The organism is Streptomyces roseirectus (genome assembly GCF_014489635.1).
Lineage (GTDB): Bacteria > Actinomycetota > Actinomycetes > Streptomycetales > Streptomycetaceae > Streptomyces > Streptomyces roseirectus.
The window spans coordinates 5,202,501-5,258,636 of record NZ_CP060828.1; the positions used below are offsets into that span (position 1 = coordinate 5,202,501).

The window sequence follows — 56,136 nt, forward strand, 5'->3', positions numbered from 1 at the left end:
CGGTGCTGGAACGTTAAGGGGACCGGTTAGTCAAGATTCGTCTTGGCGAAGCTGAGAACTTAAGCGCCAGTAAACGGCGGTGGTAACTATAACCATCCTAAGGTAGCGAAATTCCTTGTCGGGTAAGTTCCGACCTGCACGAATGGCGTAACGACTTCTCGACTGTCTCAACCATAGGCCCGGTGAAATTGCACTACGAGTAAAGATGCTCGTTTCGCGCAGCAGGACGGAAAGACCCCGGGACCTTTACTACAGTTTGATATTGGTGTTCGGTTCGGCTTGTGTAGGATAGCTGGGAGACTGTGAAGCAGGTACGCCAGTACTTGTGGAGTCGTCGTTGAAATACCAGTCTGGTCGTGCTGGATGTCTAACCTGGGTCCGTGATCCGGATCAGGGACAGTGTCTGATGGGTAGTTTAACTGGGGCGGTTGCCTCCTAAAGGGTAACGGAGGCGCCCAAAGGTTCCCTCAGCCTGGTTGGTAATCAGGTGTTGAGTGTAAGTGCACAAGGGAGCTTGACTGTGAGACCGACGGGTCGAGCAGGGACGAAAGTCGGGACTAGTGATCCGGCGGTGGCTTGTGGAAGCGCCGTCGCTCAACGGATAAAAGGTACCCCGGGGATAACAGGCTGATCTTCCCCAAGAGTCCATATCGACGGGATGGTTTGGCACCTCGATGTCGGCTCGTCGCATCCTGGGGCTGGAGTCGGTCCCAAGGGTTGGGCTGTTCGCCCATTAAAGCGGTACGCGAGCTGGGTTTAGAACGTCGTGAGACAGTTCGGTCCCTATCCGCTGTGCGCGTAGGAATATTGAGAAGGGCTGTCCCTAGTACGAGAGGACCGGGACGGACGAACCTCTGGTGTGCCAGTTGTTCTGCCAAGGGCATGGCTGGTTGGCTACGTTCGGGAGGGATAACCGCTGAAAGCATCTAAGCGGGAAGCCTGCTTCGAGATGAGTGTTCCCACCTCCTTGAGAGGGTAAGGCTCCCAGTAGACGACTGGGTTGATAGGCCAGATCTGGAAGCCCTGTAAGGGGTGGAGGTGACTGGTACTAATAGGCCGAGGGCTTGTCCTCAGTTGCTCGCGTCCACTGTGTTGGTTCTGAAACCACGAACAACCCCGCGTTCCCACAGAGCGTGGTGCGGTTGATTGTTTCATAGTGTTTCGGTGGTTATAGCGTGAGGGAAACGCCCGGTTACATTCCGAACCCGGAAGCTAAGCCTCACAGCGCCGATGGTACTGCAGGGGGGACCCTGTGGGAGAGTAGGACGCCGCCGAACAATCTTTGTGGGAAACCCCCGCACCTTATGGTGCGGGGGTTTTCTGCGTTTGAGCGCGTTTAATACAGTGGCCTCTATGGACGACATAGAGGTACGGGCTGTACGGCCTGATGAGTGGCGGGCCGTGCGGGAATTGCGGCTGGCCGCGTTGCAGGACGACGCCGCGCCGCTCGCTTTCTTCGACACGTACGAGAGCGCGGTGAAGCAGCCGGACTCGTTCTGGCAGGAGCGGGCCGCCGGAGCGCGGCAGTTCGTGGCCGTGGGGGCCGGCGGGGAGTGGGTCGGCGGGTTGGCCGTGCTGGTGGAGGAGGCCGGGTCTCTCGACTGGGCCGGGTTGCCGGTGGAGCGGCGGCAGGGGCAGGTCGTGGGGGTTTATGTGCGGCCGGCCGCGCGTGGGGGCGGGGTCGTCGTCGGGGGCTTGTTCCGGGCCGCGCTGGAGTACGCGTGGGAGATCGGGCTCGACCGGGTGCGGTTGCTGGTGCACGAGGAGAATCGGCGGGCCGTCACCGCGTACGAGCGGATCGGGTTCGTGGCCAGCGGGGTCGTCGTGCCGATCGAGGGGGCCGACGGGAACGAGCTGGAGTACGTGTACGCGCGCGCCCCTAAAGGGACGCGGTCCTCAGAACGGTAGGGCGCTGTCCGGCCAGCGGGACTTCGCCTGCTCCTCCGAGCGGACCAGAGCCAGCGTCGGCAGGCCCTCCGCAGTGCCGGTGGCGAGGAGGTCCGGGAGCGTGGGGAACGGGGCGACCGCGGCCACGTCGTCCAGGATCAGCGTCAGTGGTGGGTCGAGGCGACCGGAGGATGACCGTTCGGCCATGCGCCGGCCGCGCTCGACCACGCTTGCGACGAGAGCCGTGAGCAGCGGCATCGCGCCGGGGTTCGTTCGGGGGTCCTCGATCGAGTCGCCCACTACATAGAGCGTGCCCCCCTCGGCGATGAAGGAATCCAACGCGAGGGCGTCTGTTCGGTTGGGGGTGCAGGCTTCTCGGATGTTGACGGTGGAGAGGGCGGCCAGGGTGCGGGTCGTCAGCTCCTGGGCGATGTCCCTGCGGTCCGGGTGGGCCGTCAGGGCGGCTTCCAGTTCGCCTGCGGAGCCCGGGGCGGCCTTCGGGTGGGTGCGGAGGGTTTTCACGGCCTCCTGGACGTTCGTGCCCTGGCTCCAGCGGTGGACGTGTCTGATCGTCCGGCCGTCCAGGGCCGCCGCGTGGAGGTAGCTGCGCAGGAGGGTGTGGGCCGTGTCCGCGACGGCCTGGTCGATTCTGGCCGTGGGGCGGGTGGGGGCGAGGAGGGCTGTCGCCCTCGCGATCGCCGTGTCCTTGGTCTCGCAGCCCGTCATGGGGGGCCAGTGGAGGCGGGACGGGGTGTCGCAGAGGTGGGTGGGGTCGTACAGCAGCGTCGGGCCCAGCTTTGCCCTCGCGTCCTTGGTGGTGTGCCAGAGGGCGGGGTTCGAGGTGAGGACCACGGCGGGGCCGGGGGCGTCCTGGAGGGCCTGGGCGGCGAGGTGGAGACGGGAGTCGCGGGGTGCGGCTCGGAGGGTGGGTACGGGGGTGGTGAGTGGCTGGGGTACGGGGGTTGGTGCGGGTTCGGTGGGGGCTGGGGTGGGGGCACTGCTGCCCGCAGCTGCGGCAGGGGGAAGGTGCGGGTCGTCGGGCGTTGCGGCGTACGGCTCAGACGCGCCCTTCTCCTCCCGTTCCCTCCCCCGCGCCGCCTCCCTCTCCCCCCGTTTCCTGGCCCTGACCACCCTCCACCGAGCCCAAGTCCCCAGGCCGAAGAATGTCAGCGTCAGCAGGATCATCAGCTGGCCGATGAAGAGGCCCCAGAAGAGGCCGTAGCCGGAGAGGGCGGCCGGTGGGGTGTCGGGCCAGGCGCCGGGGAGGTCGTCGGGGTGGGAGATGAGGTGGCGTAGGGCCAGGGGGGTGCGCATGAAGGAGAGGTCCGAGGGCCAGGAGCCGTGCGCGAACAGGCCGGAGAGGCCCGTCGCCGTCCAGGTCAGGACCGTCACCATCAGGAGCAGCGCGAGTATTCCGAGGAGCAGGCCGTCGGGGATGCCTCCTTGCTGGCGGGGTCGCTCGCGGGGGTCCGGCATGGTCACGCCACCGTGGATTCCGTGCCGTCGAGGTCGGCCATGTGCTGTTCCATGAACGCCGCCGCCCGTTGCTCGGCCTCCAGCTCGGCGGCGCGCAACGCGTCGTCCGCGGCGTCGGAGGAGGACTCCGTCATCGCGCGGTCGGTGAAGACGAGGGGACGTTCGGTCTCGGTGACCAGGTGTTTGACGACCTGGACGTTGCCGTTGACGTCCCACACGGCGATGCCCGGCGTGAGGGTGGGGATGATCTCCACCGCCCAGCGCGGCAGCCCCAACACCCGCCCCGTGGCCCGTGCTTCGTCCGCCTTCTGGGCGTAGATCGTCCGGGTGGACGCCATCTTGAGGATCGCCGCCGCCTCCTTGGCCGCCGCCCCGTCGACGACGTCGGAGAGGTGGTGGACGACCGCGACGAACGACAGGCCCAGTCGGCGTCCGAACTTCAGCAGGCGCTGGAAGAGCTGGGCGACGAAGGGGCTGTTGATGATGTGCCACGCCTCTTCGACGAGGAAGATGCGCTTCTTGCGGTCGGGGCGGATCCAGGTGTGCTCCAGCCAGACGCCGACGATCGCCATGAGGATCGGCATCGCGATGGAGTTGCGGTCGATGTGGGAGAGGTCGAAGACGATGAGGGGCGCGTCGAGGTCGATGCCGACGGTCGTGGGGCCGTCGAACATGCCGCGCAGGTCGCCGTCGACCAGCCGGTCGAGGACGAGCGCGACGTCGAGTCCCCAGGCGCGTACGTCGTCTATGGCGACGTTCATCGCCTCGGCCGACTCCGGTTCGGGGTGGCGGAGTTGTTCGACGATGTCGGACAGCACCGGCTGGCGTTCCACGATCGTCTCGTTGACGTAGGCGTGGGCGACCTTGAGGGCGAAGCCGGAGCGTTCGTCGAGGCCGTGGCCCATGGCGACCTCGATGATCGTGCGCAGCAGGGCGAGCTGGCCGGTCGTCGTGATCGCGGGGTCGAGGGGGTTGAGGCGGATGCCGTCGTCGAGGGCGGCCATCGCGTCGAGGCGGATGGGGGTTATCCCCAGCTCGCGGGCGATGAGGTTCCACTCGCCGGCGCCGTCCTCGCCCTGGGCGTCGAGGACGACGACCTGGCGGTCCTTGAAGCGCAACTGGCGCAGGACGTAGGTCTTTTCGAGGGCCGACTTGCCGTTGCCGGATTCGCCGAGGACGAGCCAGTGGGGGGCCGGGAGCTGCTGGCCGTAGAGCTGGAAGGGGTCGTAGATGTAGCCCTTGCCGGAGTACACCTCGCGGCCGATGATCACGCCGGAGTCGCCCAGGCCCGGTGCGGCGGTGGGGAGGTAGACCGCCTGGGCCTGGCCGGTGGAGGTGCGGACCGGGAGGCGGGTCGTCTCGACCTTGCCGAAGAGGAAGGCGGTGAAGGCGTCGGTGAGGAGGGAGAGCGGATCCCGCATCTGGGCCTACCTCCGGATGCCGGTGGCGAAGGGGAGTGTGTTGACGAACGCTCGGTGGTGCTCGCGGTCGCACCACTCCAGCTTCAGGTACGACTTGCCGGCCGACGCCCTTATCGTCCGCTTGTCGCGGTTGAGGGCTTCGGGGGAGCGGGAGGAGACGGTGATGTAGCCGACGAGGTTGACGCCGGCCGCGCCGCTCGCGAGGTCTTCGCCGCGCTGGTCGAGGCGGGAGTTCGCGGCGACGTCGCGGGGGTCGAGCGTGCGGTTCATCTTGGCCTGGCGGGAGGCTTCGGCCTCGTCGTTGGTCTTCTCCGTCAGCATGCGTTCGATGGCGACCTCGGTGGGTTCGAGGTCCATCGTGACGGCGACCGTGCGGATGACGTCCGGGGTGTGGACGAGGAGCGGGGCGAGGAAGTTGACGCCGACCGGGGTCATCGGCCACTCCTTGATCCACGCCGTGGAGTGGCACCAGGGGGCGCGGGTCGAGGACTCGCGGGTCTTGGCCTGGAGGAACGTCGGTTCCATGGCGTCGAGTTCGGCCGGCCAGGCGTTGCGCTTGGTCATCGCCTGGATGTGGTCGATGGGGTGGTCGGGGTCGTACATGGAGTGGATCAGCGACGACAGGCGGCCCTGGCCGAGCGGCTGGCGGACGCGGATGTCGGCCTCCTGGAGGCGCGAGCAGATGTCGGTCAGCTCACGGGCCATGACGACGGAGAGTCCGGCGTCCCGGTCGATCTTGCGGCCGGACTGGGGGCGGGCGGCGCGGGCCATCGCGTGGGCCTCGGCGGCGAGTTCGCGGCTGTAGTGCATGCAGGCGACGAGGTAGGCGCGGTGCTGCTCGCTGCTCGTGGAGACCATCGACTGGAGCTGGTCGTAGGAGGACTGGAGCCAGGGGAGCGCCTTGTCGTCGCCGCGCTGGGCGACGTCCTTGGCGTGCGCGTCGGGGTCGGCGGGGAGGGTGCGGGCGAGCATCTGGATGCGGGTGACGAAGCCGTCGCCGTTGGCCACGTGCTTGAGCAGGGTGCCGAAACGGTCCACCAGGGCTTCCTGGTCCTCGCTGTCGCGCAGGCCGACGCCCGGGCCCTCGATCTCGATGGCCGCCGTCACCGTGCGCCGGTCGGCGTGCAGGAGGACGGCGAGCTCGTCGGGGCCGAAGGGGGCCGAGAGCCAGGTGATGCGGCCGATGCCGGGGGGCGGGCCGATCTCGACCTCGCGGCCGTCGAGGCGGGTGCCGGCCTCCATGGCGGAGCTGCGGTAGGCGGTGCCCTGGCGCAGGCTGCGCTTGTAACTGCGGTTGATCTCGAACCACTTGTAGAACGTGCGGTGCTTGTACGGCACGTAGACGGCCATCAGCGCGATCAGCGGGAAGCCGGTCAGCAGCACGATCCGCAGGGCGAGCACGGGGACGAGCAGACCGCACATCATGCCGAGGAACGCGCCCACGATGATGAGGGCGATCTCTCCGGTCTCGCGGTTCTTGCCGACGATCGCGTTCGGCCGGGCGCGGCCGATCAGATACGTGCGGCGGGGCGAGACCGCGTGCGACAGGTGGGACTCGGTCGTCAACGCCCTTCACCTCCCGTGCGGTTGTTGCTGGCGTGCGGGGTGTTCATGGGGCTGCCCGTGCGGGGGGCGGGCGCGGCGGAGGGGACAGTTCCGCCGCCGTTCGAGGGGCGCGAGCCGTGTGCGGCGATGCCGCCGGAGCCGGGGTTCGCGGGGCGCGGGGTGCTGCTGTTCGTCGAACCGCCGCCGCCTCCGCCGCCGTCGTTGGCCCGGCTGCTGTGCGTCTTGATGCCCTGGGCGACGAGCGTCGCGGGCGAGGAGATGACGGCCGCGGCCTTGCTCTCCGCGCCCTGCATGATGCGGTTGTTGCGGGAGGCGGCGATCTCGTCGCCGAAGCCGGGGACGAAGCGGTAGATCATCGCGCTGGCGAAGATGGCCAGCAGGATGATCGCGAGCCCGGAGACGACGGCGGAGAACGCGTCCGGGCCGTCGTTGCCGGAGAGCGCCCCGGCGAGGCCGAGCACGATCACGATCACCGGTTTCACCATGATCACGGCGATCATGATCCCGGCCCAGCGGCGGACGTGCCCCCACAGGTTCTTGTCGACGAGCCCGGCGTACACGACCGTGCCGAGCAGCGCGCCGACGTACAGCAGGGCCGTGCGGATGACGAGTTCGAGCCAGAGGATGCCGGCGGCGAGCACCGACACCAGGGACACCACGATCAGCATGATCGGGCCGCCGCCGATGTTCTCGCCCTTCGCGAGCGCGGCGGAGAACGTCCCGAAGAACGTGTCGGTCTGGTCGCCGGTCGCCTTCGCGAGGACGTCCGTGATGCCGTCGGTCGCGGAGACGACGGTGTAGAGGATCAGCGGGGTGAACGCGGACGCGAGCACCGTCAGCCACAGGAAGCCGACGGCCTCCGAGATCGCGGTGCCGAGGGGGACGCCCCGCACCGCCCGCTTCGCGACGGCCAGCAGCCACAGCACGAGCGTCAGCACGGTCGAGGCCGCGAACACCACCGCGTACTGCTGGAGGAACTTCTCGTTCGTGAAGTCGACGTTCGCCGTCTCCTTCACGGCCTCGCTCAGCTTGTCCACGGTCCAGGAGGCGGCGTCCGCACAGCCCTTGGCGAGGGAGGAGAGGGGGTCGAGGGTCTCGGAGACGCCGGGGTTGGTGGAGCTGCGCCCGCTGGTGCCGCGTTCGCAGTACTCCTTGGCGTCGCCGACGATCAGCCGGCACTCGTCGCTGGAGGGCGACGGCGACGGGGACACCGCCCCGCCCGCACCGCCCGAAGGGCTGGGGCTCGGGTCGGGGGTGGGCGCGGCGAAGGCTCTCGCGGACAGCAGGACGACGGCGGTCTGTACGGCAGTGAAGGCCCCGGCAAGCCGGAGCGCACGCTTACCGGGCATACGTGAACCCTCCGTACTCCTCGATGGCCTTGCTGATCTCGTCGGAGCTGGCGGCCTGGTTGTCGCCGGGGACGGGAGCGGGGCCGGATGTGCGGTTCTGGGTGGTGATCTTCCAGTCGTCGTCCGTCCACTGGAGGTCGAAGGTCCAGGTGCTCCACGACGAACTCACCGGGTCCGTCGAGGTGGTGCCGGACATGCCGATGAGGCCCATGGACCAGACGGCGACCTTGGCGGTGGTGTCGGTGTAGCTCTGGACGGTCGTCCCGATGGGGACGGTGCGGGAGACGAACGTGCTGCCCTGGGGCGCGTTCCCGTTCGCGTCGAGGCCGGCCTTCGCGAGGAAGTCGGCGGAGTAGGCCCGGTCCAGCTCCGGCATGAGCCGGGCGGCCTCGCTCCGGGTGTAGACGGTCCGGACGACGGTGTCGCGGCCGTCCTTCTGGAACATCGCCGTCGAGCCCAGTGCGACCGCGTAGTTCGCCGCCGCCGATTGAACGCCCTGTCTGTCGTGTGCGTATCCCGTGGGGATGGACCCCGTCTTCCCCTCGACCGGCTTCGTTCCGGTCGCCGCCGTCGACTCGGCCTGCGGCTTCGTGCCGGAGGCGCCGTTCGAGGACGCGGCGGCGCCGGAGCCGTCGCCGCTGCCCCGGTTCGCGAAGGCGATCGCGGCGATCAGGACGACGACCACGGCGACGACGGTGACGAGGCTGCGGGAGGAGGAGCGGGCGGGCCGGCGTGTGGTGTCCGTTTCGGGGAGCCGGGTGCGGGTACCCGGGTAGCCACCGGCGGATGTGTCGTGGCCGGGCTCGTCGACGGGACTCATACGGTGTGCGCCCCTTCTGCGTCGTATGCGGTGGACGCGTCGTGGGAAGACGCGTTCCGGTACGACGGTAGCCGTGCTGGTTCCCGCGCGGGCGCGGTGTGGTGACTCGACATCAGGGAGACGCAACCTCAGGGGAGACGAGGGCTAGACGGCCATGCCGTACACGATGGTGAACAGCGTGCCGAGAGAGCCGATGATGAAGACTCCGGTGAGGCCCGCGATGATGAGGCCCTTGCCCTGTTCCGCGCTGAAGGTGTCCCGCAGGGCGGTCGCGCCGATACGTTGCTTCGCGGCGCCCCAGACGGCGATACCGAGGCAGATCAGGATCGCGAAGGCCATCACGACCTGGATCATCGTCTTGGCCTCGGTGCCCAGAGTGCCGAAGGGGCCCCAGTCAGGAGCGATCCCGCCGATGATGGTGTTGATGTCTCCCTTGTCGGCCGCGAAGAGCATGTAAGTCACCGCCCCTGGTGGGTAGTTCCGTTCGTGGCCCGCTGCCGTGCGCAGGGGTCGGGCCCCATTGTCACCGACAATGCCGCTGACGTATGTCGACTTGGCGGCATTGCCGGGTGGGATTCGTATGAATGGTTCGTATCGTCACTCTGTGTATCACGGCAGGTCACGCCGGGCAATGAGGTGCGCGCTGAACCTGTGGGTGTGGTTCTACGGAACCTGTCGGCGCCTCTGTCGTTGAGACACTTTCCCGATGCTCTCACGGTCGTAACACGAACGGGCCGCGGCGTGGTCGCCGCGGCCCGCTCCGATGTTGACGCCGGGTCAGCCGGTGAAGGCGCCCAGCCCCTGCGGGGTGCCCCAGCCGGTCGGGCCGTCGTAGCCGGACGTCGCCGTGCACAGGTAGCTCGCGGCGGCGGAGCAGGAGCCGTTCGAGCCGCTGGTGACGTCGTTCAGCGCGGAGGTGCCGGCCGCGTTGTAGACGTAGGACGCCGGGTAGTCACCGCTGCCCGGGGTACCGGCCAGCGCGTAGACGCCCGCGATGATCGGGGCGGCGGCGCTGGTGCCGCCGAAGGTGTACCAGCCGGCCGTCACGCCGTAGGAGTCGTACACCGCGACGCCGGTCGCGGGGTCGGCGACGGCGGCGGTGTCGGCGATCGTCCGCTTCGCGCAGCCCGTGTCGGTCTGCCAGGACGGCTTCGCGTCGTAGGCGGAGCAGCCGGAGCCGGTGCCGTCGGTGGCCGAGGTGCCCCACACGGACTCGGTCCAGCCGCGGCTGTTGGACGCGGCCTTGAGCGCGGTGCCGCCGACGGACGTCACGTACTTCGACGCGGCCGGGTACTCGGCGCCGTAGCCGCTGTCGCCGGCGGAGACGGTGATGGCGACGCCGGGGTGGTTGTAGTACGCGGAGTCGTAGGAGGCGTCGCTGGACGACTCGCCGCCGCCGTAGCTGTTGGAGACGAACTTGGCGCCCAGCTTGACGGCCTCGTTCACGGCGGTGCCGAGGTTGCTCATGGTGGGGGAACTCGCCTCGACGAGGAGGATGTTGGCGTTCGGGGCGATCGCCGAGACCATGTCGAGGTCCAGCGAGGTCTCCTGGGCCCAGCCGCTGTCGGCGGCCGGCAGGGAGGTCGTCGAGCCGGTCTGGGAGACCTTCTTGAAGCAGCCGTTGCTCGTCGTGCAGGCGCTCAGGCCGTAGTTCGCGCGGTACTTGGCGAGGTCGGCCTCCGCGTTGGGGTCGTCGTAGGCGTCGACGATCGCGATCGTCTCGCCGGAGCCGTTGTTCGCGGCGGCGTCGGTGAGGCCGTAGGCGTCCTGGAGGTCGCTCGGGCCGAAGCCGGTGGGGCTCGCGCCGGCGGCGTGCGGGGTGAGCGTCGCGCCCTGGTGGCTCTTGGCGGCTCTCAGCTTCGAGAACGCGGTGACGCCGCCCGTCACCCGGAAGGAGTTGCAGGTCAGGTCGCCCGCGTGCTTCGGGGTCGAGCAGGGGGTGGCCGTCCAGGTGACGGGGGTGTTCGCGGTCGCCGCGTCGGCGTGGGCCGCCGTGCCGAGGCCGGCGACGAGGAGGGCGGCGGCGCCGAGGGCCGCGCCGCCCGCGCGGCGCCAGTTGCCGGTCGTCGCGGGGGAGTTGGTGGTCGTACGCAAGGTACTGCCTCCTGGGAGTGGGGTGTTCAGGGGCGGTGGGGGTGTGGGCGGCGGCCCGGCGACGACTGTGGCTTGTCGGGTACGCGACAAACAAGGCGGGTGGTGGAATCCTGACTTCCGCATTGCCCGGCGGGGTGCGGGATTGCCCGGTCATGGCCTCGGAATGGCCCCGCGATGGCGGGGACTTGACCCCGGAAACGTGCGCGTTACGACAGGGGCAAGGGGAGTTGACGCGCGGGAGGCGTGCTCGCTACCTCGGGCTGAGGCCCGTCAGCAGCAGGTGGATGTGGGTGTCCAGGCGGGCCAGGACCTCTTCGGCCGGGTAGGCGCCGGTGGCGACGAGGGCGGCCAGGCCGTGCAGGGCGGTCGCGGTGAGAAGCATGACGCTGTCGAGGTCGGCGTCGATGAGGGTGCCCTCGGACTTGGCGTCGGCGATGAGCCGGAGGAAGACGGCCAGGGAGCGCTCGACCTCGGTGGCGAACTGGGCCGAGGCGGCGGGGTCGTGCTTGCGGGAGTACATGAGCTCAAGCAGCTCGGGGTGGGTGATGGCGAAGGTGAGGTAGGCGCGGGCCAGGGCCGTCAGGCGGGGTTCGAGGGGGAGCGTCGGGTCGTCCGCCGCCTCCATCACCTCGTTCAGGCGGGCGTAGCCGTTCAGGGCGAGGGCGTCCAGGAGGGCCTGCTTGTCCTTGAAGTGGCGGCCGGGGGCCGCGTGGCTGACGCCGGCCGTGCGGGCCAGTTCGCGCAGCGAGAGGGCGGCGGCGCCCTTCTCGCGGAGGGTGCGTTCCGCGCCGGCGAGGAGTGTCGAGCGGAGGTCTCCGTGGTGGTAGGGGCGCGGCGTGGACATGGCCGTCATCGTAGCGCGGAAGCCGTCGCATGTTGTCGTTGCCATCATTGTTGTCGGCGTCTACATTGGGGGCATGAGTGAGACTCGGAACCAGGGCAAGTGGAATGTGGACCGGCTGCCGGAGCTGACCGGCCGCACGGTCGTCGTCACCGGCGCCAACAGCGGGATCGGCCTCACGGCCGCGCGGGCGCTCGCGGGGGCCGGGGCGCACGTCGTGTTCGCCGTGCGGGACATCGAGCGGGGGCGGGCCGCCGCCGCTCAGGTCAACGGGAGCGTCGAGGTGCGCCGGCTCGACCTCGCCGACCTCGCGTCCGTACGGGAGTTCGCCGCCGGCTGGGAGGGGCGTCCGCTGCACGTCCTCATCAACAACGCGGGGATCATGATGGTGCCCGAGGGGCGCACCAAGGACGGGTTCGAGACGCAGTTCGGGACGAACCACCTCGGCCACTTCGCGCTGACGAACCTGCTGCTGCCCTACGTCGAGGACCGCGTCGTCACCCTCTCCTCCGGCGCGCACCGGGCCGGCCGGATCAACTTCGACGACATCCACCTCACCTCCGGCTACACCCCCGTCCGCGCCTACGCGCAGTCCAAGCTCGCGAACCTCCTCTTCACCCTGGAACTCCAGCGCCGCCTGACGGAGTCGGGCTCCCCCGTCCGCGCCCTCGCCGCGCACCCCGGCTGGTCCGCCACCAACCTCCAGAGCCACCACGGCAGCGCCCTCGCACGCGGCTTCATGGCCATCGGCAACCGCCTCCTCGCCCAGTCCGACCGCGCCGGCGCCCTCCCCACCCTCTACGCCGCGACCCAGGACCTCCCCGGCGCGAGCTACGTCGGTCCCGACGGGCTCGGCGAGCTGCGCGGAGCCCCGACCCTGGTCGGCCGCACCGGCGCGGCGAGCGACACCGCCACGGCCCGGCGTCTGTGGACCCTCTCCGAGGAACTGACGGGGGTGGGGTTCCCGGCGACGGCCGTCACTCCGGGCCGCTGAGCCCGCACGCGGGCAGCCGCGTCACGCGGACCTCGGGAGCGGCATCCCGCAGCGGGACGTCATAGCGGGAACACGCCGGGCCGGGTGTGTGGCCGACGGTGACGGTGACACCGTCGGCGCCACGGACGGCCGTCCAGGGCGCCGACGCCGCCTCCGAGATCTCGGCGTCGGTGAGGACGCCGTCCCCTGCCGCCGCCTCCAGGCGGTACGCGACGAGGTTCGCCTGCTTCGCGAGCAGTTCCCCGGGAGGAGTGGCCGGGCGGTCGTGGAAGCCGGTCACCGCGCAGGAGACCAGCAGGCTCGCGGCGACCCAGAGCAGGCCGGCCGTCGTCACGAGGAGGAACAGGCAGCCGAGCGCGGTGGGGCCGGTACGGGTGCCGTTTTCCAGGGGCATACGGTCAGGGTATTGATGCTTTTCTCACCTTGATGGTTCACAGTGGCCCCGATGAACGGGACCCGCCCCCAGGGCGCTCGAAGCTTCGCGTTGCTCGGTGCGACGGTGTTGATGGCGGGGAGTTGTGTGCTGGCGTCGGCGGCGGAGGCGGATGACGGGGGCGGGCCGTTGGGGGTGACGGTGGTGGCTTCGGGGGTGGCGGCCGCGGGGCGGGTGGGGGTGTTGGTCGATGCGGATGAGGTGGGGAAGCCGGCGGGGGAGCATTTCTGTACGGCGTCGGTGGTGCGGAGCGAGGGGCGGGATCTGATCCTCACCGCGGCGCACTGTCTGGGGGGTGTCGACGGGTCGGGGGTGGTGTTCGTGCCGGGGTACCGGGACGGGAAGGCGCCCTACGGGGTGTGGAAGGTGAAGCGGAGTTTCCTGCCGGGTGGGTGGGCCCAGGAGCAGAGCGAGGACAGTGACATCGCGTTCGCGGCGCTCGCGCCCAATGCCGCCGGGGAGGAGATCGAGGACGTCGTCGGGGCGAACGTGTTCGCTCCCGGGACGACGACCGGCGCCTCACCCGTGACCGTCACCGGGTACCCGGACACCTCGGAGCAGGCGATCACGTGCACCAACCGGCCGTCCGTGCACAGCCGGACGCAGCAGCGGATCGAGTGCCCGAGGTTCAGCGCGGGGACCAGCGGGAGCCCGTGGGTGAACGGGCACCACGAGGTCGTCGGCGTGCTCGGGGGGCACGAGCAGGGCGGGGACACGGACGACGTGTCGTACAGCGTCGTGCTGGGTACGGAGGCCGCCGAGTTGTACCGGAAGGCCGGTGGGTGAGGGGTGCGCGGCGTACGATCTTCTGTCGTATCGCGTGTCCTGAACGCTGGATAGAGAAGGTCGTGTCCCCCACCACACCTCGTACGAACACCGCATCTCGCACCACTTCACCTCGTACGTCCACCCCTTGTGCGAACGCCCCCACCCCCCTTCCCCGCCGCGTCCCCGGACGTTCCTGGAGCCGGCCCGACGCCGAGCGGCGCGCCTCCGTCCCGGACGTCCGGTGCCGGAGCTGTGGCGCCCTCCATGAAGCCGACGAGCCCTGCGGGGCGGCGGATCGGGTGGGGGATCGGGCGGGGGATTAGAACGCCCTCGCGATGGACAGTGTCCGACCAGGGCGGAACTACCCGTACGTGGCGGGGTGCGGCCGTAGACTGACGCGCGGTGACTCCTGGGCGACGAGGGGCGGTTGACGGTGCGTAAGGCGTGGATCTGGGCGACCGCGGTCGCCGGGGCCGGGCTCGCGTTCGTCATGGTGCTCGTCGTCGGCGTGTACCTGGTCGCCGGGAACATGGCCAACGGGGTCGGCGGAGGGACCAAGGCGCTCGCCAAGGGCTCCGTCCCCGCCGCGTACGCCACGCTGGTGCAGAAGTGGGGGAACATGTGTTCCGCCATCAATCCGGCCCTGCTCGCCGCGCAGCTCTACCAGGAGAGCGGATTCAACCCCCGGGCCCAGAGCGCCGCCGCCGCGCAGGGAATAGCGCAATTCATTCCGGGCACCTGGGCGACGCACGGGGTCGACGGGAACGGGGACGGCCGACGGGACGTCTGGGATCCCGCCGACGCCATTCCGTCCGCCGCCGCATATGACTGCGAACTCGCCAAATACGTCAAGGACGTTCCGGGCGATCCCACGCACAACATGCTCGCCGCCTACAACGCGGGCGCGTATGCGGTCATCAAATACGGGGGTGTTCCTCCGTACAAAGAGACCCAGAATTACGTCCGGATCATCACCAGCCTGGAAAAGAGCTTCGCCGCGCCGGTCGGGCGGGTTTCGCCGTCCGAGCAGGCCGCGGGGGCGATCTACTACGCGCAGAAGAAACTCGGCACGCCGTATCTCTGGGGCGGCGACGGGACCGCGGCCGACGGCGGGCGGTTCGACTGCTCGGGGCTGACGAAGGCGGCGTACGAAAGCGTCGGGATCGAGCTGCCGCGTGTCGCGAACGACCAGTACAACGCGGGTCCGCACCCCTCGCGGGACGAACTCCTCCCCGGTGACCTGGTGTTCTTCTCCGACGACCTCACCAACTCGCGGGCCATCCGGCACGTCGGGATCTACGTCGGCGGCGGGTACATGATCGACGCGCCGCGCACCGGCGCGGTCATCCGGTTCGACCCCATCGACACCCCCGACTACTTCGGGGCGACCCGGGTCACGGAGGATGGCGCGAAAGCGCTGCCCACGAATGTCTGAAAACGGTTGAGGGCCCCTTAAACCAACCCTGGGCTCGGTCGGGGCATCTCCCTTCGATAACGTCTCAGTGATCATTCAGTGGAGACAGGAACGCGACAAGCGGGGCCGTGCGTTCCTGTTGAGACAACCACGACGAAGGGGCCGCAGCACCATGGCTGGACTCGCCGATTCCGGATCCAACCCCGATGTCGACCTGCTCTACGACATCAATGGCCTCGCCAAGGACGCGCCGCACTGGCTCGACCGGATCGTCGGGTTCGTCGGCGAATACGGGCTCCTGTTCGCGATGATCGGGCTCATCGTGTGGTGCTGGCTGGGCGTGCGGCGGCGGGCCGCTTCCGCCGAGGAGGCGGCGTCCTCGGTCGCCGCGCTCGTCTGGGCGCCGCTCGCGGCCGGTGTCGCCGTCCTCGTCAACGTCCCCATTCGCGGGTTCGTCGAACGGCCCCGGCCGTTCAATGACCACCAGGGGCTGGAAGTGCTGGTCTCCGGGAAGACGGACTACTCGTTCGTCAGCGACCACGCGACGATCACCATGGCGATGGGGGTCGCGCTGTTCGTCGCGAACCGGCGGTTCGGGGTGTGGGGGCTGGTGCTGGGGGTGCTGGAAGGGTTCTGCCGGGTCTACATGGGGGTGCACTACCCGACGGACGTCATCGGCGGGTTCGCGCTCGGCACGGCCGTCGCGCTGCTGCTGTCGCCGCTCGCCTCCGCGCTGCTGACGCCGGTGCTGAAGGCGATCGAGCGGTCGCCCCGGGTGGGGTGGCTGGTGCGGAGCCGGGCGGCGCGGGTGGCGTTCGTACCGGGGGCGCGGACGGAGGTCGGGGAGCGGGATCTGGCCGCGTAGGAAGTCGACGGGAGAGAAGACGGCACGCGTTTCGCGTGCCGTCTTTTTTACGGGCCTCAGATCCCCTGCGGGTACGTGAAGAACCTCGTCGGGTCGTACTTCTGCTTCACCTTCGCCAGCCTCGGGGCCGCGTCGCCGTAGTACGCCGTGCGCCAGTTCGTGAGGGTGGGGTCCGTGTAGTTCTGGTAGGCCGCGCCGGACGCGTACGGGCGCATCGCCTTGTGGGCGGTGTTCAGCCAGGACTGGGCCGTCGTCCCCGGCGTGCCGGACTTCCACGAGGCGATGTACTGGGCGAGGAAGCGGGAGCGGCGGTGGACGAAGGCCGTCGCCGTCGGGGAGACGCGGTTGACGGCGCCGCCCAGCGCCGTGAGGGCGACGCTGCCGGCGCCGCCCTGGACCGCGCGCATCTGCTTGAGGAGCGTCTGGATCCCGGCCTCGGAGAGGGACTTGTCGAAGAAGTCGGAGCGGGCCGTGTACGTCTCGCGGCTCAGCTTGCCGCCCGGCGTGCGGTTCGGGGTCGTGCCGGGGAGGTGACAGCTCACGGGCTCGCTGTACGAGGAGCAGCCCGCGTACACCTCCATCGCCTCGGCGTACGAGCGCCGCCGCAGCGAGACCGACCTCGGCTGGCCGGCCTTCGCCACGAGACGGTCCACCGCGTTCTGGAGCTCGCCGTACGTGCCCAGCGAGAACGCGGCCATGGAGATCGTCGGGGTGCCGCCGGAGGAGTTGGAGAAGCTGAGCGCCGACCAGATCTCGTCCGGCTGGGACGGCCCCCACGCCTGCCAGGCCCGCAGCACCGCCGCAGCCTTCGCCCACGGCCAGGTGACGTACCCGGAGACGGCCTGCGGCGCCGGGTGCGTCCTGAACTGCAGCTCCGTGACGACGCCGAAGTTGCCGTTGCCCGCGCCGCGCAGCGCCCAGAACAGGTCCGGGTTCTGCTTGGCGTTGGCGACGAGCTGCCTGCCGTCCGCCGTCACGATCGTCGCCTGCGTGAGGCTGTCGCAGGTCAGGCCGTACGCGCGCGACACCACGCCGTGGCCGCCGCCGAGGACGAGGCCGGAGACGCCGACGGAGGGGCAGGAACCGGCGGGGACCGTGACGCCCTTCGCGGTGAGCGCGCGGTAGACGTCGATCAGCTTCGCGCCGGCGCCGACGACGGCCGTGCCGCCGCCGACCCTGACGCCCTTCAGCTTGGAGACGTCGACGATCAGCCGGCCGTCGCCCGAGGACCAACCCGCGTACGAGTGGCCGCCGTTGCGGATCGCGACCTTCAGTTTCTGGGCGCGGGCGAAGGCGAGGGTCGTGCGGATGTCCTCGGTGTGGGCGACGTAGGCGACGGCCGTGGGCTTCAGGTTGTCGAAGCGGGTGTTGTAGAGCTGGCGGGCGGTCGCCCACTCGGCCTCGCCGGGGCGGATCAGGGGGCCGTCGAGGTCGGCGGCGAGGGCCTTCCAGTCGGTGGCGGCGAGGGCGGTGGTGGCGAAGCGGCCGGAGGTGGCGGGGGTGGGGGAGGCGGTCGTGGATGTGCAGCCGGTGGTGGCCGCCGCGGCGGTGAGTGCGGCCGCGCCGCCGATGAACATGCGCCGTTCCATGGTCGTTCGCCCTCCGTCGCGGCTTTGCGCCGTCTCCTGCGTTTGTCGAACGAGACGGGTTCCCGGGGAGGAGGGTTCCCATGGGTTTCTGTCGGCCGTCCGTGGGTGTCTCTGTCAGCCGTTCGCGTGGGACTCCGCGTCCGTGCGGGCGAGGCTTCTCGCTCTGCGGGCCGGGCCGCGCCAGCCGCAGGTGCAGCGGGCGAAGCAGAAACGGCCCTGTTCGACGGTGGTGGCGAGGTGGTCGCCGTCGGTCTCGCCAGTGGGGGTGGGGGCGCCGTCCGGATGCGTCACGTACTCCACGGTACCCAGCGCCGGTAAGGGGATTCTCAGGGGTGTGTCAGGGGTGTGCGGGCGTGACGGTGGTACTTGCCGGTCGTTGAACCCGGGGGACAAGCCCGCGATCTGGGGGTCGGCAGGATGCAGTACAAACGGGGCGGTGCGGTGGCCGTCGCGGGGCTGGTGGCCGGGGTGGTGGCCGGGGCCACGGGGTGTGTCGGAAGCGGAGCCGTGGCGGACGACTCGCCGGGCCAGGATCCGGTGGGCACCCTGCACCGGGCCGCGGACACGCTGCTCGCGGCGGGGAGTTCACGGGCGCAGACGTCCATGGAGATGGCCACGGGCGGGACCCGGGTGACGATCCGGGGGGAGGGCGTGTACGACTACCGGCGGCAGCTCGGGCAGCTTCGGGTCGTGCTGCCGCAGGACCCGTCCGGGGTCAGCGAGCACCGTCCGATCACCGAACTCCTCGCGCCCGGCGCACTGTTCATGAAGAACCGGGGAGCCGGGGTGCCTGCGGACAAATGGGTCCGGGTGGACACGGCGACCCTCTCCGACGGGAACCTCGTCACCGGCGGCGCCACCGATCCGTTCGCGGCCGCCGAGCTGCTGCGGGGGGTGCGGACGGCGACCTACGTCGGGGAGAGCGAGGTCGCCGGGGTCGGGGTGCGGCACTATCGCGGGACCGTCGATCTCGCGCTCGCCGCGCGCGGGGCCACCGCCGGGAACCGGGCCTCGCTCGCCGCCGCGGCGGAGGGCTTCGCCACCGCCGAGGTGCCGTTCGACGTCTACCTCGACGAACAGGGGCGCATCCGCAAGGTGCGGCACCGGTTCAGCTTCGTCAACAGCGGGCGGCGGGGGGTGGTGGCCGTCGCGTCCACCGTCCTCCTCTACGACTTCGGGACACCGGCCGTGGTGACGCTGCCGGAGTCCCGGGACATCTACGCGGGGCGGATCGCGGAGTAGGGGGTGGAGGCGAGGTTCTGCCCCACCGGATCGACCCGCGCCTGTTACACCACCGCGCGCCCACCGCCCCCTTCGCTCCCTACGTTGCTCCCGGCACCAAGCCCCCCCCACACCGAGGAGCACCGATGCACCCCACCCCCGTGGAGACCCCCCGCACTCCCCGCACCATATGGCGACACGACCGCCGCTACCTGGCCCTCTTCCTCCTGCTGGCCACCCTGTTCACGGGCGCGCTCCAGGCCACCCCCGCGCTACAGCCGACGGCGAGCGCCGCGGTCTCCGGGAACATCAACGGGACGACGAACCCGCCGAACGGCCTCGGCTTCGTCAACGCGATCAACTACTGGAGCGGACGGGGCTGGCCGAACCTGGCAGCCAACCGCACGGACGACCGCATCCTGTGCAACCTCCAGCCCGCACGCGGCGGCTGCGTCAACACCCGCCAGTTCATCGACGGCGGCGGCCGGTACGCCGACCGCGACGGCCAGCTGCGCCGCTACCTGCTCGGCGGCGGCTCCGGCGCCCCCGTCTGCGCCGCCCACGGCTCGACGCCCTGCACCGGCGGCCCGAACGTGGGCACGTGGATCGGCTTCTTCCACGAGTACGACGTCGAGTGGCGCGACACCCGCCGGGGCGACCGCGGCCGCCTGCGCATCGTCCGCGTCCACGGCGGCCCGAACGACGGCGACACGTTCGTGACGACGGACCACTACAGCAACTTCACGTACGTCGGCCCGCGCTTCTGAGCACGACGGACGCCCGGACCAGACCCCCATGCTGGTCCGGGCGTACCCCTCAGAGAAACGCCAGTTTCACGATCCCGAATACGGCGGCGGCGACCAGCGCAGCCGCGGGCATCGTGATGAACCACCCGAGAATGATGTTCTTGGCGACCCCCCACCGCACCGCGTTGATCCGCTTGGTGGCCCCCACACCCATGATCGCGGAGGTGATGACATGGGTCGTGGAAATGGGCGCCTTGAAAAGAAAAGCGGTGGTGAACATGATCGACGCGCCCGTGGTCTCCGCCGCGAACCCCTGCGGCGGATCCAGCTCGATGATCTTCCGCCCGAGCGTCCGCATGATCCGCCACCCGCCCGCGTACGTCCCGAGCGACAGCATGACGGCGCAGAGGATCTTCACCCAGACGGGGATCGGGTCCCCGTAGTCCTCGACGTCGGCGATGACGAGCGCCATGACGACGATCCCCATCGTCTTCTGCGCGTCCTGGAGCCCGTGCCCGAGCGCCATGCCCGCGGCCGACACCGTCTGCGCGATCCGGAACCCCCGCTTGGCCTTGTGCGGATTGGCCCGCCGGAAGATCCACATGATCGCGGTCATCACGAGATACCCGATGACGAGCCCGACGACCGGCGAGACGAACATCGGAATGACGATCTTCTCCAGAACCCCGTGCCAGTAGACGGTGGTCCCCCCGGCGAGCGCGGCCCCGACCATTCCCCCGAACAACGCGTGCGAGGAAGAGGACGGCAGCCCGAAATACCAGGTGACGAGATTCCAGGTGATGGCGCCGACGAGAGCGGCGAAGAGAATCCCCATTCCCTTCGAACCCTCGGGCGTCTGAATGAGCCCTTCGCTGACGGTCTTGGCGACACCGGAACCGAGAAAGGCCCCGGCGAGATTCATCACGGCGGCCATCGCGAGCGCGGCCCGCGGGGTGAGCGCCCGGGTGGACACCGACGTAGCGATCGCGTTGGCGGAGTCGTGGAAGCCGTTGGTGTACGTGAAGAAGAGCGCGACCAGGACGGTCACGACCAGAGCGAACGTGTCCACGACGGCTCAGGACTCCTTGACGGCGATGGTCTCCACCGTGTTCGCCACATGCTCGAACGCGTCGGCGGCCTCTTCGAGGACGTCGACGATCTGCTTCAGCTTCAGCACCTCGATGGCGTCGTACTTCCCGTTGAACAGGTGCGCCAGCAGCTTGCGGTGGATCTGGTCGGCCTGGTTCTCCAGGCGGTTGACCTCGATCCAGTACTCGGTGAGGTTCTCCATCGTCCGCAGGTTCGGCATCGCCTCGGCGGTCAGCTCCGCCGCCCGCGCCAGCACCTCGATCTGCTGCTCGACGCCCTTGGGCAGTTCCTCGACGTTGTAGAGGACGACGAGGTCGACGGCCTCCTCCATGAAGTCCATGATGTCGTCGAGGGAGGACGCGAGGGAGTAGATGTCCTCGCGGTCGAACGGCGTGATGAACGAGGAGTTCAGCTGGTGGAAGATCGCGTGCGTGGCGTCGTCACCGGCGTGTTCGGCGGCCCGCATGCGTTCGGCGATCTCGGCCCGGCCGGCGGTGTCCGCCCCGAGCAGTTCCATCAGGAGTTTCGAGCCCGTGACGATGTTGTCCGCGGACGCGGCGAACATGTCGTAGAAGCTCGTCTCCCTGGGGGTCAGACGAAAGCGCACGTGGGGTCCTCGGTATGCATCGGTTTCGGTCAGGCTGATGCTAAGCGCATCATCCGGTCAGGGCTAAGGGGCCGTCCCCCAGTGTCGCCCATCAGGCACAGTGACCAGCACGGGGTGGGACCAAGACCCCTATACCCAGCAAACTTGGTTACGATATACCCACTAGGGGTATACAAGACGAACTGGAGGACGCGATGACGACCACCGAGGCCGAGCACACCCCGACGCCCTCCGAAACCCCGGCCGCCGACGAACACCCGACGACCGCCGGTGAGCACACGACGCACGGGTACCACAAACAGAAGGACGAACACCTCAAGCGCCTGCGCCGCATCGAGGGCCAGATCCGCGGCCTCCAGCGCATGGTCGACGAGGACGTCTACTGCATCGACATACTCACCCAGGTCTCCGCCTCCACCAAGGCCCTCCAGTCCTTCGCCCTCCAACTCCTCGAAGAACACCTCCGCCACTGCGTCGCCGACGCGGCCCTCAAGGGCGGCGACGAGATCAACGCGAAGGTGGAGGAGGCGACGAAGGCGATCGCGAGGATGCTCCGCACGTGAGCCTCCGGCGGTGCGGCGGGGGACGGGGGCGGAGGGACGCTTGTTTTTGAGACGCCCGGCGTTGAAGGCACTCGCGGGGGTAAGACGCGGCGGGTAAGGATTCCGCACGGGAGGCGCCCAGCACCTCCTTGACGCCTCCGGCACAAGAACGGCTCACGCCTGCCACGCCCGATGGAAGGGGCGCTCGGCCTCAGACGCGCCTGACGCGGCATGTCCGGAGCCCGGCGCCAGGGGGGCACCCCGCGTCCGACGCTCCGCTCGCGAGGGCGCCCTGCACGTGACGCCTCCGGCGGGATCCCGCTCGGCGCCGGACACCTCCAGCGCAAGTCCCCGCCCCCGACGAGGGCCCGGCTTCCGTCGCAAGGCTCAGGTTCCCGGCGTGAGGCCCCGGCTCCCGACGTGAGGCCGGCGCCCGATCAACTCCCGGCCCCCGGCGTCTCCGCTCGCGAGGGTGCCCGGCGTCACCGTCCGGACGGTGTGCGCGGTCTCACGCCCCGGGCGGCGGCTCGTCCCGGCCGGGTTCGCGTACTCGGACGACCCGCAGCACCTCGTCGATCGAGTCCAGGCTCAACCGCTCGCCCGCCGCGGACGACGCCGCGATCATCAGCTCCCCGCACAGCTCGATCTCGGCGAGGGCCACATGGTCCTGCACCGCCGTACCAGCACCCGAAGCCATGCGCACCACCTTGTCCCTACCGACGCCGACACCGACCCCCAAGCGTAGGCAGCCCCCCGCCCTCGGCGCATGGCACGGAAGAACTAGCCCTCCCTGGCCCGCCCGACTGGGCGGGTAGGCCAGGGAGGGCGCGTCGCTGGCTACGCGCTGGCCCTGAAGTCGTCGGGGCCGAAGGGGGCACCGTCGTAGGTGTAGGGGTGGTCGACGCCCAGCGTCGCGTAGGCCGCTGCTTGTCGGCGTTCCTGCTGGAGGCGTTCCCGTACGGCGTCCGCCTCTGCCTGGCGGCGGAAGATCGCGGCGGCTTCTTCCTTGCTGGGGCTGGTCCACGGGCGGGTCCAGGGGCTGACGTACGGCTCCGCGACGGCGGGGGGCGTGCACTTGCGGCGCTTGCCCTGGGCGGGGAGGAGGTACGAGAGCAGGGTGTGCAGGCACGCCGAAATGGCGCGCGCGATAGAGTCGCGCACGGCGACAGACCCTTCAGAAGTGATGTCGTCACGGCCTCGTCAGCGTTGGGTTCTGTGATCTTCCGTTCGGTTATGAAGGGATCGTGCTCTCGACCAGGAGTGTGCCGATGTGGCCGGCCGTCGGGGCGGGCAGGACGCGGGGGTTCGCGCTCTCGAATCCGGCGGACAGGAGGAGGCTTCGCCACATCGCCGGGGTGTAGCTGTAGCGGTAGGTGTAGGTCGCCGGGCCCGCGAATCCGCCCTTGTACATGCCTTGCGGGCCGTACGCGCCGGGGATGGCCGGTGGCTGTGAGAACACGAACCGTCCGCCGGGGTTGAGGCGTTGCCTCACCAGGGGGAGCAGCCGGCGTGGGTCGCTGAACCAGGCCGCGCCGAAGACGGAGTACACGGCGTCGTAGGTGCGGGTGTCGTCGGCCAGGAAGTCGAGTGCTTCGGCGCAGACGAACTCGACGCCGAGGGGGCCCCAGCGTTCGGTCGTGCGGGCGACCATGACCGGGGACATGTCCACCCCGCGAGCCTTCACGCCCTGCCCGGCGAGGTAAGCGAGCGCCCGGCCGGTACCGCAGCCGATCTCCAGCACGCTGTCCGGTTCGCCGAGCAACTCCGGCCCCGGGCCGTGTTCTTGATACTGCGTCCACCGGAAGACGGGGTCGGCCTCGAAGACGTCCGCCTTGGTCGCCTCGGCGTAGGTGTCCCAGACGGAGCGTTCGTGGTCGTAGTTGTGTTCTGCGGTCAACGGGGTTCCTTCGGAGGGGAGTTGAACGGCAGTGCGCTGCCCCTGCCGGAGGGTCGCAGGGGCAGCGCACGTTACCGGGTGTGGTCAGTGGCTGTCGGGCACCTTGTCATCGCACGGGCCGCATTCGGCCGCGTCGACCTCCCACAGTTCGAGGTCGACGTCGAAGCCGTTCGCGCGGATGAGTTCGGCCGTCCGCATGACCGTTCCGTCGCGCCGTCGCTCGACGAGCGGGGCGTGGTGCTTGTACCGGCCGTCGTTGTAGAGCTCGCAGAACGCGAAGTACACGGGCGTGTCCAGGATGATCTGGTGAATGCCGAGGTCGACCGTGTATCCGGGGCCGATGTCGACACCGGGGTTCTCCATGGCCGTGACCAGGTAGGCCACCGCCTGGTCGAGAATGCGTTCTGCCAGGCTACGGACGGCGACACTGTCGCGGAGCAGAAGACGGACCTCCCGCTCGTACAGGTCGATGCCCTGCGCACCGGGAGCCTCGAAGATGTTGTACAGCCGCTCCTTGACGTACGGACGTACGGCGTTGAGGAGTTCGCGGGGGTCTCGCGTCCGCACGCCGCCCGGAACTTCGAACGTGATGGTCATACTGGTGGTGCCCCTTCCATGAGATGGGGTGGAACCCGTCCCGGCGGCGCTCGGCCTGTCCCTGGTTCGAACTGACCGCCGGGACGGGGAACCCCCTTATTTACAGGGGGAGTTGAGGCCCATCCGGTCGCGGATCGCCGACCAGCCCGCGACCGAACGGGAGCTTCACAGGCGGCCGAGAATGGCCGAAGTGAGAAGAGAGATGGAACCTGCGGCGACCACGCCCAGGCAGGTGATCCACCCGTACCGGCGGATGAGTCGCTTCACCTTTTGTCCCACGTCGCTCATCTGCGCCTCACTTCCTCGGGTTGCGCCTCAGCGCATGCCGGTCGAACTCCGCTCGATCTGGCGGCAGACGGCCATGCGGCCACGCATGACGAAGGGGTCGCGCCCCTCGAAGATCAGCACCCTTCCGGCACCGTCCTGCGTCGCGCGCAGGTCGGCGATCCTCAGAAAGATGTCGTAGAGCCATATGCGGTCGCCGACTCGGACGCCGGCCGGGGAAAGCATCGTGACGACCGCGCCCAGAGTCGCGGTCGAAGGCATGCGAGCCAAAGGAGTTGGCCAGCTTGCAGTCATTCCCGCCTCACAGGTGGTCATGGGAGGACGAGTCGTCGCCGATGCTCCGGCCTCGATCGGGGTCCGCAGGACGCAGAATCACGTCCTGGCCAACCTCGGCTCCTTCTCCGATGGCGCCGACCAGATCGAACACCTCCGGACTCACGTCGTTCGGGTGTCCCTTCGGCAGGTGAGGTGGAGGGGTCTCGCGCCCGACCGGAAGGAAAGACGCCGGACGGGAATGGCGGATCGTCTCCTCCAACTGCGGTGCGGCGATCGAGCACCACGTGCGGGCGCCGTCCTCACTGGTGCCCCACCGGTCGGCCAGAGCCTCGACGAGGAACATGCCCCGGCCGCTCTCCCCGTCGGCCGTCGGCTGCCGGACCCGGGGGAACTCGGAGGACCCGTCCGCCACCTCGATGGTGATCTCGCCCGCCCGGTGCGACATGGAGAACGTGATGTCCTCCGTGCCGTACCGGACGGCATTGGTGACCAGCTCGCTGATCAGCAGACTGGCCGTGTCCACAACGGAGTTGAGCCCCCACTTCCTCAGGTGGGCGGCGCCGATCCGGCGCATCTGCCCCACCCGCTGAGGCTCACGGGAGCACGAGACGACGAAACGGTCCGGATGTTCCATGGCTTTCCCCAAGCTCCCCGCCCGCGGCATTCCCCGCTGAGGTGACTCGGCGCCAGCCACGCCGAGGACGCGTAACGCTTCGCGCCGTATCGCGGGGGCGTTCATGCCCTGCAAGGCAAGAGTTGTCACGCTGTCCTCCGTGGGGGTTGGGGGTCAGGAGGTCGCCCTTCCTGCCGAGTTCGGGCAGTTCACGGGCTGGAATCAGCATTCCGAGCGAAACGGCTGCGGACCACGGCGTTCATGGGCCAGTGTTGGGACATCTCTGGGACATGAGACGTGCGCCATAGTTGGATGGACAAGATCCAAGGGAAGGAGTCCCGTATGAGTCTCGCCGAGAGGCGTAAAGCTCAGGGCTTCACCCAGGAAAGTTTCGCCGAGGCGATGGCAGTCGACCGACGCACCGTCGGGCGTTGGGAGACCGGTAAAGGGGAGCCTCAGCCTCCCCAGCGGCCAAAGATGGCCGCGCTGCTACGAATGGATCTCGAAGACCTCGACGCTCTGTTGAACGCGGCCGGAACTCCCGAGGAGGCAGAGGGGCCATCGCCCAGTACCCGTCACAGTCCAGGGGATGCAGACGAGATGATCCGACGTGAGTTCCTGCGCCTCATGACGGTTTCAGGCACGCTCGCCGCCACGCCGGCCAGCACGCCAGATGCTCTGAGTGAGGCTGGATCGCATGGCAGTACGGACGGCTTCGACCTCATGAACGGGCACCTGTGGCAGGTGTATCAGCTTGCTCGCACCAAACAGTCGGTGTACCCCGTTGTGCGAACGCAGCTCTCGACGCTGAATGAAACCCTTTCCGAGGGGGGAATCCCCTTCTCCTCTTTCTGTGTCGCCGCCGCAGATCTCTATCAACTTGCTGGCGAGTTGGCATTCGATGCGAACCGGTATGGGGAAGCAGCCGCTTCCTATGCCTTGGCTGCCACTGCGAGTCGGGAAGCCAAATCGTTTGATCTCTGGGCCTGTGCCTTGATCCGAATCGCTTACGTGGATCTTTCGGAGAAGCGTTATGTGAGAGCTGCTGAAACCCTTGGCGTGGCGCGTCGAATAGCTCTCCAGGGAGATCGAAATCTCTCGACGAGGTATTGGGCAGCCTCGGTCCAAGCGGAGGCGTACGCGTGGCTCCGCGACATTGACGCGTGCAAGGAAGCAATCGACGAAGCTCAGAAGGTGGCGGGCCTACGGGGACAAGCATCCAACGGAGGATGGCTTCGCTTCGATGGCTCGCGTCTCGCGGAAGAGCGCGGCGCCCGGTACTTGCAGCTCGATCAACTGGACTTGGCGGAGGAGGCCCTGTTGACGGCACTCGCTCAGAAGCCACTGGTCTCCGGCGCGTCCTTCCGGCGCAGAGGGGCTGCGCTCACTGACCTCGCAGTCATCGGCGCCAGACGTAAGGACCCCGAACAGGTCGTGCAGTACGGTCACGAAGCCCTTCTCCTGGCTCGGGCGTCCAACTCCGGATACATCGCCCATAGACTCCAGAACCTGACTGCTGAGCTGATCACCTTCGGCCGGGACAGACGAATCACCGAGCTGAAGGCCGAGATCGGCACCCTGACAGTGTGACGAGAGGGGACGGATGTCCGAGAACAACGGCTCGCGGATCTTCCGGGAAGCGTGGATCGCGGGGGTCAGGAAGCACTTCCCCGGCGAGCCCAAGCCGAGCTACGTGACTCCATGGGAGGACATGCCCGACTGGGAGCGCGAGGCTGCGGAAGCCGTGTACAGCCAGGTGCACCAGTTCCTCGAAGTGAGTGCCGGGCACGCGTCCCGCCTGTCGAGGGAGCAGAAGGGGCGGTTCGTCGCCGTCTGCTGGACCGCCCAGATGTACCGGCACTTCGAGGACCCGAAACCCGGCTACGTCGCCGACTGGCCCGACCTGCCGGACTGGCAGAAGGAGACTGACTCCGACATCTTCGAGGCTATCGAGAACGAGTGACTGAACTTGCGAAGCCCTCACTCCCGGAGTGGGGGCTTCGGCTTTTCCTCAATTTATAGACCCGGCGGCGCGTTACCGACGGCGAGTCGAAAAATGTCCAACAGGCTTAGGTGTACGGTGAATTGACGAACCATTGTCTGCCGGAAGTTGATTGATGTGACGACGTATCGGGTCGGTTCACGGGCAAGTAACTTGGTGAAATCCCAGGTTCGCCAGTACCTCGATCTGCTTCGTCCTCGTTTTCTCTCGAAGGCGGCGACAAGGACCGACGGTCGCAGCTCTCCGACGTTTCGGCAATCAGCGGTGGCAGCGCGTTCAGCTCTGCGCAGGAAGCGGCGTTGAGCAGGGGCGAGGTGGATGTGGTCGTCCATTCGCTGAAGGACTTGCCGACGGCGAACCCGCCTGGGCTGACCCTGCTTCCGCCTCCTGGTCGTGAGGATGTCCGGGATGCGCTGTGCGGGTCCACGCTGGCGGGTCTGCGAAAGGGGGCTCGGGTCGGTACCGGTGCTCCGCGGCGGGTTGCTCAGCTTCTGGCCGTGCGCCCTGATCTTGAAGTCGTTCCGATCCGGGGGAACGTGCCGCCTCGGTTGAAGAAGGTCGAGACCATGGGGCTGGATGCGGTGGTGCTCGCTGTGGCGGGGCTTCGGCGCCTGGGGCTGGAGGACGCGATCGGTGAGTTGCTGCCGTTGGACCTTTTTCCGCCGTCGCCAGGGCAGGGGGCTCTCGGTGTTCAGGTGCGGGAGGGCGATGCCGAACTCGCGGTGATCCTCTCCGGCGTGGGGGATCTGGCGGTCGACGCCCAGGTACGAGCGGAACGGGCGTTGCTCGCTGAACTGCACGGTGGGTGCAGTGTCCCTGTGGGGGCGTACGCGGAGACCGGCGCGGGCGGCGACTTGTTGCTGTACGCCCAGGTGACGTCGCTCGACGGGGCCCGGCGGGTCTCGGGCAGTCTGTCCGGCCCGACCGGGGATGCGGAGAAGATCGGTGCGGCCTTGGCTGCCGAGCTGATCGGCCAGGGTGCGCGCTCGATCCTCGACGGGATCCGGGGGCGGGGCGGCGTCGGCCGTTGAGGGGGCGGGCGATCTCCAGGGCGGCGTCGATGAACTGCTCGGGCTGCTGGGACTGGTCTGGAGCTCGCGATCCGTTCCTGCCTTCGGGGCCGTGTCCATCGTGCGGCGGCGTCGTACAGAGTCGACACCGGACGCGCGTGGGCCCGCCCCCGAGACAGGGGGCGGGCCCTTTTGCGGCCTCGCGGTGGCACCGCCATGCAGCACCGCGAGGGGTTCGGGTCAGCCGAAGCGGCCGGAGATGTAGTCCTCGGTGGCCTGGACGGAGGGGTTGGAGAAGATGCGCTCGGTGTCGTCGATCTCGATGAGCTTGCCGGGCTGGCCGACGGCCGCGAGGTTGAAGAAGGCGGTGCGGTCGGAGACGCGGGCGGCCTGCTGCATGTTGTGGGTGACGATGACGATCGTGAAGCGTTCCTTCAGCTCGCCGATCAGGTCCTCGATGGCGAGGGTGGAGATGGGGTCGAGGGCCGAGCAGGGCTCGTCCATCAGGAGGACCTTCGGCTCGACCGCGATCGCGCGGGCGATGCACAGCCGCTGCTGCTGACCGCCCGAGAGGCCGGAACCGGGCTTGTTGAGGCGGTCCTTGACCTCGTTCCAGAGGTTCGCGCCCTTGAGGGACTTCTCGACGATGTCGGCGAGTTCGCTCTTCTTGTAGTCGCCGTTGAGGCGCAGGCCCGCGGCGACGTTGTCGAAGATGGACATCGTGGGGAAGGGGTTGGGGCGCTGGAAGACCATGCCGACCTCGCGGCGCACCGACACGGGGTCGATGCCGGGGCCGTACAGGTCCTCGTCGTCGAGGAGGACCTTGCCCTCGACGCGCCCGCCGGAGGTCACCTCGTGCATGCGGTTGAGGGTGCGCAGGAACGTCGACTTGCCGCAGCCGGAGGGGCCGATGAACGCGGTCACCGTGCGGGGCTCCACGGTCATCGAGATGTCCTCGATCGCCTTGTGGGAGCCGTAGTAGGCGGTCAGACCGCTTACGTCGATTCGCTTCGCCATGTCTACTTCACTTCCAAACAGTCGCTGACTGAGGGCCGCCGTCAGCGACCGGACTTCGGGGCCTTCCAGCGGGCGATGCCGCGCGCCACCAGGTTGAGGATCATCACGAACGCGATCAGCGTCAGGGACGCGGCCCAGGCGCGGTTGAACGCCGCCTCGGAGCCCGCGCTCTGCGAGTACTGCTTGTAGATGTACAGCGGCAGTGACTCCTGAGCGCCCTCGAAGGGGTTGTTGTTGATGAACGGGTTCCCGAACACCAGCAGCAGTACCGGGGCCGTCTCACCGGCGATACGGGCGACGGCCAGCATGACGCCGGTCGTGATGCCGCCGATCGCGGTCGGCAGGACGACCTTGAGGATCGTCCGCCACTTCGGGACGCCGAGCGCGAGGGACGCCTCACGCAGCTCGTTGGGGACGAGCTTCAGCATCTCCTCCGTCGAGCGGACCACCACCGGCATCATCAGGATCGCGAGCGCCAGCGAGCCGGCGAAGCCGAACGGCTGCATCTCGAAGATCAGCATGAGACTGAGGATGAACAGACCCGCGACGATCGACGGGATGCCCGTCATGACGTCGACGAAGAAGGTGACGGTCTTGGCGAGCTTGCCGCGTCCGTACTCCACCAGGTAGATCGCGGTGAGCACACCGACCGGGGCACCGATGAGCGTGCCGAGGCCGACCTGTTCGAGGCTGCCGATGATCGCGTGGTAGATCCCGCCGCCGGGCTCGGAGTCGGCGACGACGCCCATCGAGTGGGACAGGAAGTAGAAGTCGAGGACCTTCACACCGCGCTGGACGGTCGACCAGACGAGGGACGCCAGCGGGATCAGCGCGAGGAGGAAGGCGACCCACACGAAGCTGGTCGCGACCCGGTCCTTGGCCTGCCGGGGGCCCTCCACCTTCGCCGCGACGGCGTACGTGCCGGCGACGAAGAAGACGCCCGCCATCAGGGCCCACTGGATGTCGCTGTCGAGCCCGGCGACGGCGCTGACGGCGAGGCCGAGCGCGACGGAACCGGCGGCGATCGCCCACGGCGTCCACCTCGGCAGGCTCGCCCCGCGCAGGGAGTTCTTGACGGTCGCGGTGCTCATGCGTTGGCCCCCGAGTACTCCTTGCGGCGGGCGATGATCAGCCGGGCCGCGCCGTTGACCAGCAGCGTGATGACGAACAGGACCAGACCGGAGGCGATCAGCGCGTCCCGGCCGAAGTCGTCCGCCTCGCTGAACTTGCTGGCGATGTTCTGGGCGAAGGTGCCGCCGCCGGGGTTGAGGAGGCTGGCGTGGATGTCGAAGTCGGGGGAGAGGACCGTCGCGACGGCCATCGTCTCGCCGAGCGCGCGGCCGAGGCCCAGCATCGACGCCGAGATCACACCGGAGCGGCCGAACGGCAGGACGGCCATGCGGATGACCTCCCAGCGCGTCGCGCCGAGGGCGAGCGCCGCCTCCTCGTGCATCTGCGGGACCTGCCCGAAGACCTCACGGCTGACGTTCGTGATGATCGGCAGGATCATGATCGCCAGCAGGATCGAGACGGTCAGCAGCGAGCGCGCCGGACCCTCGTCCCACGCGAACAGGCCCGTCCAGCCGAGGTAGTCGTTCAGCCACCCGAACAGCCCGTTCAGGTGCGGTACGAGGATCAGGGCGCCCCACAGGCCGTACACGATGGACGGCACCGCGGCGAGCAGGTCGATCACGTAGGCGATCGGGCCGCGCAGCCGGCGGGGGGCGTAGTGGGTGAGGAACAGCGCGATGGCGACGGCGACCGGGACCGCGATGAGCATCGCGATCAGCGACGAGACGATCGTGCCGAACGCCAGGACCGCGATGCCGAACTTCGGCGGGACGATGCCGGTGTTCCACTCGAAGGTGGTGAGGAAGTTCCCGTCGTCCTTGTTGATCGCGAGGACCGCGCGGTACGTCAGGAAGATGGCGATCGCGGCCATGATGACCAGCAGGAAGATGCCGGAGCCGCGCGAGAGGCCGAGGAAGATCTTGTCGCCCATGCGGCCGGGGCCCTTGCGGCGGGCCTGCGGGGCGGGGCTGTCCGTGGGGGGTGGGGCGTCGGTTATCTGTGTCGTGTCCATGGAGGTTCTCCGGTCTGCGGGAGCCGGGTGGGCTCCGGGCGGCGGTGCACCGGAAGGCACGGCCCGGGAAGACGCGCTCCCCGGGCCGTGCCGTCAGATCAGCTCAGGCCCTCGATGGTGGAACGGACCTTCGTGATGATCGCGTCGGGGATCGGCGCGTAGTCGATGCCCGACAGGACGCCCTGGCCGTCGGTGGAGGCGATGTAGCGCAGGAACGCCTTCGTGGCCGGCAGCGTCGCGGACTTGTTGCCCTTGTCGCAGACGATCTCGTACGTCACCAGGGTGATCGGGTACGCGCCCTCGGCCTTGGTGGTGTAGTCGAGCTTCAGCGACAGGTCGGAGCCGGTGCCGACGACCTGGGCGGCGGCGACGGCCTTCGTCGCGCCGTCCGAGGACGCCTTGACCGGGGTGGCCGCGCCGGTGGCGATGGCGACCGAGTTCAGGCCGTCCTTCGCGTACGACAGCTCCATGTAGCCGATCGCGCCGTTGGTCTGCTTGACGCCGCCGGCCACGCCGGAGGAGCCCTGCGCCGACTGGCCGCCCTTGGCCTGCCACGCCTTGCCGCCGGAGAAGGTCCACTCCGAGGGGGCGGCGGCCTTCAGGTACTTCGTGAAGTTGTCCGTCGTACCCGACTCGTCGGAGCGGTGGTACGCCTGGATCTTCAGGTCGGGGAGCTTGGCGCTCGGGTTCAGCTTCACGATCGCCGGGTCGTTCCACTTGGTGATGTCGCCCTTGAAGATCTTCGCGATCGTCGGGGCGTCGAGCACCAGGTTGTCCACGCCGGACAGGTTGTAGGCGACGGAGATCGGGCCGGCCACCATCGGGAGGTCGATGCCCTGGCCGCCGGAGCAGACCTTCTTGGAGGCGGTGACCTCGTCGGGCTTCAGCGCGGAGTCGGAGCCGGCGAAGGCGACCGTGCCCTGCGTGAACGCGGTGATGCCCGCGCCGGAGCCGGAGCCCTTGTAGTTGACCTGGACGCCGGAGCACGCCTGGGTGAAGTTCTTCACCCACGCGTCGATCGCGTTCTTCTGCGCGGACGAGCCGTCGGCGAGGAGCTGGCCCTTGGCGTCGTCACACTTGACCGAGCTGTTCGACGTGGCCGCGGAGGAGCTGCTGTCGCTGCCCTTGCTGCCGGTGTCGTCCGAGCCGCACGCCGTGAGGGCCAGGGCGCCGGAGACGGCGAGAGCGCCGAGAGCGAGAGCCCGCCGGTTCTTGCGCTGAAGCTTCACTTGAGGGAGATCCTTCCGGGAGCCGCCGTCCTGAATCCGGCGGCGTGCGAGGCTTGGTGGCCCGGAAACGTCCGTCGTTCTGCGTTCCGTGCCGTACAAGGCCGAAATTAAGCAGAACAGGTGAAGCCGCCGATGGGCTCATATGAACGGCGGGTGAACCCCTGAAGGCGGTGTGGTTAGGTCACGGAACGCTTACGTCGAGGACACGGGCGGGCGCCGGAGCGAGGTCAGGAGCGCGTCGACGAGGTCCCTGTCCCTCGGCTGGGTGAGGCGGGTTCGCGCCGCCGCCGGGGGGAGCCAGAGGATGCGGTCCACCTCGTCGTTGGGGACGAAAGCGCCGGCGGTCGCACGGGCGGCCCAGTAGTGGACGCGTTTGGGGCGGCCGTGGACCTCGTATTCGAGGGTGTGGAGACGGGCGCCGGGGGTCGCCGTGTAGCCCGTCTCCTCCTCGACCTCGCGCAGGGCGCCGTCCAGGGGGTGCTCGTCGCGTTTCAGCTTGCCTTTGGGGTGCGACCAGTCGTCGTACTTGGGGCGGTGGACGAGGCACACCTCCAAGGCGTCTCCGGGGGTGCCGTCGATCGGGGAGGTGCGCCACAGGACGCAGCCGGCTGCCTGGATGGTGCCCGTGTTCATGAGGTTCGCCTCTGTTCCTTACGGCGACGGTGTCAGCGTGCGCGTCTGCCAGCTCTGCTGGAACGCGTACCTGGCGGCCTCGACCTCATGCCGCTGGTCCGCGTGCAGGACGCCCAGCGCGTACGCCGTCGCCGGGGCGATCCTCGGCGTGCGGGCCGCGTGGGCCGCCGCCGCTGCCGCCTCCGACGCGTCCCGGTGCCGGTCCAGGGCCTCGCCCGCCTGCTGGAGACGGACGTCCGGCAGGGGCTCGCCCAGCGCCTCCAGGGCGTACCGGTGCAGGCGCAGCAGCAGGCGGACCTGGTGCCACGGGGCGTCCTGGGGGTGCGGGGCCGTGTCCGGGGAGAGGCCGTGGATCAGGGCCTCCGCGTTGTACGGGCTGCCCGCGGTGAGCAGCGGCAGGGTCGAGATCGCCGCCGTCAGGCGCTCCTCCGCCGCGCCTGCCAGGGGTTTCAGCGGGGTGACCTGCGCCTGGGGGGCGAGGGGGACCTCGCTCGCCAGTAAGGCGATCTTGTCGGCGACCGCGTGGAAGCGGCTGGAGCCGAGGGCCTGGAGGGCTGTGCTGTGGGCCCTGGTGCGGGCGAGGGTGAGCTGGCGGTCGAGGAGGGCGCCGGCTTTGGCCGCGCCGACGGTCAGGGTGCCGCGTTCGGGGGGTGTGTCGAGGGTGCCGGCGGTGGGGGTGCGGGGGGTGGAGGTGGTGGGGGTGGTGGTCGCCGCGGGCGCGGGGGGTGCGGGCTTGCGGGTGGACGTCGTCGGCTGGCCCGGCAGGAGGGGGGCGCCCGAGAGGCGGTGCAGGGCCAGGAGGAGGCGTTCCAGGCGGGCCTCGCAGGCGTGCTCCAGGGCCAGGGTGCCGGAGAGCCAGGCGAGCTCGGGGCGGATCTGTTCCGACCAGTCGGCGTCCAGGAGGGGGCGGAAGGTGTGCAGGCTGCCGCTGATCCTGCGGGCCGAGCGGCGCAGGGCCCTGGCCGCGTCCAGGGCGTCGCCCGCGGGGGCCGCCGCGCCCGCGCCGGTCTCCCGGTGCAGGCGCAGGGCGCGGAGGAATTCGGTGGCCTGGGCGCGGAGGTAGGCGGCGAGGGTGTCGCCGGTGGCGGGGGCGGCGGGCGTCGTGAGGGTGTCGCCGGGGGCGGGTGCCGTGCCCGGGGCGAGGGGGTCGCCGGGGGCGGGCGTGCCGGGGTGGACGGCCGGACGGTCGTCCGCGTGGGCGGCGGCGCGTACCTCCCCGTACGCGCCGCCCGGCGTCGCCGTGCCGGGCCTCTCCTCGGCCGGGTGCGCGCCCGTGGCCGTGTTCGTCGGGTCAGGGTGTCGTCGTGCCACGCCGGCGCCTCCGGGCGTCTATGAGCATCTCCTGGATGTTGCGCAGGGGCTGGCCCTCGGCGTCGGTGGCGTGCCGGGTCCACTCGCCGTCGGGGCCGAGGTGCCAGGAGGCGGTCGTGTCGGACATGCCGGTCTCCAGCATGCGGTTGAGGGCGGCGCGGTGACCGGGGTCGGTGACCCGGACCAGGGCCTCGATACGGCGGTCCAGGTTGCGGTGCATCATGTCGGCGCTGCCGAACCACACCTCGGGCTCGCCGCCGTTGCCGAAGGCGAACACGCGCGAGTGCTCCAGGAACCGGCCGAGGATGGAACGCACCCGGACGTTGTCCGAGAGGCCCGGGACGCCGGGGCGGATCGCGCAGATGCCGCGCACCCACACGTCGACCGGGACGCCGGCCTGCGACGCGCGGTACAGCGCGTCGATGACCGCCTCGTCCACCATCGAGTTGACCTTGATCTTGACGTACGCCGGGCGGCCCGCGCGGTGGTGCTGGGTCTCCTTGTCTATGCGGGAGACGAGGCCGTCCCGCAGCGACTTCGGCGCGGTCAGCAGCCGGCGGTAGGTCTCGCGGCGCGAGTACCCGGAGAGCCGGTTGAACAGGTCGGAGAGGTCGGCGCCGACCTGCGGGTCCGCGGTGAGCAGGCCCAGGTCCTCGTACAGGCGGGCCGTCTTCGGGTGGTAGTTGCCGGTGCCGACGTGGCTGTAGCGGCGCAGCGTCTCGCCCTCCTGGCGGACGACGAGCGACAGCTTGCAGTGCGTCTTCAGCCCGACCAGGCCGTAGACGACGTGGCAGCCCGCCTCCTCCAGCTTCTTCGCCCACTTGATGTTGGCGTGCTCGTCGAACCGGGCCTTGATCTCGACGAGGACCAGCACCTGCTTGCCCGACTCGGCCGCGTCGATCAGCGCGTTGACGATCGGCGAGTCACCGGACGTGCGGTACAGGGTCTGCTTGATCGCCAGGACGTCCGGGTCCTCGGCGGCCTGCTCGATGAACGCCTGCACGGACGTCGAGAAGCTGTCGTACGGGTGGTGCAGCAGCACGTCCCGCTCGCGCAGCGCCGCGAAGATGTCCGGCGCGGACGCCGACTCCACCTCGGCGAGGTCGCGGTGCGTGCCGGCGACGAACTTGCGGTACTTCAGCTCGGGGCGGTCCAGACCGTGGATGCGGAACAGGCCGGTCAGGTCGAGCGGGCCCGGCAGCGGGTAGACCTCCGCCTCGGAGATCTTCAGCTCGCGCACCAGCAGGTCGAGCACCTCGCGGTCGATGGACTCCTCGACCTCCAGGCGGACCGGCGGGCCGAAGCGGCGCCGCATCAGCTCCTTCTCCAGCGCCTGGAGCAGGTTCTCCGCGTCGTCCTCCTCGACCTCCAGGTCCTCGTTGCGGGTGAGGCGGAACGCGTGGTGCTCCAGCACCTCCATCCCCGGGAACAGCTCCTCCAGGTGCGCGCCGATGACGTCCTCGATCGGGACGTACCGGCCGGGCGAACTCTCCAGGAACCGCGACAGCAGCGGCGGCACCTTCACGCGCGCGAAGTGCTTGTGCCCGCTGACCGGGTTGCGCACGACGACCGCGAGGTTCAACGAGAGGCCGGAGATGTACGGGAAAGGATGCGCCGGGTCGACCGCCAAAGGGGTGAGGACGGGGAAGATCTGGTGCCGGAACAGGGTGAACAGGCGGGCCTGCTCCTTCTCCGCCAGCTCGTTCCAGCGGACCAGGTGGATGCCCTCCTCCGCGAGCGCGGGGGCGACGTCCTCGTGGTACGCGGCGGCGTGCCGGGCCATCAGCTCGCGCGAGCGCGCCCAGATCATCTCCAGCACCTCGCGCGGCTGGAGGCCGGACGCGGAGCGTGTTGCGACGCCGGTCGCGATCCTTCGCTTCAGGCCCGCCACCCGGACCATGAAGAACTCGTCCAGGTTGCTCGCGAAGATGGCCAGGAAGTTGGCCCGCTCCAGCAGCGGCGTGTTCGGGTCCTCGGCCAGCTCAAGCACCCGCTCGTTGAACGCGAGCCAGCTGCGCTCCCGGTCCAGGAACCTGCCCTGCGGCAGCTCCTCGCCGCCCTCCTCGTACCCGTCGAGGTCGGCGTCGATGTCGGGTTCCAGGTCGGACACCGTCGAGTGGGACACCGTGTGCGGCCGGTGCGCCGCTATGGACCCCACCGAGGGCTGTGCGTGCTGGACTTCTGCCTGGGCGTTGGACTGGCTCATAAACCCATTCTTCCGCGCATGGGGCAGGACGGGCGCGTCGGAACGTGCGGGCGGGAGGGGGGCGGCGCCGCCCGCGGAGGGCAGCGCCGCGGGATCCGTGGGATTCGTGCGTTTCGTGGGGGGAAGACCCTCGGGCGGCGGCGAAGGCTCGGGCACGGCCTGGTTCATTGCTTGAGCGTCGCAAGCCCGTCTGAATCACCGGTTACGGAGACATGACGTGCGGGATAGCGGGGGGTGTTCGGGCGGGGGTGACTGTCCTGGCGTCCGGGGTGCCGTACAGGATGGGGCATCAAGGGGCGCGCGGTACAGGGCGACGGGGGCGGCGATGACATCTGTGGAACCTCCTGACGAGAACGTGATCGTTTTTGATTGGGACGGGGCGCTGTATGTCTATGAATCGTTCACTCGGGGTCACGAATGACCTGGAAGTGGTCGTTGTCGCCGAGGGGGAGTGTCCGGCTGCGTACTTCCCGAACGGGAACTTGAGCCGGGATCGGCGTCGGCGGCGGGGTGGGGGCCGGGAGCAGGGCGGTTGCGTGCCGCTCGGGCCTGAGGAGGCCGTGCGGTTTCTGCTTGCCGGCCGGGAGTCGTCCGGCGGTGGAGTGTCCAGAAGGCCGCTGCGGTGGCTGCCACGGTCACCGTGAGGACGAGGCCGGTCTCCATCAGGTGCAGGGGCCAGAAGTGCGACCTGGGGTGGTAGGTCGTCGTGTCACCGTGCGACGCGAGCCTCCAGGAGCTGTTCAGGACCTCCGGCCAGGTCGTCGTGGTGACGGTCTTCGCCGGCCACAGATCGGGGCGGACGGCGAACAGGGTCCCCTGGAGCAGCGCCGTCGCCGTGAACCCCGCCGCGAGGGCCGGGAGCGTGCGGCCGATCAGCAGCGCCGCCAGCGCGCCGAGCGCCAGCGCGCACAGGGCGTACGCGGTGGTCGCCGGCCCGCTCGCCACGAACGCGCCGGGCTCCGACCAGCCCTTGTTGTAGAGCAGCGCGTCGCTCGTCCTCCGGGTCCAGCGGTACACGGCGACCAGGACGGCCGACCCCGCGACGACCGCCACCGCCGGCACCGCGAGCTTCGCCACCAGCCAGCGGGCCGGTGACACCCCTTGCGTCCACGCGAGATGCGCCGTCCCCGACTCCAGCTCCCGCCCGATCAGCGCCCCGCCCGCGAACGCGGCGACACCGAGCGACGCGTACCCGATCACGAGCCCGGCACGGTCCAGCCCGACGCTGTACCTGTGCGCCTCATAGGCGTACGCGCACAGGTCGTCACAGGCGCGCTTGTGGTCCAGGATCGACTGCGCGTCGACCTTGCCGCTCCAGACGAGCCAACCCAGGGTCACGACCACGAACCCGGTCCAGGCCAGCAACGCCGTGCGGTGCAGCCGCAGGACGGTCCTGGTCAGGCCCCCGCGCCCGGAGGCCACGGCTTCCGGCAGGTCCCTGCGGGGCGGTGTGAGGGTGGCACTCATGCGGTGGCCTCCTTGAGGACGCTCTCGTCGGAGACGCCGTTCTTCCGGGTGCTGTCCTTGCGCGTGCCGGCCCTGCCTGTGAGGTCCCGGCCCGTGCCGGCCTGGCTCGTGCGGTCCTTGCGCGTGCCGTCCTTGCGCGTGCCGTTCGGCCGTGCGCCGCTGAGCCGGGCGCCGATCCTGCGGGCGCTCTTCCTGACCGCGCCCGCGCCCACCCCCGCTCCCGGGACGCCGCTCCCGAGCGGTCCGGTCGTCCGGCGCAGGACGAGGAACGCGGCCAGCGTCAGCAGCCCGGCGACGACCGTCACGAACCCCGTGCCGGTGAGCTGGAGCGGCCAGAAGTGGGACTCCGGGTGGTACGTCACGTAGAACCCGGCCCCGTCCACCTTGTCGTACACGGCCTGACAGGAACCGCCCGCGACGACCGGCCCGCACCCGGGGTCCGCGACGTGCGCCCCGGACGACGTGACGACCCCGTACGACGCCGCGAACCCCGAACTCCGGTACCCCGCCTGGAGACTGGTCGTGTCCGTGACCGTCGGCCACAGGTACGGCGTCACCCACACCGTCGCCTCCCGCACCGCGAGGGCGATCCCCGCGCCGAGGGCCAGCGCCGGCAGCGTCCGGCGGAACAGCAGTCCCGCCAGCGCCCCGCCCGCCAGCCCCGCGAGGCCGAGCGCGACCGCCGTGGGGCCGTTCGTGTAGAAGGTCGCCTCCTCGTACCACTGCCCCACGTGCACGGACTCGCTGTCGCCCGCCACCCACGTGAGCCGGTGCAGCGCCACCAGCGCTCCCGCGCTCGCGGTGATCACCACGGCCGGCACGAGCAGACCTCCGGCCAGCCAGCGCATCGGCGAAACTCCCTGACTCCACGTCAGCCGCGCGGTACCGCTCTCCAGATCCCTGCCGAACAGCGCCGCGCCGGACCAGGCGCCCACGATCAGCGGAAGGGCGTACAGCGCGGTCGTCGCGTAACCGAACAGGTCGTCGTGCCGCAGCACCCCTCCCTCGCCGTACCGGGCACTCCGCAACGCCGTGTCGACGAAGGGCACCCAGCCCGCGAGCTGGAGCGCGGTGAGGGCGAGGACGAGGACGGCCCAGGTCGCGAGGGCGGGCCGGTGCAGGCGGAGGAGCCAGCGGAGGTGGGCGGTCGCGGGGGGTTCTTCGGTGCGGGCGTGGGGTGTCGAGGCTCGGGTGTGGGGTGTCGTGGTGTGCGGGTGGGCCGGCTCTTCCGGGGTTCGGTCCGTCGGACTGAGGGCTCGGTCAGGGGCGTCCGTGGATCGGTTCGCCGTGCCGGGGGCTCGGGTCGGTCCGTCCGAGACCCGGGTCGGTTCGTCCGGGGTCTGATCGGTTCCGCTCGGGGGCGGGGCCGTCCCGTCCGTGGGCGGGTGCGGTTCGTTCGGTGTCCGGGCCGGTGTGTTCTCGGGGTTCCTCGTCATGCCGCTGCCCCTTCCGCCGGGGTGTGCCGGGGCTGTGGGGGTGACGCGGGGTTGCGGAGGTGGGCGAGGACGAGTTCTTCCAGGGTCGGGCGGGACGCGTGCCAGTCGGGCGGGAGGGGGTCTTCCCGGCGGATCAGGGCCGTGAGCTGGCGGCCGGTCACGCGGGACTCGACGATCGTGTGCGGGGCGAGGGGCGAGGTCTCGGCGGGGCCCTGGACCCGGGCGTGGGCGTCGAGGAGGTCGTCGATCTCGCCGGTGAGGCGGACGCGGCCGTCGCCGAGCAGGAGGAGGAAGTCGCAGGAGTCCTCCAGTTCGGCCACCACGTGGGACGACATCACGATCGTCGTCCCGTGACGGGCGGCCTGTGACATCAGCGTGGCCATCAGCTCGTGCCGGGCCAGCGGGTCGAGGTCCGCCATCGGCTCGTCCAGGAGGAGCAGGTCGGGGCGCTTGCCGAGGGCCAGCGCGAGGGCGACGCGGGTGCGCTGGCCTCCGGACAGGGACCTGATCCGCTTGGCCGGGTCGAGGCCCTGGCCGGTGGCCACCCGGTCGGCTATGTCCGCGTCCCAGCGCGCGGGGTTCAGGTCCGCGCCCATCCGCAGCGTCTGCGCCACCGTCAACTGCGGGTACAGGGGCTTGTCCTGGGCGACGTATCCCACTCGGGAGCGGGCGTGGGCGGGGGCCGTGCCGAGGGTGGTCAGCGTGCCTTCCGACGGGGGCAGCAGGCCCGCCGCGAGGGCGAGGAGGGTCGACTTGCCGGCGCCGTTCGGGCCGACCACCGCGCAGACGCGGCCGGCGGGGAGGTGGAAGGAGCAGTCGCGCAGGGCCCAGGTGTCCTTGTGGCCGAAGCGTCTGCCTAATGCCGTGGCCGTGAGGGCGTAGGGGTGGGGGTCGGTGGTGGTCATGGGCGGTTCTCCTCACGGATCGGGGTGGTTGCGGGGCGTCGGGTTGTGGGGGGCTCGGATGTTTCGGATGGTGCGTAGAGAGAGGACGGGGGCGGTTCGGCTTGTTCGGGTGCTTCTGTCCTCTTCATCGGATCCGGGTGGCCGATCGGTTCTGTCCCGGCATGGCCGATTCGGGAAATTTCTTCGGCAGTCGTCGGGAAGTGCTCGTCGAGCACGGCGGTGAAGAGCGCCGCCACGTCGTCGCGGTCGAGGCCGGCGTCCCGGGCCCGGTCCGCCCAGCCGTGGAGTTCCCGTCGTAGAGGGGAGTCGTCGGCGGGAGCGGTGCCGAGAGTGCGGCGGACGAAGGTGCCGAGGCCGCGGCGGGCCTCCACCAGTCCTTCTCTTTCGAGTTCGCGGTACGCCTTCAGCACCGTGTTCGGATTGATGGCCGCGGCCTCGACGACCTCGCGGGCCGTGGGGAGGCGGTCGCCGGGGCGGAGCAGGCCGAGGCGGAGGGCCTGCTTGGTCTGCTGGACGATCTGGACGTAGGTGGCCACGCCGCTGTGCCGGTCGATGCGGTATTCGACCACGGGTTCCACCACCCTTTCACTAATTGAGTAGTGAAAGGGTGGTGGAAGGTGGCGGGCTCGTCAAGCACGTATATAAGGGGACAAGGAAAATCGCAGGTCAGACCGGCTTTCGAGGAGTCGGAAAAATTTCTGGCCGGATCGTGAACCGATCGGACGGGCCGAAGCGATGAGGGGGTGTGAGCGAAACGCGAAGTGACGGAGAGCTGCTGCGGGCCATCGCGGCAGACGGGGACCGTCACGCCTTCGAGGAGCTGTACCGGCGATACGCGCCGTGGCTGGCAGCACGACTGCGCAGCCGCTGCTCGGACGCCGGGACGGTGGACGACGTCGTGCAGGAGACGTTCCTCGCGGTGTGGCGGGGCAAGGCCCGCTATCACGAGGACGGTGACGTGGCGGGCTGGCTGTGGCGCATCGGCGCCCGCCGCCTCGTCGACGCCCTGCGCCGGGACGGCGCCCGGGGCCGGCTCAGGCAGGCCCTGGCCCGGCTCCGCCACCGCGACGAAGTGTCCGCGGAGGACCGCGTCCTCACGGGAGTGGAGCACGGCGACCTCGCGGGCGCCCTCTCCCGCCTCTCGCCCGAACTCCGCGCGGTCCTCCAGGCCACGGTCATCGACGGCCTGAGCACCCGGGAGGCCGCCGCCCTCCTCGGCATCCCGGCGGGGACGGTCAAGACAAGGGCGCTACGGGCCCGCAAGCAACTGAGGGAGGCGCTGACGTGAGGGCGCTGACGAGCAGGGGCGCCCAGCGGGGCGCGACGGCGGGACCGGGTCGGATCGACGGAAGGAGCGCGGCATGAGCTGGCATGTCGGTGAAGAGGAACTGCGTGCTTACGCGCGGGGCGAGCTGGCGGCGCCGATGCTGTGGTCGGCGGACACGCACCTCGCATCGTGCGAGCAGTGCCGGGCCGCGCTCGCGAGGGAAGCCGACCCGGTCGCGCTGGACGCGGGCTGGGAACGGCTCGACGCGGAGCTGGACGCGCCGAGGCAGGGGCTGTTCGAGGGGCTGCTGGTACGCCTCGGGGTCGCCGGCCACACCGCGCGGCTGCTGACGGCGACGCCGATACTGCGCCGGTCCTGGCTGTTCGCGGTGCTGTCCGTCCTGGTGATGACGGTCCTGATGGTCCGGACGGCCGACAACCCGGCGCTGTTCCTGGCGCTGGCGCCGCTGCTGCCGCTGGCGGGCGTGGCCGTGTCGTTCGGACGGTCCATGGACCCGACGTACGAGATGGCGATGGTCGCCCCGATGCACGGCTTCCGGCTCCTGATGATCCGCACGGTCGCCGTCCTCACCGCCAGCCTGGCCCTCAACGGCCTCGCCACCCTGGCCCTCCCCGGCTACGGGCTCCTGGCGCTGGCCTGGCTGGTCCCGGCACTTGCCCTGACGGCGACGGGCCTGGCCCTGACGGCTCGCCTGGGCGCGGTGATCGCGCCGGTGCTCACCAGCTCCACCTGGGTCGGGATCCTCCTGTACGCCCGGTCCCGGGGCGACGACATGCTGGCGCCCTTCACGGTCCCGGGCCAGGCGGTGGCCGCCGTGATCGCCGTCGTCGCCGGCCTCGCCCTGTACCGGTCCCGCGACCGCTTCGACATCCGCCCGATGGGCGGCTTCCAGGAAGGAGGGGCGATGTGACGACGCGACGGACGCCGCGCCCCACCGACCACCACACCATCCGGAGGACCCCATGACGGGCATCACCGACACGACCTTGACGGCCACCGGCCTCTCCCTGCGCTACGGCGGGACGCACGCCCTGGACGGCGTCTCCCTGCGGCTCGGCAGGGGAGTCACCGGCCTGCTGGGGCCGAACGGCGCCGGGAAGACGACGCTGCTGCGGGTCCTGGCGACGGCGGTGCCGCCGGACGGCGGGGAGTTCAGGGCGCTGGGACACGACCCGGGGACGGGGGCGGGGCGGCTCGCGCTGCGTCGCTCGCTGGGCTACCTGCCGCAGAACCCCGGGTTCCACCCGGACTTCACGGCGTTCGAGTTCGTCGACTACGTGGCGATCCTCAAGGAGCTGAACGACCGGGGCGACCGGATCCGGGAGGTGCGGCGGGTGCTGGAGGCCGTCGACCTGAGCGACGTGCGCAGGACGCGGCTGAAGAGGCTGTCCGGCGGGATGCGGCAGCGGGTCGCGCTCGCGGCGGCGCTGGTGGGGGACCCCGGGCTTCTGGTGCTGGACGAGCCGACCGTGGGCCTCGACCCCGAACAGCGGATGCGGTTCAGGGAGTTGATCGCGCAGGCGGGCGAGGGACGGACGGTGCTGCTGTCGACGCACCAGACGGAGGACGTGGCGATGCTGTGCCACCGGGTGATCGTGCTGACGCGGGGCCGCGTCCGCTTCGAGGGCACGCCGGCGGAGCTGACCGCGCGGGCGGCCGGCCGGGTCTGGAGCAGCGACGGACGGGACCCGGCGGCGCTGGCCGGCTGGCGCACCGGAACGGGCAGCTTCCGCAACATCGGCGACCCGCCGAAGGGCGCCACGCTCCTCGAACCGACCCTGGAGGACGGCTACTTGCTCACCCTGGACGGCGAGAGCGCGGAGGTGTCCGCATGAGCACCCTCACGGTGACGCCCCGCGCGGAGGCCGAGACGCGGACCACTGGCGGCCGTCGGGCCGGCTCGGTCGTCGCGCTGGCCCGCTTCGAGGCCCGCGAGATGCTGTTCCAGATCCCGGTGCTGCTGTTCGCGGCCATCTACCTCGTCCTCACCGCCATGCGGCTGTTCAAGGCCGAGGGCATGAACGACTTCCCGGTCCTGCACATGGCGGACCGGGACACCCAGGGCCTCCCGCAGTTGTTCGCCCTAGCCGTCCTGATCAGCGCCAACTCGGCGGTGCTGAGGGTGCGCAGGGACAAGACGGCCGAGCAGTTCGGGATGCTGCCGATGGAGCCCTGGCGGCGCACGCTGGCCCACGTCCTGTCGATCGTGCCGTTCGCGCTGTTCACCGCGGTGGTCGTCGGCATCGACTTCACCGTCGCCGCGCTGAAGCCGGGCGCGGTGGGGACGGGCTCGGTCGGTGAGCTGCTGGTGGGGCCGCTGACGGTGCTGGCGGCGGGGATCGTCGGGATACTGCTGGCGGGGCTGTGGCCGCTGACGTTCCTGCCGGTGCTGCTGCTGATGGTCGCGTACCTCACCCTCGTGGGGCCGGTGGTGCTGGACGGTGACTGGTCGCAGTGGTTCTATCCGGTCGTCACGGACGGGAACTCGGGGGGCATCCCGGTTCCGTCGGACCTCCTGGGCCGTCCCGCCGGCTGGCACGCGCTCTACCTGGCGGCCCTGTGCGCGCTGCTCACCTGCGTGGCGATGATCCTCAAGGGCGGTCGCACCAGAGTCGTCAAGGCGGCGACGGTCCTGGCGCTCGCGGTCACCGTGACCGCCGCGTTCGGGCAGCGGCCGGACGGTGGCGCGGCCCTGGCCGAGGCGAGGCGGACGGCGACCGAGCACCCGGAGAAGGTGCAGTCGTGCAAGGAGTACGGCGGCTCGACGTACTGCTCGTTCCCGGAGTGGGACGGCCAGCGCGGGCGGTGGGCGCAGGTCGTGGACCGGGTCCAGGGCAACGCCGGTCTCACCGTGCCGCTGACGGTGCGCCAGCGCGTGGACGTCAGTGGCGGGGTCGAGAGCGACGCCGCGCTGTCGCCCCAGAAGGCACGGGGGGACGTCACGATCGGCACGCGCTGGGGCGGCAACCGGGTCTCCGAGTTCGCGGTCGGTGTCGCGTCGGTGCTGGTCGCGGGGTCGGAGCAGGCGGCGGAGCAGTTGTGCGGGGCCCGTGCGGTGACCGTCATGTGGCTGACCCTCGGGGGAGAGCCCAACCCCAGGGACACGTTCAGGAGCCTCCGTATCGACGACAGCACCGAGGGCTCCGCCGTCGTCCGCACCCCCGCCGACCCGATCGCCCTGACGGCCCAGCAGACCGCCGTCGTCAACGAACTCCTCACCCGCCCCCGCGCCGAGGTCACGGCCAAGGTCAAGGCCCACTGGACCGAACTGACCGCCCCCGGCACGAGCACGGCGGACGCGGCGCGCCTGCTGGGCGTGCAGGCACCGAAGGGAGAAGAGACGTGCGGCGAGTGAGGAAGACTGCCCCGGCGACCCCGGCGACCCCGGCGACCCCGGCGACCCCGGCGACCCCGGCGACCCCGGCGACCCCGGCGACCCCGGCGACCCCGGCGACCCCGGCGACCCATGCAGAGCTGGTGAGTTTGACGCCGGACGGCCAGGCCAGTTCGGCTTCGGCGGGCGTACCGGTTCCGCCGGTCGACTCAGGTACCCCGGCAGGGCAGGGCGTCACGTCGTCAGGCTCCGTCCCCTCGACGCCCGGTCCGTCCGTCTGGCGTTCGATACCTCGTCTGGTGCCGGCTCTCGCTCGGCCCACCTGGCGGTCGACGCCGCGTCTGGCCCCCGCGCTGGCGGCCGGTGCCGGGCTGCTGCTTGCCGCGTCGGCGCGGGTGGCGGAGGCGCCGCCGGACGCGTTGTCGGGGTTGATGCTGATGAGGGTCACCGCTCTGCTGGGGGCCCTGGGGCTGGCGTTCTTGTTGGACGACCGGGCCCGGGGGATGACGGAGACGGCGCCGGTGCCGAGGCCGGTGAGGGTGGGGCTGCGGCTGGTGGCGGCGGTGCCGCTGGCGGCGTTGTGGTGGACGGTGACGGTGTTGCTGGTGCCCGCGGGGTCCCGGCCGCCTCTGCTGCCGCTCACGCTGGAGGCCGGCGCGATGGCGACGACCGCGTTGGCCGTGGCGACGGCACGGGTCCGGTTCACGGATGCCGCGACGCCCGGGGGAGGGGCGGCGATCGGGACGCTGACGGCCGTCGCCGTGGCCGTCATGATCCCGGCGCGGTGGGGCCTGTTCGCGCTGCCGGACGAGCCGCACTGGGCGGGGGCGCACTGGAGGTGGGCGCTGGTGCTGGCGGTGACGGTGCTGGCGTGCGGGGTGTGGACCCCGCAGCCCCTCGGACGCCGGGCCCGTCAGCCGTTCGGGCAACGCCCCTCCCGGCCCTCCGGCTCCTCCGGCCTGCCGAGTTCGTCCCGGCTCTCCGGCTCTTCCGGCGCCTCACACCCCTCCGGTCCCTCCGGCTCTTCCGGTGCCTCAGGCTCGTCCGGTCTGCCGAGTTCGTCCCGGCCTTCCGGGGCTCCGAGGTCTTCCCGGCTGTCCCGCCTTCCGAGGTCTTCCCGGCTCTCACGGCTTTCGCGGCTCGCCAAGCTCCCTCGGCCCTCTCGAACCGCACGCCCCTTCCCGCCGGCCCGGCCCCTCAACCCGTCCTGGTCTTCCCGGCTCTCCGGGCTGGCCCGAGCTTCCCGGCCGTCCCAGCTGCCCCGGCCCTTCCCGTTCGCCCGGCTCACCCGGACTGCCCAGCCCGCCCGGCCCCTTCAGTCCGCCTGGGCGTCCTGGATCCCCCAGTTCGCCCAGCCCTTCGGAGTCCTCAGCTTTCGGCGCGGTACATCAGGTCCGTCTCATGCGTGAGGAAACCGAGGCGTTCGTAGACGGCGACCGCGGCCTTGTTGTCCGCGTCGACGTAGAGCATGGCGGTGGGCAGACCCTGGCCGGCGAGATGGCGGAGCCCGATCGTGGTGAGGGACTTGCCGAGCCCGCCCCCCTGGACGCCGGGCTTCACGCCGAGGACGTAGACCTCGCCGAGCTGTTCGGCGGCGTGGACCTTCGTCCAGTGGAAGCCGATGAGCTCGTCGCCGCGGAAGGCGAGGAAGAAGCCGGCCGGGTCGAACCAGGGCTCGGCGACGCGGGCGTCGAGGTCGCGCTGGACGAGGGAGCCCTGCTCGGGGTGGTGGGCGAACGCGGCGGCGTTGAGGGCGAGCCAGTCGGCGTCGTCCTTGCCGGGGACGAAGGCGCGGACGGTGACGCCGGCGGGCAGGACGGGCTCGGGCAGGCTGAGGTCCGTCAACGTGCGGCGCATCTGGCGCAGTTCGCGGAACAGGGTGAGACCGAGGACCTGCGCGAGATGCCGGGCGGCGGGATGCCCACCGTGCGCCCACACGCGCAGCCGCTTGCCGGTGGCGCTGAGCAGAGCCGAACCGAGGGCGCGCCCGTGACCGTGTCCCCGGTGCGCGGGGTGGACGACGAGTTCCGCGGCCGGCGCCTCGACCGGGTCGGTGTCCTCCAGCTGGGCGTAGCCGACGAGTTCGGTGCCGGTGGACAGGAGCAGGTGGGCGATGCCCTCGCGGGCGCCTCCCCGCAGGTTCAGGCGGCCCTGTTCGGACACCGCCTGCTGACCGTCGGTGCGAGCGGCGTCCGCGAGCAGGGCGAGAACGGCGTCGGTCTGCTCGGGGGTGAGGACGGAAAGGGTGTCGAGGGAGCGGGGCCGTGCGGTGTCGTCGCTGGTCATGCGTATGAGGGTACGGCGAGGGACGGGAGCGCGGGGCGAGGACGAAACGGCGCCCACACCCACGCCCCGCACGCCCCCTTCGAGGAACCGCACGCTCCCCTCGAAGCCGGACGCCACGCCACCCACGTACGCACCCGGCACGGCGCCCCCACACACCGACGGCACCACACCCCCGTCCGCCGGCCGCACCTCACCCCCGTCCGCCGACCGCACAGCACCGACGCGCCCAGCCGCCACGCCACCTCCGCGCACCCCCACGCCCGCACCCCCGCAACCGCCCCCGCCCTCACCCCCGTCCCCGTCCTCGTCCCCCACCCGGCCCCACCCCCGTCCCCCTTCCGTACGACGCGCCGCGCCCCCGTACGCAAAGGCCAGGGCAAAGGGAAACCAGGATGTAACCATGAACCCCCTGTCGTGCTACGCGCGTTGAATCTAGGCTGCGCCGGACGGGGCCACTTGTTCCTAGCCATCTTCAGGGGGGCTCATGCCAGCCAGTTCCCAGCCGTACCCGGGCCGCAGACGGACGACACGGATCCTCGCGGTCGCCGCCGGGCTCGCCACCGTGGGGGCGTTGGCCGCCGCACTGCCCGCGGACGCGCACGACGCCAAGCACCACCCCAAGCCGCAGTTGAGCCGCTACCAGGACGTGCAGCTGCTGTCGTTCAACGACCTGCACGGCAACCTGGAGCCCCCGTCCGGCTCCTCGGGCCGGGTGAGCGAGCACCAGGCGGACGGTACGACGAAGACGATCGACGCGGGGGGCGTCGAGTACCTGGCCACGCACCTGAGGAACGCGCGCAAGGGCAACCCGTACTCGATCACCGCGGCCGGCGGGGACATGGTCGGCGCGTCGCCGCTGATCTCGGGCCTGTTCCACGACGAGCCGACGATCGAGGCGCTGAACAAGCTGGACCTGGACGTCACGAGCGTCGGCAACCACGAGTTCGACGAGGGCGCGCGCGAACTCGCCCGCCTGCAGAACGGCGGCTGTCACCCGACGGACGGCTGCTACACGAACGAGGAGTTCGAGGGCGCCGACTTCCCGTACCTCGCGGCGAACGTCCTCGACGAGAAGACGAACAAGCCGATCCTGAAGCCGTACTGGGTGTGGCGGAAGAACGGCGTCAAGGTCGGCTTCATCGGCGTCACCCTGGAGAACACCCCGGGCGTTGTCTCGGCGGAGGGCGTCAAGGGCCTCAAGTTCAAGGACGAGGTCGAGACGATCAACAAGTACGCGAAGGCGCTCCAGCGCCAGGGCGTGCGGTCGATCGTCGCGCTGATCCACGAGGGCGGCGCCCCCGCCTCGCAGTCGTACAACTACGACTGCGACGCGCCGGGCGCGGGCGACGGCATCTCCGGCCCGATCGTCGACATCGCGAAGAACATCACGCCGGCCGTGGACGCGCTGGTCACCGGCCACACGCACGCCGCGTACGTGTGCACGATCAACGACCCGTCGGGCAAGCCCCGCATGGTCACCTCGGCCGCGTCCTTCGGCCGCCTCTACACCGACACGACGCTGACGTACGACCGCTGGACGGGTGACATCGCCCGGACGGCCGTGAAGTCCGCGAACCACGTCGTCACCCGGGACGTCCCCAAGGCGCCCGACATGACGCAGCTCATCGACAAGTGGAACACCCTCGCGGCGCCCATCGGCAACCGCGCGATCGGCTACATCTCGGCGGACGTCCCGAACACGGGCACCGAGTCCCCGGCGGGCGACCTCATCGCGGACGCCCAGCTCGCGTACGGCAAGGGCCTCGACCCGGAGACCGACCTCGCGCTGATGAACCCCGGCGGGGTGCGCGCCGGCTTCACCTACGCGGCCAAGGGCGCCGAGGGCGACGGCGTGGTGACGTACGCGGAGGGCTTCACCGTCCAGCCGTTCGCGAACACCGTCAACCTCCAGGACTTCACCGGCGCGCAGGTCATCCAGATCCTGAAGGACCAGGTCACCGGGGTGAACACGGCCTCGCCGAAGATCCTGCTCCCGTCCGCGAACCTCACGTACACCCTCGACCTGACGAAGTCGGGCGCGGACCGCGTCGTCACGGACACCGTCCGGCTGAACGGCGCCCCGATCGACCCCGCCGCCACCTACCGCGTCGCCACGAACAGCTTCCTCGCGGGCGGCGGCGACGGCTTCCCCACCCTCGGCCAGGGCACCAACGACCTCGTCGGCGCCGACGACCTCGCGGCCCTCGCCCAGTACCTGACGGCGAACTCCTCGCCGGCCGGCCCGCTGGCTCCGCCGGTCGCGAACCGGATCACCATCGTGCGGTGACGAATGCGGTGACGGATTCCGTGTGAGGCCGCGCGGAGTGCCGGGCAAGGCCGCGCAGCGTTCCGAGATCCCCCTGAATTCCGATTCAGGGGGATCTCGTTTTCCTCTCTCACCCCTCAGCCAGCCACTCCTCCGCCAGCCACCCCTCCAACACGATCTCCCGCTCCCGTGAACTCAGCACCTTCTCCGGTTGGTTCACCCGCCACCACTCACTCATGACCACCGGCGAGAACTCCCCCCGCACCATCCGCGCCAACAACCCCAGCGACAGGTCGACTTCACGCTGGGTGTACGCGACCGACGCCCCCGAGTAGACCGACGTCTCGACCTCCACACCCCCGGCCGCGATCACCACGGTCATCTCCGGCGGCTCCTCCGGCACCCACGCGTCCAGCGCGGCCACCGCGAACGACGCCGCGCGGGCCGCCCAGCGCACGGCGGTGGAACGGACGGGCGCGTCGGGCACCCGCAGATCCGTCACCTCGCCCCAACTCCACTCCAGCGGCTCGGAACCGCGCACCCGGGGCCCGTCCGGCGTCAGCACCACACTCGGCGCCGGATCGACGGCCGGCGTCCCCACGTACGCCACGTCCCCCTCGATCCAGAAGAGTCCGACCATGCCGCCCTGACTACGGGGCGTCGTCGCTTCGGGTTCCACTGTCGGCTCCTGTTTCCTTCCCTGCGCGGCCACTCGTCTCTATGGACCGCCTGCGACGACGTCCGGTTCCGCACCGCCGTCACCCACCCGGCGGAGCGTCCCCCCTGAGGGTTGTTTCCCTCACTCTTCGTGGTGATCCGGTGGGGTACCGGGGGCGGGGTCGCCGGTAGGAATGAGCTCCAGCCCGCAGGAGACGTGTCCACGAGGAGACCCGGTGACCCCGCTGTTGAGGACCGAAGGCGTGGGCCGGACCCACACACTGCGAGGAGCGAGGATCGACCTCCTGGACGACGTGACGCTCGACCTCGAGGCCGGCCAAATCACCGCGCTCGTAGGGCATTCGGGGTCGGGCAAGACCACCCTGCTCCACATCATGGGCCTCCTGGACGACCCCGACCGGGGCCGGGTGTTCCTGGGCGACGACGACATGACGAACCTGGCGGAGGCCGCGCGAGCCGACGCCCGACGACGCCGCCTGGGCTTCGTCTTCCAGTCCCACAACCTCCTGCCGCAGCACTCCGCGTACCGCAACATCCTTGTCCCGTACGCCGGTTCACGCACCGACGGCGAACCCCGGGCCCGCCGTCTCCTCGACCGCGTGGGCCTCACGGCACGGGCCTCGCACCTCCCCGGCGAACTCTCCGGCGGTGAACAGCAACGCGTCGCCCTCGCCCGCGCGTTGATCAACGACCCGCCGGTCGTCCTCGCCGACGAACCCACCGGCAACCTCGACCCCGACAGCGAACGGCAGTTGCTCACCCTGTTCCGCGAACTCGCCGACGAGGGACGGGCGGTGGTCGTCGTCACCCACAACGCGGCCATCTCCGACACCGCCGACGTCGTCCACCGCCTGGAGAAGGGCCTGCTGACGACGGAGAGGCCGGCGCGCCGGCACGTGGACGACCACACCACGCCGCCGCGACGGCCCGACCACACCACGCCACCACGACGGCCCGACCACCCCGCGAGCAGGAACCGCCAGTCACCGCAGCAACCCGGCCACCCCACGCGCACGGAGACGACCCCCGCATGAACGTCCTCCACCTCGCCCTGACCAACATCCGCGCACTGCGCCGCCGCCTGTACCCCCTCATCGCCCTCCTCGCCGTCACCGGCGCCGTCGGCCTCGGCGCCCTGGGTATCGCGGAACACGCGCAGGGCACGACGGACCAGCGGATCGAGGAGAGCACGGCCAACCGCAGCATCACGGTGGACCGCCCCGAACCCGGCACCTCCACACCGGAGTTGACCGACAGCGCGGCGGCCGGACTGGCCCGCCTCCCGCACGTCACGTTGGTGCAGCACCGCGCCCAGATCTCCATTGCCCTGGCACCCCCCGGCGCGACCGCGCTCCTGTACGCGACCACCCACCGCCCGGCCGTCACCCCACCGATCACCAAGTCGGTCCGCGCCGCCCTCTTCCCCCTTCACCCCGGCGAGATCGTGGCCCCCGCCACGGCCGACGGCGTCGACCTGACGCACCTGGTCGGCCGGACGATCGACGTCGAGACCATCCGCTTCGTGCGCCCCGGCGAGGGCACCGGCGTCCCCGATCGCGCCCGTCTGGCCGCCGTCTACGACCCCACCTGGCAGCTCGACGGCCCCGACGCCGCGTACGCCGCCGACGCCACCGTCATCCGCTGGGCCGCCCGGCGCGCGGGCGTGCCCGAGGGAACCTACCCGCGCACCATCGGCTACGACCAGCTCACCGTCGTCACCGACACCGCCGCCCACACCCCCGACGTCATGAAGTCGTCCAGGCCCTCGGCTACCCCGCCACCACGCTCAGCCAGCAACTCGCGGCGCTGCCCGCAGTGTTGGAACTCATCCGGGCGGCCGGCCACACTCTGCTGGCCCTGCTCGGCATCGTCGCCTTCGCGGGAGCCGCCACGGTGACAGGGGCCCTGTCCCGCCAACGGGCCACAGAGGTAGGCATCTTGAAGGCGGTCGGTTTCCGCACCCGCACGGTCCTGACCCTGCTCATCACCGAAATGGCCCTGACGGCGGCTCTGTCGGCGCTACTGGCGATCGCGCTCGGCGCCGCCGCGTCCACTGCCGCGACCGTATTCCTGCGCGGTGACCGGGAGTTGGCGCCCTACCTCGACGCCGGCACCCCTCTCCCGGCCGCGCCCACCCTGGCCGCGCTCCTCGCCCTCACCGTCCTCGTCGTGACGGCCGGTGCCTTCGTCCCGGCCCGCCGCGCCGCGAACCTACAGCCGGCGGAGGCGATGAGGCACTGGTGAGCAACGGCAACTCGTCACCCCTGAACAACAGTTGCGCGGGCCTCTCCAAGCCGGTCGAAGACGAGGAACAGCACCGCCAGCACGACGAGGGGCACCGGGACGATCAAGTCGATGGCGAACGACGGCCCGTCGAGGAGGAGGGAGAGGACGGCGAGCCCGATCGTCACGGCCAGCGCGAGGACGGCGCCGTGACTCGCCCGCGTCCAGGCGGCCCGCCGACGTTCACCACGGGCGACACGCTCGTCCGGCTCCCGGCGTTCCCAGAGGCCGAGTTGACCGGCGGCGCCGACGACGTCGTCCAACTCGTCGAAGACCGAGGCGAGTTGACGCTCGTCGAAGTGTGGAAGACGCAGGCTCGCGCCGTTCGTGTCGTACAGGTGCACCGGGAACCGCGCCTGCCAGCGGGTGCGGAAGCCGTCGGCGGGGATGCGCAGGTCCTGGACGTCCGCCCAGGGGACGTGCCGCGTGCGCAGCGGCCCCTGGACGGTGATGCCGGACGCGCTGACGGTCGTCCGCGCGCGGAACCGGTCGAGCAGCAGGTAGGCGCCGGCCGCCAACCCGAGGACCAGGTACGGGAGTTCGCGCAACGTCGGCTCGTCGCCGGCGGGGGCGACCAGGAAGGCGATCGCGAGCAGGAGCAGGACGTCGGGCAGGGGGAGGGCGCGGCCTCCCCGGTACGTACGCTCGATCCGCGGCTCGCTGCCCATGTCGTCCCCCGATGGCCGTTTTTCCTGACGCGTGTCGGGGTGATGATATGACCGCGCTCGCACCCCGGTTCACGGGGCCGACAGAGTCCGCCGCCTCACGAAGCCGACGGCGTCCAGTCCCCCAGCCAGTCCGCGACCTCCTGCCCCGCGGCCTGCGCGTCGCTGAGCTGCGGCCGCTCCGAGGACGCCGCCCCGGCCCCCGCCCCGGTGTTGCGGTACTCCGCGAACCGGTCGTCCTTCCAGGAGAACCCGCCCATGTCCGTCCACGGCGTGGCCTTGATCGCCCCGCTGAGCGTGGTCTCGCGGACGGTGGCCTGGGGGTCGACGGTCGTGTCGCCGCCGGGGTGCCAGTTGCGCCCGAGGTAGTGACTCCCGTTCGCCACATCGCCGTTGACGGCGGACCGGTTGATGAGGATGCCCTTGCGCCCGGCGGGCGTGGAGGGCGCGGTGACGTACCCGGCGGACGTGCCGTTCCACCGCTTCTTCAGGGTGATGACCGACTTGTCCACCACGGCGGTCGCGCGGCCGAAGATGAAGTCGACGTTGCCGGTGATGTACGAGTTGGCGATGTAGACGCGGCCCGGCCTGTCCTTCGCCGCGGTCTCCAACTCCAGCGTGTCCTGGTCCCCGTTGACGATCGCGCCGTCGATGACGATCCGGTCGGCCTGGGTCAGCAGCGCGACCGCCTGGTTCGCGATGTCCTGGTGCGCGGCCTCGTCGAAGTCGTTGGTGACGGTGAGGTTGCGGATCTGGGAGTCGTCCGAGAGAACGGAGAGGGTGGCGCTGCCCGGCGTCCCGTACGTCCCGGAGCCGTCCGGCTTGGTCATGCCGGCCGCGTTGCCGTACACGATGACCGTGTCCTTGCGGCTCGCCCCCGCGCCCTGGATCGTGACGTGCGGCTTGTTCGCGGGGATCTTCACGACCTCGCGGTACGTCCCCGGCTTCACCGAAATCACCACGCGGGACGGGTTGTTGACGGGTACGGCGTTCACGGCGGCCTGCACGGTGCGGTACTGGCCGGAGCCGTCCTGAGCGACGGTCAGCGTGGTCGCCTTGGCAGCGGCGGTAGTTGAGGTCGCTCCGATCGAACTGCGCGGCCCCGCACCGGACTTGAGCAGCGCCGGAACGTCCGCCGTCTTGTCCGGCGTGTACGGGTAGTAGCTCTTCGGATCCCACCTGGCCCCGTCGCCACCACTCTCGTTGCGCCCACCGGTCCCCGAGAACACGCTCCCGCGCTGCACGACCGTCGCCGAACTGTCCCTGGTGACCGGGTTGTTGACGCCCTGGAAGTACGAGTTCTCCAGCACCATGTTCGTGTTGCCGCGCGCGTAGTTCCCGTACGACGCCTTGATCGCCGTATTCGCCTCGTCCTCAAGGTAGTTGTTGTAGAGGTGCGCGTGCGCGACGTTGTCCGCCGAGGGGTTGCGCTGCTCCGTCTCGCGGATCCAGTTGTGGTGGATCGTGATGTCGGCGGTCGTGTTCGTCGTCCAGCCGATCCCGAACGCCTTGTTCTCCTGGCTGAGTCTGTTCCACGACACCGTCAGGTACGTCGTGTCCTTGCGGCTGTCGATCAGGCCGTCCGCCATGTGCCGCAGGTCGTTGTGGTCGATCCAGACGTGGTGCGCGCCGTCCATCTGGATCGCGTCGAAGTCGTGCTCCTTGTCGTTCCAAGTCCCTTGGTACGCATCCCTGATGGTCAGGTTCCGGATGATGACGTTGTGCACGCCCTGCCCCAGGAAGAAGCCGCCGCCGACGATGTGACCCGACGTCCCGGCTCCCACGATCGTCTTGTCCGAGGCGACCTTGATCCCCTTGCCCACCGGATTCACGGCGATGGCCCCGGCCACCACGATCACGTACGGCTCGCTCGCCGTCGCGTACCTCTCCAACTCGGCGAGCGTCCGCACGGTGACGGTCTTCCCGTCCCGCCCGCCGTAAGTCCCGTTCTGCCCCAGCGCGTTGACCGACGCGAACCCGTCAGCCACCGCCGTCGCCCACCCCGGCACCGCGGCCGACGCCTCCTCACCCGACCCGTACCCGTAGCCGAACGCCCCGCCCACCACCAACGCCAGCGGCACCCCGACCGCCGACGCCACCTTCCGCCTGCGATGCCGTGCGCGTACCTTGCGGCTCATCTCGGAACCCTTCCGTCCGGGGAGATTCGCAGCACAGTCGCCACACCGGGGGGAAAGGTTGCCGGGTGCCAGAGAGCGGCTTCCCACCGTTGCGGGCACGGGAGCCGGGAGTGTGCCCGGTCGGGAGAACGGGCGGGGCCCGCGCCTCGTGCAGGAGTACGCGTACGCGTGGGGCGGCCGGCCCCTCCAGGGTGACGCCGGCAGCCCCGTCGGCGGCGAACTCCTTTGGTTCGAGGTCTACCCCTCTACGCTCGCGGCATGATCCTGACGCCCCTGAAGCTGACCCCCGACCACGACATCCCGGCGGCCGTCCTCACCGAACTCACCGCCCTGTACGCCGCGAACGAGACCTTCCTCGCGCTGAGCGGCGACTTCCCCGACCCCGGGAACGTCAGGCCCGAGGAGATCGCGCGGGAGCTGGCGGACGAGCTGGCGAACCCGGACGCGGCGGTTCTGCTCGCCCGGAGTGAGGGTCAACTCGCCGGTATCGCGGTCACGTTGGCGCACCA

Annotated in this window: 54 protein-coding genes, 2 rRNA genes and 1 pseudogene (2 of these 57 running past the window's edge); 23 read left to right on the forward strand and 34 right to left on the reverse strand. The window is 70.3% G+C overall.

Features of this window, described 5'->3' with window-relative positions:
- The 3 genes from IAG44_RS21990 to IAG44_RS22000 all read left to right on the forward strand — a co-directional run.
- A 23S ribosomal RNA gene (locus IAG44_RS21990) occupies positions 1-1,072 on the forward strand (it extends 2,050 nt beyond the left edge of the window).
- Positions 1,073-1,160: 88 nt separating this feature from the next.
- Positions 1,161-1,277: ribosomal RNA gene (gene rrf, locus IAG44_RS21995) — 5S ribosomal RNA — on the forward strand.
- A 76-nt stretch (positions 1,278-1,353) separates the two neighbouring features.
- A complete protein-coding gene (locus IAG44_RS22000) occupies positions 1,354-1,908 on the forward strand; it encodes a GNAT family N-acetyltransferase (protein ID WP_187748781.1) in 555 nt (184 codons plus the stop codon).
- Here the strand turns inward: IAG44_RS22000 and IAG44_RS22005 are convergent.
- From IAG44_RS22005 to IAG44_RS22040, 8 genes are all read right to left on the reverse strand, one after another.
- Positions 1,897-3,363, reverse strand: coding sequence for a type IV secretory system conjugative DNA transfer family protein (locus IAG44_RS22005; protein WP_187748782.1), 1,467 nt, complete (start codon positions 3,361-3,363; stop codon positions 1,897-1,899). The genes IAG44_RS22000 and IAG44_RS22005 overlap by 12 nt on opposite strands.
- 2 nt (positions 3,364-3,365) lie before the next feature.
- Positions 3,366-4,784, reverse strand: coding sequence for an ATP-binding protein (locus IAG44_RS22010; protein WP_187748783.1), 1,419 nt, complete (start codon positions 4,782-4,784; stop codon positions 3,366-3,368).
- A 6-nt stretch (positions 4,785-4,790) separates the two neighbouring features.
- Positions 4,791-6,350: an SCO6880 family protein gene (locus IAG44_RS22015; RefSeq protein WP_187748784.1), complete on the reverse strand. Its 1,560-nt coding sequence runs from the start codon at positions 6,348-6,350 to the stop codon at positions 4,791-4,793.
- Complete coding sequence (locus IAG44_RS22020) at positions 6,347-7,699, reverse strand: hypothetical protein (RefSeq protein WP_187748785.1); 1,353 nt, start codon at positions 7,697-7,699, stop codon at positions 6,347-6,349. The genes IAG44_RS22015 and IAG44_RS22020 overlap by 4 nt, the downstream gene beginning before the upstream one ends.
- Complete coding sequence (locus IAG44_RS22025; RefSeq protein ID WP_187748786.1) at positions 7,689-8,519, reverse strand: DUF8175 domain-containg protein; 831 nt, start codon at positions 8,517-8,519, stop codon at positions 7,689-7,691. Before IAG44_RS22025 ends, IAG44_RS22020 begins: the two co-directional genes overlap by 11 nt.
- A gap of 144 nt (positions 8,520-8,663) precedes the next feature.
- A complete protein-coding gene (locus IAG44_RS22030) occupies positions 8,664-8,972 on the reverse strand; it encodes a hypothetical protein (protein WP_093830416.1) in 309 nt (102 codons plus the stop codon).
- 324 nt (positions 8,973-9,296) lie between these two features.
- A complete protein-coding gene (locus IAG44_RS22035; protein ID WP_187748787.1) occupies positions 9,297-10,613 on the reverse strand; it encodes a S53 family peptidase in 1,317 nt (438 codons plus the stop codon).
- Positions 10,614-10,863: 250 nt separating this feature from the next.
- On the reverse strand, positions 10,864-11,466 hold the full coding sequence (locus IAG44_RS22040) for a TetR/AcrR family transcriptional regulator (protein ID WP_187748788.1): 603 nt from the start codon (positions 11,464-11,466) through the stop codon (positions 10,864-10,866).
- 64 nt (positions 11,467-11,530) lie between these two features.
- On the opposite strand from IAG44_RS22040, the gene IAG44_RS22045 reads away from it, so the two are divergent.
- Positions 11,531-12,448 carry an oxidoreductase gene (locus IAG44_RS22045; RefSeq protein ID WP_187748789.1) on the forward strand — a complete coding sequence of 306 codons (918 nt, stop codon included), beginning with the start codon at positions 11,531-11,533 and terminating at the stop codon, positions 12,446-12,448.
- Here the strand turns inward: IAG44_RS22045 and IAG44_RS22050 are convergent.
- Positions 12,432-12,842, reverse strand: a complete 411-nt coding sequence (locus IAG44_RS22050; RefSeq protein WP_187748790.1) for a hypothetical protein — start codon at positions 12,840-12,842, stop codon at positions 12,432-12,434. The genes IAG44_RS22045 and IAG44_RS22050 overlap by 17 nt on opposite strands.
- Before the next feature lie 51 nt (positions 12,843-12,893).
- Between IAG44_RS22050 and IAG44_RS22055 the strand changes: the two genes are divergently transcribed.
- From IAG44_RS22055 to IAG44_RS22065, 3 genes are all read left to right on the forward strand, one after another.
- Positions 12,894-13,667 carry a trypsin-like peptidase domain-containing protein gene (locus IAG44_RS22055; protein WP_187748791.1) on the forward strand — a complete coding sequence of 258 codons (774 nt, stop codon included), beginning with the start codon at positions 12,894-12,896 and terminating at the stop codon, positions 13,665-13,667.
- Between the two features lie 409 nt (positions 13,668-14,076).
- Complete coding sequence (locus IAG44_RS22060) at positions 14,077-15,084, forward strand: C40 family peptidase (RefSeq protein ID WP_281404298.1); 1,008 nt, start codon at positions 14,077-14,079, stop codon at positions 15,082-15,084.
- 151 nt (positions 15,085-15,235) lie between these two features.
- Positions 15,236-15,928 carry a phosphatase PAP2 family protein gene (locus IAG44_RS22065; protein WP_187748792.1) on the forward strand — a complete coding sequence of 231 codons (693 nt, stop codon included), beginning with the start codon at positions 15,236-15,238 and terminating at the stop codon, positions 15,926-15,928.
- Positions 15,929-15,984: 56 nt separating this feature from the next.
- Here the strand turns inward: IAG44_RS22065 and IAG44_RS22070 are convergent, their stop codons facing one another.
- The gene (locus IAG44_RS22070) at positions 15,985-17,517 is read right to left on the reverse strand and encodes an FAD-binding oxidoreductase (RefSeq protein WP_187748793.1); all 1,533 of its coding nucleotides are present in this window, start codon (positions 17,515-17,517) and stop codon (positions 15,985-15,987) included.
- 114 nt (positions 17,518-17,631) lie between these two features.
- Positions 17,632-17,808 (reverse strand): hypothetical protein, encoded by a 177-nt coding sequence (locus IAG44_RS22075; RefSeq protein WP_187748794.1) that lies wholly within the window; start codon positions 17,806-17,808, stop codon positions 17,632-17,634.
- Between the two features lie 126 nt (positions 17,809-17,934).
- On the opposite strand from IAG44_RS22075, the gene IAG44_RS22080 reads away from it, so the two are divergent.
- Both IAG44_RS22080 and IAG44_RS22085 read left to right on the forward strand, forming a co-directional pair.
- On the forward strand, positions 17,935-18,759 hold the full coding sequence (locus IAG44_RS22080) for an SCO4651 family lipoprotein (protein ID WP_187748795.1): 825 nt from the start codon (positions 17,935-17,937) through the stop codon (positions 18,757-18,759).
- A gap of 125 nt (positions 18,760-18,884) precedes the next feature.
- On the forward strand, positions 18,885-19,505 hold the full coding sequence (locus IAG44_RS22085) for a ribonuclease domain-containing protein (protein ID WP_187748796.1): 621 nt from the start codon (positions 18,885-18,887) through the stop codon (positions 19,503-19,505).
- 49 nt (positions 19,506-19,554) lie between these two features.
- Here IAG44_RS22085 and IAG44_RS22090 read toward each other — a convergent pair whose 3' ends face one another.
- Positions 19,555-20,553, reverse strand: coding sequence for an inorganic phosphate transporter (locus tag IAG44_RS22090; RefSeq protein ID WP_187748797.1), 999 nt, complete (start codon positions 20,551-20,553; stop codon positions 19,555-19,557).
- A 6-nt stretch (positions 20,554-20,559) separates the two neighbouring features.
- Positions 20,560-21,180, reverse strand: a complete 621-nt coding sequence (locus tag IAG44_RS22095; RefSeq protein WP_187748798.1) for a DUF47 domain-containing protein — start codon at positions 21,178-21,180, stop codon at positions 20,560-20,562.
- Positions 21,181-21,374: 194 nt separating this feature from the next.
- On the opposite strand from IAG44_RS22095, the gene IAG44_RS22100 reads away from it, so the two are divergent.
- On the forward strand, positions 21,375-21,743 hold the full coding sequence (locus IAG44_RS22100) for a metal-sensitive transcriptional regulator (protein ID WP_187748799.1): 369 nt from the start codon (positions 21,375-21,377) through the stop codon (positions 21,741-21,743).
- 487 nt (positions 21,744-22,230) lie between these two features.
- On the opposite strand, the gene IAG44_RS22105 is transcribed toward IAG44_RS22100, so the two are convergent.
- The 6 genes from IAG44_RS22105 to IAG44_RS43650 form a co-directional block, all read right to left on the reverse strand.
- On the reverse strand, positions 22,231-22,419 hold the full coding sequence (locus IAG44_RS22105; RefSeq protein WP_187748800.1) for a hypothetical protein: 189 nt from the start codon (positions 22,417-22,419) through the stop codon (positions 22,231-22,233).
- 140 nt (positions 22,420-22,559) lie between these two features.
- Positions 22,560-22,883 (reverse strand): hypothetical protein, encoded by a 324-nt coding sequence (locus IAG44_RS22110; protein ID WP_187748801.1) that lies wholly within the window; start codon positions 22,881-22,883, stop codon positions 22,560-22,562.
- Positions 22,884-22,953: 70 nt separating this feature from the next.
- Entirely contained in the window at positions 22,954-23,619 is a 666-nt protein-coding gene (locus IAG44_RS22115; RefSeq protein ID WP_187748802.1) for a class I SAM-dependent methyltransferase, read from the reverse strand.
- 84 nt (positions 23,620-23,703) lie between these two features.
- On the reverse strand, positions 23,704-24,216 hold the full coding sequence (locus tag IAG44_RS22120; RefSeq protein ID WP_187748803.1) for a hypothetical protein: 513 nt from the start codon (positions 24,214-24,216) through the stop codon (positions 23,704-23,706).
- 315 nt (positions 24,217-24,531) lie between these two features.
- Entirely contained in the window at positions 24,532-24,762 is a 231-nt protein-coding gene (locus tag IAG44_RS22125) for a hypothetical protein (protein WP_187748804.1), read from the reverse strand.
- 40 nt (positions 24,763-24,802) lie between these two features.
- Entirely contained in the window at positions 24,803-25,411 is a 609-nt protein-coding gene (locus tag IAG44_RS43650) for an ATP-binding protein (protein WP_246561965.1), read from the reverse strand.
- A 321-nt stretch (positions 25,412-25,732) separates the two neighbouring features.
- On the opposite strand from IAG44_RS43650, the gene IAG44_RS22135 reads away from it, so the two are divergent.
- The 3 genes from IAG44_RS22135 (at position 25,733) to hemC (ending at position 28,423) form a co-directional block, all read left to right on the forward strand.
- The gene (locus IAG44_RS22135) at positions 25,733-26,980 is read left to right on the forward strand and encodes a helix-turn-helix transcriptional regulator (RefSeq protein WP_187748805.1); all 1,248 of its coding nucleotides are present in this window, start codon (positions 25,733-25,735) and stop codon (positions 26,978-26,980) included.
- Between the two features lie 13 nt (positions 26,981-26,993).
- Positions 26,994-27,353 carry a hypothetical protein gene (locus IAG44_RS22140; protein ID WP_187748806.1) on the forward strand — a complete coding sequence of 120 codons (360 nt, stop codon included), beginning with the start codon at positions 26,994-26,996 and terminating at the stop codon, positions 27,351-27,353.
- A 296-nt stretch (positions 27,354-27,649) separates the two neighbouring features.
- The gene (gene hemC / locus IAG44_RS22145; RefSeq protein WP_246564262.1) at positions 27,650-28,423 is read left to right on the forward strand and encodes a hydroxymethylbilane synthase; all 774 of its coding nucleotides are present in this window, start codon (positions 27,650-27,652) and stop codon (positions 28,421-28,423) included.
- Between the two features lie 219 nt (positions 28,424-28,642).
- Here the strand turns inward: hemC and pstB are convergent, their stop codons facing one another.
- The 11 genes and pseudogenes from pstB to IAG44_RS43655 form a co-directional block, all read right to left on the reverse strand.
- Positions 28,643-29,419: a phosphate ABC transporter ATP-binding protein PstB gene (gene pstB, locus IAG44_RS22150; RefSeq protein WP_187748807.1), complete on the reverse strand. Its 777-nt coding sequence runs from the start codon at positions 29,417-29,419 to the stop codon at positions 28,643-28,645.
- Positions 29,420-29,460: 41 nt separating this feature from the next.
- Positions 29,461-30,510 carry a phosphate ABC transporter permease PstA gene (gene pstA / locus IAG44_RS22155; protein WP_187748808.1) on the reverse strand — a complete coding sequence of 350 codons (1,050 nt, stop codon included), beginning with the start codon at positions 30,508-30,510 and terminating at the stop codon, positions 29,461-29,463.
- Positions 30,507-31,502 carry a phosphate ABC transporter permease subunit PstC gene (gene pstC / locus IAG44_RS22160; RefSeq protein WP_187748809.1) on the reverse strand — a complete coding sequence of 332 codons (996 nt, stop codon included), beginning with the start codon at positions 31,500-31,502 and terminating at the stop codon, positions 30,507-30,509. The genes pstA and pstC overlap by 4 nt, the downstream gene beginning before the upstream one ends.
- Positions 31,503-31,600: 98 nt before the next feature.
- A complete protein-coding gene (pstS, locus tag IAG44_RS22165; RefSeq protein ID WP_187748810.1) occupies positions 31,601-32,731 on the reverse strand; it encodes a phosphate ABC transporter substrate-binding protein PstS in 1,131 nt (376 codons plus the stop codon).
- 192 nt (positions 32,732-32,923) lie between these two features.
- Entirely contained in the window at positions 32,924-33,364 is a 441-nt protein-coding gene (locus tag IAG44_RS22170; RefSeq protein WP_187748811.1) for an NUDIX hydrolase, read from the reverse strand.
- Between the two features lie 18 nt (positions 33,365-33,382).
- The gene (locus tag IAG44_RS22175) at positions 33,383-34,675 is read right to left on the reverse strand and encodes a CHAD domain-containing protein (RefSeq protein WP_187748812.1); all 1,293 of its coding nucleotides are present in this window, start codon (positions 34,673-34,675) and stop codon (positions 33,383-33,385) included.
- Positions 34,656-36,881, reverse strand: a complete 2,226-nt coding sequence (locus IAG44_RS22180; protein ID WP_187748813.1) for an RNA degradosome polyphosphate kinase — start codon at positions 36,879-36,881, stop codon at positions 34,656-34,658. Before IAG44_RS22180 ends, IAG44_RS22175 begins: the two co-directional genes overlap by 20 nt.
- Positions 36,882-37,292: 411 nt before the next feature.
- Positions 37,293-38,348 carry a hypothetical protein gene (locus IAG44_RS22185; RefSeq protein ID WP_187748814.1) on the reverse strand — a complete coding sequence of 352 codons (1,056 nt, stop codon included), beginning with the start codon at positions 38,346-38,348 and terminating at the stop codon, positions 37,293-37,295.
- Positions 38,345-39,784: a hypothetical protein gene (locus IAG44_RS22190; protein ID WP_187748815.1), complete on the reverse strand. Its 1,440-nt coding sequence runs from the start codon at positions 39,782-39,784 to the stop codon at positions 38,345-38,347. The genes IAG44_RS22185 and IAG44_RS22190 overlap by 4 nt, the downstream gene beginning before the upstream one ends.
- Positions 39,781-40,689: an ABC transporter ATP-binding protein gene (locus IAG44_RS22195; protein WP_187748816.1), complete on the reverse strand. Its 909-nt coding sequence runs from the start codon at positions 40,687-40,689 to the stop codon at positions 39,781-39,783. The genes IAG44_RS22190 and IAG44_RS22195 overlap by 4 nt, the downstream gene beginning before the upstream one ends.
- A gap of 194 nt (positions 40,690-40,883) precedes the next feature.
- A pseudogene (locus IAG44_RS43655) lies at positions 40,884-41,258 on the reverse strand (GntR family transcriptional regulator); the annotation flags it as partial.
- A 176-nt stretch (positions 41,259-41,434) separates the two neighbouring features.
- On the opposite strand from IAG44_RS43655, the gene IAG44_RS22205 reads away from it, so the two are divergent.
- From IAG44_RS22205 to IAG44_RS22230, 5 genes are all read left to right on the forward strand, one after another.
- A complete protein-coding gene (locus IAG44_RS22205; protein WP_187748818.1) occupies positions 41,435-41,977 on the forward strand; it encodes an RNA polymerase sigma factor in 543 nt (180 codons plus the stop codon).
- A gap of 73 nt (positions 41,978-42,050) precedes the next feature.
- Positions 42,051-42,887, forward strand: a complete 837-nt coding sequence (locus IAG44_RS22210) for a cupin domain-containing protein (RefSeq protein WP_187748819.1) — start codon at positions 42,051-42,053, stop codon at positions 42,885-42,887.
- A gap of 52 nt (positions 42,888-42,939) precedes the next feature.
- Entirely contained in the window at positions 42,940-43,812 is an 873-nt protein-coding gene (locus IAG44_RS22215) for an ABC transporter ATP-binding protein (RefSeq protein ID WP_187748820.1), read from the forward strand.
- Entirely contained in the window at positions 43,809-45,332 is a 1,524-nt protein-coding gene (locus IAG44_RS22220) for an ABC transporter permease (RefSeq protein ID WP_187748821.1), read from the forward strand. Before IAG44_RS22215 ends, IAG44_RS22220 begins: the two co-directional genes overlap by 4 nt.
- Positions 45,333-45,610: 278 nt before the next feature.
- Positions 45,611-46,720 (forward strand): hypothetical protein, encoded by a 1,110-nt coding sequence (locus IAG44_RS22230; protein ID WP_187748822.1) that lies wholly within the window; start codon positions 45,611-45,613, stop codon positions 46,718-46,720.
- On the opposite strand, the gene mshD is transcribed toward IAG44_RS22230, so the two are convergent.
- On the reverse strand, positions 46,680-47,597 hold the full coding sequence (gene mshD / locus IAG44_RS22235; RefSeq protein ID WP_187748823.1) for a mycothiol synthase: 918 nt from the start codon (positions 47,595-47,597) through the stop codon (positions 46,680-46,682). The two genes, IAG44_RS22230 and mshD, sit on opposite strands and share 41 nt — an antisense overlap.
- A gap of 484 nt (positions 47,598-48,081) precedes the next feature.
- Between mshD and IAG44_RS22240 the strand changes: the two genes are divergently transcribed.
- Positions 48,082-49,884, forward strand: a complete 1,803-nt coding sequence (locus IAG44_RS22240) for a bifunctional metallophosphatase/5'-nucleotidase (protein ID WP_187748824.1) — start codon at positions 48,082-48,084, stop codon at positions 49,882-49,884.
- A 109-nt stretch (positions 49,885-49,993) separates the two neighbouring features.
- Here the strand turns inward: IAG44_RS22240 and IAG44_RS22245 are convergent, their stop codons facing one another.
- Positions 49,994-50,542, reverse strand: a complete 549-nt coding sequence (locus tag IAG44_RS22245) for a hypothetical protein (RefSeq protein WP_246561966.1) — start codon at positions 50,540-50,542, stop codon at positions 49,994-49,996.
- Positions 50,543-50,756: 214 nt separating this feature from the next.
- On the opposite strand from IAG44_RS22245, the gene IAG44_RS22250 reads away from it, so the two are divergent.
- The 3 genes from IAG44_RS22250 to IAG44_RS43660 are packed head-to-tail and all read left to right on the forward strand — an operon-like array spanning position 50,757 to position 52,785.
- Positions 50,757-51,575, forward strand: a complete 819-nt coding sequence (locus IAG44_RS22250) for an ABC transporter ATP-binding protein (protein ID WP_246561969.1) — start codon at positions 50,757-50,759, stop codon at positions 51,573-51,575.
- Positions 51,572-52,438 carry a hypothetical protein gene (locus IAG44_RS22255; RefSeq protein WP_246561971.1) on the forward strand — a complete coding sequence of 289 codons (867 nt, stop codon included), beginning with the start codon at positions 51,572-51,574 and terminating at the stop codon, positions 52,436-52,438. Before IAG44_RS22250 ends, IAG44_RS22255 begins: the two co-directional genes overlap by 4 nt.
- Positions 52,435-52,785, forward strand: coding sequence for an FtsX-like permease family protein (locus tag IAG44_RS43660; RefSeq protein ID WP_343075746.1), 351 nt, complete (start codon positions 52,435-52,437; stop codon positions 52,783-52,785). Before IAG44_RS22255 ends, IAG44_RS43660 begins: the two co-directional genes overlap by 4 nt.
- A 14-nt stretch (positions 52,786-52,799) precedes the next feature.
- Here the strand turns inward: IAG44_RS43660 and IAG44_RS22260 are convergent, their stop codons facing one another.
- Complete coding sequence (locus tag IAG44_RS22260; protein ID WP_187748826.1) at positions 52,800-53,492, reverse strand: PH domain-containing protein; 693 nt, start codon at positions 53,490-53,492, stop codon at positions 52,800-52,802.
- A 95-nt stretch (positions 53,493-53,587) separates the two neighbouring features.
- A complete protein-coding gene (locus IAG44_RS22265; RefSeq protein ID WP_187748827.1) occupies positions 53,588-55,627 on the reverse strand; it encodes a pectinesterase family protein in 2,040 nt (679 codons plus the stop codon).
- Between the two features lie 258 nt (positions 55,628-55,885).
- On the opposite strand from IAG44_RS22265, the gene IAG44_RS22270 reads away from it, so the two are divergent.
- Positions 55,886-56,136: the 5' portion of a GNAT family N-acetyltransferase gene (locus IAG44_RS22270; protein ID WP_187748828.1), read on the forward strand. It continues 262 nt past the right edge of the window; 251 of the gene's 513 nt are visible here — the first part of the coding sequence; it begins with the start codon at positions 55,886-55,888; its stop codon lies off the right edge, out of view.

Bases quoted from the DNA above. Each gene is read 5' to 3' on its own strand.
- IAG44_RS22120 (WP_187748803.1), bottom strand. From the start codon at position 24,216: ATGACCATCACGTTCGAAGTTCCGGGCGGCGTGCGGACGCGAGACCCC.
- IAG44_RS22240 (WP_187748824.1), top strand. From the start codon at position 48,082: ATGCCAGCCAGTTCCCAGCCGTACCCGGGCCGCAGACGGACGACACGG.
- IAG44_RS22055 (WP_187748791.1), top strand. From the start codon at position 12,894: ATGAACGGGACCCGCCCCCAGGGCGCTCGAAGCTTCGCGTTGCTCGGT.
- IAG44_RS22000 (WP_187748781.1), top strand. From the start codon at position 1,354: ATGGACGACATAGAGGTACGGGCTGTACGGCCTGATGAGTGGCGGGCC.
- IAG44_RS22210 (WP_187748819.1), top strand. From the start codon at position 42,051: ATGAGCTGGCATGTCGGTGAAGAGGAACTGCGTGCTTACGCGCGGGGC.
- IAG44_RS22180 (WP_187748813.1), bottom strand. From the start codon at position 36,881: ATGAGCCAGTCCAACGCCCAGGCAGAAGTCCAGCACGCACAGCCCTCG.
- IAG44_RS22100 (WP_187748799.1), top strand. From the start codon at position 21,375: ATGACGACCACCGAGGCCGAGCACACCCCGACGCCCTCCGAAACCCCG.
- IAG44_RS22260 (WP_187748826.1), bottom strand. From the start codon at position 53,492: ATGGGCAGCGAGCCGCGGATCGAGCGTACGTACCGGGGAGGCCGCGCC.
- IAG44_RS22265 (WP_187748827.1), bottom strand. From the start codon at position 55,627: ATGAGCCGCAAGGTACGCGCACGGCATCGCAGGCGGAAGGTGGCGTCG.
- IAG44_RS22070 (WP_187748793.1), bottom strand. From the start codon at position 17,517: ATGGAACGGCGCATGTTCATCGGCGGCGCGGCCGCACTCACCGCCGCG.
- pstC (WP_187748809.1), bottom strand. From the start codon at position 31,502: ATGGACACGACACAGATAACCGACGCCCCACCCCCCACGGACAGCCCC.
- IAG44_RS22010 (WP_187748783.1), bottom strand. From the start codon at position 4,784: ATGCGGGATCCGCTCTCCCTCCTCACCGACGCCTTCACCGCCTTCCTC.
- IAG44_RS22140 (WP_187748806.1), top strand. From the start codon at position 26,994: ATGTCCGAGAACAACGGCTCGCGGATCTTCCGGGAAGCGTGGATCGCG.
- IAG44_RS22170 (WP_187748811.1), bottom strand. From the start codon at position 33,364: ATGAACACGGGCACCATCCAGGCAGCCGGCTGCGTCCTGTGGCGCACC.
- IAG44_RS22030 (WP_093830416.1), bottom strand. From the start codon at position 8,972: ATGCTCTTCGCGGCCGACAAGGGAGACATCAACACCATCATCGGCGGG.
- IAG44_RS22125 (WP_187748804.1), bottom strand. From the start codon at position 24,762: ATGCCTTCGACCGCGACTCTGGGCGCGGTCGTCACGATGCTTTCCCCG.
- pstB (WP_187748807.1), bottom strand. From the start codon at position 29,419: ATGGCGAAGCGAATCGACGTAAGCGGTCTGACCGCCTACTACGGCTCC.
- IAG44_RS22005 (WP_187748782.1), bottom strand. From the start codon at position 3,363: ATGCCGGACCCCCGCGAGCGACCCCGCCAGCAAGGAGGCATCCCCGAC.
- IAG44_RS22215 (WP_187748820.1), top strand. From the start codon at position 42,940: ATGACGGGCATCACCGACACGACCTTGACGGCCACCGGCCTCTCCCTG.
- mshD (WP_187748823.1), bottom strand. From the start codon at position 47,597: ATGACCAGCGACGACACCGCACGGCCCCGCTCCCTCGACACCCTTTCC.
- IAG44_RS22220 (WP_187748821.1), top strand. From the start codon at position 43,809: ATGAGCACCCTCACGGTGACGCCCCGCGCGGAGGCCGAGACGCGGACC.
- IAG44_RS22255 (WP_246561971.1), top strand. From the start codon at position 51,572: ATGAACGTCCTCCACCTCGCCCTGACCAACATCCGCGCACTGCGCCGC.
- IAG44_RS22020 (WP_187748785.1), bottom strand. From the start codon at position 7,699: ATGCCCGGTAAGCGTGCGCTCCGGCTTGCCGGGGCCTTCACTGCCGTA.
- IAG44_RS22190 (WP_187748815.1), bottom strand. From the start codon at position 39,784: ATGACGAGGAACCCCGAGAACACACCGGCCCGGACACCGAACGAACCG.
- IAG44_RS22025 (WP_187748786.1), bottom strand. From the start codon at position 8,519: ATGAGTCCCGTCGACGAGCCCGGCCACGACACATCCGCCGGTGGCTAC.
- IAG44_RS22045 (WP_187748789.1), top strand. From the start codon at position 11,531: ATGAGTGAGACTCGGAACCAGGGCAAGTGGAATGTGGACCGGCTGCCG.
- pstA (WP_187748808.1), bottom strand. From the start codon at position 30,510: ATGAGCACCGCGACCGTCAAGAACTCCCTGCGCGGGGCGAGCCTGCCG.
- IAG44_RS22195 (WP_187748816.1), bottom strand. From the start codon at position 40,689: ATGACCACCACCGACCCCCACCCCTACGCCCTCACGGCCACGGCATTA.
- IAG44_RS43650 (WP_246561965.1), bottom strand. From the start codon at position 25,411: ATGGAACATCCGGACCGTTTCGTCGTCTCGTGCTCCCGTGAGCCTCAG.
- IAG44_RS22050 (WP_187748790.1), bottom strand. From the start codon at position 12,842: ATGCCCCTGGAAAACGGCACCCGTACCGGCCCCACCGCGCTCGGCTGC.
- IAG44_RS22135 (WP_187748805.1), top strand. From the start codon at position 25,733: ATGAGTCTCGCCGAGAGGCGTAAAGCTCAGGGCTTCACCCAGGAAAGT.
- IAG44_RS22185 (WP_187748814.1), bottom strand. From the start codon at position 38,348: ATGAGTGCCACCCTCACACCGCCCCGCAGGGACCTGCCGGAAGCCGTG.
- IAG44_RS22065 (WP_187748792.1), top strand. From the start codon at position 15,236: ATGGCTGGACTCGCCGATTCCGGATCCAACCCCGATGTCGACCTGCTC.
- IAG44_RS22080 (WP_187748795.1), top strand. From the start codon at position 17,935: ATGCAGTACAAACGGGGCGGTGCGGTGGCCGTCGCGGGGCTGGTGGCC.
- IAG44_RS22040 (WP_187748788.1), bottom strand. From the start codon at position 11,466: ATGACGGCCATGTCCACGCCGCGCCCCTACCACCACGGAGACCTCCGC.
- IAG44_RS22105 (WP_187748800.1), bottom strand. From the start codon at position 22,419: ATGGCTTCGGGTGCTGGTACGGCGGTGCAGGACCATGTGGCCCTCGCC.
- IAG44_RS22085 (WP_187748796.1), top strand. From the start codon at position 18,885: ATGCACCCCACCCCCGTGGAGACCCCCCGCACTCCCCGCACCATATGG.